Genomic DNA, 57,671 nt, shown 5'->3' with positions numbered 1-57,671 from the left:
GAAGTTCGACTTGGCGTCATAGACCTCGACATCGGGGTTCAGCGCCGGCCCCTCCAGCTGGCCCATAGCCGCCAGAAGCGAAGCGCGGGCGACGTACTCGGCGGCGCGGGCGTTGGCCAAGCCGGTCTGAGCCGCACGCAGGGTCACTTCCTGGTTCAGCACGTCCAGGGTGGTGCGCAGTCCGACCTGCGCCTCATGACGCACGCCCTCGGCCGCGACCGAGGCGGCGCGCACGGCCTCTTCGCCCGCCGCCACGCCGGCGCGGGCCGACAGGACCTGAGCATAGGCCGCGCTGACGCTTTGCAGGACTTCGCGGCGCTGACCCTCGACGTTGATCTGGGCGGCGTTGGCCTGTTCCAGAGCCTGGGCGACGCGCGAGCGGTTCAGGCCGCCGGTGAACAGGGGCACCGACAGGGTGGCGCCGGCGTTGAAACTGCGGCGGTCTGCCAGTTCGCCCAGGTCGCGCAGGTCGTTCGTCGCGCCGCCATAGGAGGCCGTGGCCCGGATGGAGGGCAGATACTCGGCGCGCGCCGCCGCCACGGCCGCCTCGGCGCCCTGCTGGCGATAGGCGGCGGCTAGGACGCCGGGGTTCCGTTGCAGCGCTGTATCCACCGCCGCATCGAAGTCGGTCGGAATGGCGGGCAGCGCCGGGGCAGCCTCCAGCTCGGTCGGCGACTGGCCCACCACGGCGGCATAGGCCGCGCGCGACGTCGACAACTGGGCCTGGGCGTTCGCCAGGTCCGATTGCGACTGGGCCAGGGACGCCTCGGCCTGGGCCACGTCGGTGCGGGTGATCTCGCCCACCTCGAAACGGGCGGTCGTCTCTTCCAGCTGACGCTGAAGAACGTTCAGATTCTCCTGGCGGATGGCCAGAATCTGCATGTCGCGGTTGACGTTCACATAGGCCTGGATGACCGACAGCATCACCGACTGTTCGACGTTGCGCAGGTTCTCGCGCCCGGCCAGGACGCCGGCCTGGGCTTCGTCGATGGCGCGGGCGACCCGGCCGGCGGTCCAGATGTTCTGCGACAGGCTGACCCCGACATTGCCCGATTTGCTTTCGGACGAGCGAGTCGTGATCTGGGTGTCGGGCACGCCGTCGTTGTTCGTGTCGACGAACTGCGTCACCGGCGGGAAATCGCTGCGGGTGTAGCTGGCGCCGGCCGAGGCGCTGAGCGTCGGGCGCAGGCCCGAACGCGCCTGGACGACCGTTTCGTCCAGCGCCCGCTGGCTGGCGCGCTGAGCCAGCAGATTGGGGTTCGTCTGATAGGCCAGGGCGATGGCGTCCTTCAGCGTTTCGGCCCAGGCAGGCGCGCCCAGCCCCGTCACGAGAGCGACCATTGCGGCCGAAGCCAGCACACGCGAGCGTTTCAACATCGTTCGTCCTTGACCGGCGCCCATGACGGGACGCCTGAATGTTCACCAGCGTAACTGGAGCCTGACAGCGCCACACGCCAGTTAAGTTTTTTTCACGCAGCGGGCCGAAAAGCCCGTCGCAAGATTTGGCGTCGCCCTAGAGCGAGAAGGTGGGCGCCGAGGTCAGTTCGGCAAGGACCGCCGGCGACGAATCGAACAGTTCGCGGCGCGACAGGCCGTGTTCGTCCTTGATGAACAGCGCCGCCTTGCCGACGGGGCCGCGACGTTCGACCAGGACCATGCGCCCGCCGATTCGCAGGGCGTCGCCCCAGGCCCGTGGCAGATCGGCGATCCCGCCTTCGCTGACGATCAGATCCAGGTTCTGGCCGCTGGGCTGGGCCAGCGGCGCGACGACCGTCTGAACGCCCTCGGCCTCCAGCGCGGACCCGATCACCTCGAACACCGCCGCATCCGATTCTTGGGCCGTGACCTTCAGGTCCAGACGAGCCAAGACGGCGGCCGCATAGGGGCCGGCAAGGGCCAGAGCGGTCTCCCCTGCCCTCGGCGCGGCGGCCTGCAGCAGCTTGGCGACATCGCGCGCGGGCATCAGCCGGCGATTGCCCGCGATCGTCACGGCCTCATCGGAATAGGCGGCGAAGGCGCGGTCCGGGGCGCAGAACGATTCACGCGGGACCTCCATCATGGCCAGATGGATATCAGGGTTGGTGACGTCGTTCACCCGCACCTGAGAGTCGACCATGGCCTTGCGCGCTGCGGTGAAATCCATCTGTAAACAGCCTTTGACGAGTATCCGGGAGGAATTCTGGCGCGCTTATAGGTCCGTGCGTTGCAGCGGACAATCCGATCTGATAGCGAACGCCCCTCGCGATGACCGCCCCCCGAGGATTTGGGGTCAAAAGCGGCCTGATGGCGGAGTGGTGACGCAGAGGACTGCAAATCCTTGCACCCGGGTTCGATTCCCGGTCAGGCCTCCATCGCAGACACGGCAAAGGGCGCGGACGGCAGGGTTCGCGCCCTTTTCGTTTCGGCCGCCGGTCGTTTTACCCGCCGGACAGGGCGGGCGTCGTCAGATGATGCAGGGCCACCGCGCTGGTCGTGGCGACGTTCAGCGAATCGAATCCGCCTGCCATCGGAATGCCGACGGCCGTGCACCGGGCGATGACGTTGGAGGGCAGGCCCGGCCCCTCCGAACCCAGAAGCAGGGCCACGGGGCCCTTGCGGCGATACTGGGCCAGGGGCTGGTTCGCGGACGGGGTCAGGGCCAGCACCTCCACCCCGGCGGCCTCCAGCGCCTCTATCGAACTCAGGGTCGAACCGCCGGCGAAGCACGGCGTCCGCAGAACCGCCCCGACCGAAACCCGAATGGCCTTGCGGTAGAAGGGATCGCAACAGGTCTGGTCCAGCAGCACCGCCTTGGCCCCGAAGGCGGCGGCGTTGCGGAACAGGCCGCCCATATTGTCGTGATTGCCGATCCCGGCCGCGACGACGAAGATATCGTCCCTTTGCAGATCGCCGAGACAGGCTTCCATCGTCACAGGCTTTGGCTTTTCGCCCAGGGCCAGGATGCCGCGATGAAGCGGAAAGCCCGCGATCTGGTCCAACACGGCCTGGCTGGCGACATAGACCGGCGTCTGGTCCGTCAGCCTGGCGATCACGTCGACCAAGCCGGCCGCTCGTTTCTCTGCCAGCAGCAGGGCGCGCGGCCGGCAAAGCGAGGCGGACGAGGTCAGAACCCGCACCACCACCTCGCCCTCGGCGATGAACAGACCCTCGCGGCCCGTCAGGTCGCGCTCCCGGATGTGGCGAAAGGCGGCGATACGGGGGTCGGCGGGGTCGGAGACGATTATCTGATTCATGGCGCGTTTTTCCCGTTGCACGAATCCAAGAGCCGCTGCTATAGGCCCGCCTCCCGAGCAGTTCCGCGGTAGCTCAGTGGTAGAGCAGCCGACTGTTAATCGGCTGGTCGTAGGTTCGAATCCTACCCGCGGAGCCACCGCTCGGATTGACCTTTTTCAGGTCCTTCCGAGATTGCGGTGGATGCAGTTTGGGCGATGTGTTCTGCAAGAAAATCAAACGGTTCCTTGAAAGTCGCGGTGAGTTCGCCGTTGGCCCAGGAGCAGTTCGAAAGTAGCAGATTCAGCAGCGTTCTTTTCTCTCCTGCTGTCGCTTTTTCGAAGATTAGGTGCGAATCTTTCGCAAGTTGGATGAGCGTAACGCCGGCGTCGATGTACGAGTCGTCGGCCTCGTGATGGCGTTCGATGTCCCTCAGGCAGCGATCACGCTCGTCACGCCATTGCGCCTGCATTCGCCGGTAGAAGCCTTCACCGATCTTGCCGTCGAGCTTGTCGGCATACATCGCCTCGATTCGCTTCTGTAGCCGGTCGGCTTCGGCGCGCAGTCTCTCGATCGCCTGCCTCTGCTCCCGGCTCTCATCCGCGAGGCTTTCGTGCAGCGCGGTTCGAATCATCGTGAAAATGCTCTCGTCGAGTCGCAGCTGGCTCAACAGGTGCGTGAAACGCTCCGCCAGCGCTTCTTCCCGGACGTAGGGCTCTCCGCATTTCCCCTTGAACCCCGTGCAGTGGTAATAGATGTACTTCTGCTTCTTGATCTCCCCCACGAGCGCGCAGCCGCAATGGCCGCAGGTCAGCAGGCCCGAGAACGGAAAATCCTTGGGGTTGGCACGAATGTTGGCGGCGTTTCGGCCGTCGAGCACATCCTGTACCGCGCCCCATAGTTCTTCAGAAACCAGTGGCTGGTGGCTACCCGTGTAGATCTTCCCAAGCCACTCGAACCGGCCCGTGTACACCCGGTTTCGCAGCATCTTGTGGACGGTGCTGGCGCCAATGGGAGCGCCGCTCTTTCGATAGACAAGTCCGGCGCGCCGAGCCTTTGCCGAGACGTCCTTCAGCGAGTAGCCACCGCTTGCATACCACTCGAAAAGCTTCTGGACGATCGGGCCGAGCGTGGGATCGACCGTGACGATCTTCTTCCCATCCACTCCCACGGTATTGAGGTAGCCGATGGGGGCAAAGGTCGGCCAGAGCCCCTGCTCCGCCTTCTCAAGCATGCCCTTGCGTGTCTCTTCCGAGAGGTTGTCGATGTAGTTCTTCGCCATCAGCACCTTGATGCCGTGCATGAACTTTTCAGACGACCGGGAATCCCGAGAGAGGACGACGCCCTCTTTGACGAAGTGAATCTCGACGTCCAGATCGTCGACTGTCACCCAATCCTTGAGGTTGCGGTAGAGTCTGTCGGTTTTCTCGACCAGCAGCGTCCGCACGTTCGGATGCTTGCGCAGGTATGCGAGCATCTTGTCGAAGTTGGTCCGGCCGCTCTGCTTGGCGGTTTCGACATCGACATATTCCCCGACGACCTGAAGGTCGTTCACCAGGGCGTAATCCTTGATCAATTTCGTCTGCGCCGGGATCGAGTAACCTTCTCGGTCCTGCTCCTTCGAGGATACGCGCGCATACATCACTGCGCGCTTCAGATCCTCAGTGACCGCAATACTGCTCTGCTTTCTCTTTGCGCCCATGACCTCGCTCCATACCCACACGATCGCACTCGTGTCTGTGCTCGACGACGGGAGAGCGGAACTAGCGCGACTTCATGCAGTGCGGCTCATGGATCGCCCCTCGCCGGAGCAAGCCCTAGTATAGGTCTGCCCGATTCAGGCGCCAACCGAATTATCGACCCTCTTCGCAAGGCCATAAAAAGGCGTCGGTTTAGGCGCTATCTGTGATGGACACCGCGTAGTGCGATTCTGTTCTATTGTTTATTCTGGTCGCGATGCCACCGGGCCAATGTTCGATAGAACTCCGTCAGATTAGCAAGCATGGAACGAGCCTCATTTTCACTCAGTGGTCGCCCCAAACGCGCGGAGAATACTTCCTGGGCCTGCTTCGCAAGGCCATCTGAAAAGTGACTTCCCCGGGATTTGGGTCGACCGGCGTCGCTCTGGCCCAATTGAGGTTTCGGGACGTCGTCAGCCATCTCGATCGCCCTCGCGTTGCGACATTGCGTTGAAGACAAGTGCGGCTGACAATCCGTCCGGCGCAGGAAAGAGCGCCAGTTTGAGCGGCGCGGACCATGTCGGATCACGGAGTTGCACGCGCAGATAGTCTCGTGGCGGGTCGCCGTTTGAACGCGCCTCCCACGCCTCGCCGACCCGCGTCCAGCCGAGAAGCACGATGTATTCAGGCGCATGCTCGCTCCTGCGGTTGTCGTTCGGCACCAGGCGCACCTTCCGATCAATGGTCAGGGTATGGATACGGCCCTCCCAACCGCCGCGCTTGGCCGGCTTGAATACATCGGCCATCGCTCACGCCCCCCGGTCCTTGCGCGCCTTGGCGAACTCCCTGTCCGCGGCAAGAAAGGCGTCGAGCATGAACGGGATCAGATCCGCGACCTCGGCCTTTTCTCCATAGGCTTCCTTGTAAACGGCGGCGTAATCCGACAGCGCTCGGTTCAGATCGGGCATGACGGTGATGGTGATCTTCACCGGCGTCCGATCGGGCAGTTTGGCGAGCTTGAGCATGGGGCTCCTCCTATCGGCCCGCCCACGGACGCAGCACGAGATCCTTGTGGACGATCACGCGCAGCGGCCAGCCGGGACGGACCCGGAGGATGGGTTGGATGTTGAGGTTCTTGTTGACGAGCTGTTGCCCGGCCTGGCTGGCGGACTGCTGGCTGGACTCGCGCACGGCGCGCACGAGGTCGCTTTCGTCGTCCATCGTCAGTTCCGTGCCGACGCCGAGGAGCGTGGCGAGCCCGATGCCTTTCAGGAGACGCCAGGTGTGGTGATCCACCTGATCCTCCAGCCCGGCGTAACCGGCGGCGTCCGTGGCGGGCAAGTTGTCGATCTGGATGGAGGAGCCGTCCGGCAGGATGATCCGCCGCCAGACCACCAGCGCCCGGTTCTGCCCGAAGGCGACGACGCTGTCGTAGCTGCCGATCAGCCGCGAGCCCTGAGGGATCAGAACGATCCGCCCGGTCACGGTGTCATGGACGGTCTCCGTCACCTGGGCCGTCACCAGCCCCGGCAGGTCCGAGTTCAGGCCGGTGATCAGGCTGGCGGCGATGACACTGCCGGCCATCAGTTGATAGGGCGAAGCCGGCGTCTGGAGAGTATGGCTGTTGTAGACGCCATCCCCGGCCCGTTGGTCGATGAAGTCGAGCTTGCGCTGCTGGCCGTTCGGATCGCGCTCGGGATCAAGAGCGAGACGGCCGCCGCCATCGGGCGCCGCCGTCGCATCCTGCGTCGGCACAGCCGGGACGTCGGCCACGGCGGCGACCGGCGCTGCGGTGCGCGCGGAGGATTGAACAACCACGCCGGCTTCGCGCGCCTGATTGGCCTGGGCGGCGAGACGCTGGCGCTCGGCTTCGGCCGCCTGCTCCTGCGGCGTCATTCGGGGTGGCGTCGTCGATGCCGCCCCGCCTCCCCGAGCCGCCTCGGGTTCGAGCCGGCGTTGACGGTCGAGGATGGGTCGCCCGAGATCGCCGGGCAGCGGCGGACCCAGCTTCGGGGTCGCGCCATAGTCGCCGGGCAGATTGGCGACGGCGTCAGGCGGCGTGCGGCGATCTGCGATCACCCCCTCGTCGGCCTGATCGACGACGTGGATCGCGCTCGGCCCCAAGGCCATCCAGGCGACGCCGGCGATGGCAAGCGCGCCCGTCGCCGCGCCGCCGATGACCACGCCGCGCTTGAAGCGGACGATGCGGCGCGGGGCGGCCCGAAGGGTCAGGGCCTCCGCCGGCTCTTTCGACGGCGTCGCGCTCGGGGGAGCCGCCGTGACCGGCCCGGTGGGATCGTCGGGCGTGTCGGTCATGGCCGCGCCCTCCGGCCCTGAGCGACCCGCTCGTTGGCGATGTCCGTTCGGCCGATCCGGACCACCTGCTGCGGGTTCTCGCCCAGCCTCAGCTCCGCGGCGGCGAACAGCCGATCGACGATGTAGTGGTTGCCGCTGACGCGGTAGTTCACCAGCTGCGCGTCGCCCTGCGGACCGACCACGAACAGCGGCGGGGCCTCGCCCTGGTCGAGGCGTCCGGGGAATTCGATATAGACCTTGGAGCCGTCGTCCCAGGCGCGCACCGGCCGCCAGGGCGGACGATCGCCGGTGATCACATATCGGAATCGCAGATTGGTCAGGGCGACGCCGTCCGCGATGGGGCGCGTCTCCTCGGCGCGGGCGTTCTGACGCTGGAGCGCCATTAGTCGGTCCGCCGGATAGGTCCAGGACACCGCCGCCATCGCCGTCGTGTCGGTGCTCTGCAGCGCCAGATGATAGGCCCGCCGATCTGTGGTGATGACCATATTGGTCGAGAGACCGGCAGCGAACGGCTTCACCAGAACATGGACGCGCTGTTGATCGCCGACGCCGCTGGTCGTGTCGCCGATCACCCAGCGCACGGTGTCCCCCGCCGAGACTGCGACCAACCGTTCCCCTGGCTGAAGCGCGATGTCCGAAACCCGCTCGGGGGCGGCGTAGAGCCGGTAAAGCGCGCCTTCGGTCCAGGGATAGACCTGAACGGCGTTGATGTAGCCCGCGCTCGACGGTTCCTGGGTCGCGGCGCGGTTGGCCGCCTCCACGCGGGCGGTCGGCAGTCCGGCCTCCGTTCGGACGGATCGAGAGCGCCCCGACGGTGCGGGCTGCAACTGCCCAGGCAGCGGCAGGGGCGTCGGCGCCTCGACGATCTCGACCGGCCGGGGCGGCTCGGGGACGGCGACCGCCGGCTTGAAGTCGGCGGCGTCGTAGGTAATGGCGGGCGGCGGGGTCGTGCCGGCGCAGGCGGCGAGCGCCAGGGCCGAGGCCCCGGCCATGGTGAGACGGATCATGGATTATCTCCTTCGGGACGGGTGATGGGATCGACGGGCGTGGGCGTCTGCGACATCGCGGTCTCCGACACGGCTCCCGCCGGTTCCCGCTGAGCCGACCGTCTGTCCGCCGCCTCGGATGTTGTCCCCGTCGCGGTCGCGACCGGGTCCAGCTCGCGTGACCAGTCGATGGCGTCGACGAACAGGCCGAGCGGATTGCGGCGCAGGGCGTCGGCGGTCCGGGGCGGCCGGATCACGACGGTCAGCATGGCGGTCCAGCGTTCGGTGCGGGCCAGGCTTCCGCGCTCATAGGTCTGTTCGACCCACTTCACCTGGAAACTGCGGTCCGAGGCCCGGACCACGCTCGTCACCTGCACCGAGACGCTGCGCTGACCGATCTGGCCGAACGGGTCGTCGGCGCGGGCATGGTCGTTGAGGAACAGGGCCGCGCGGTCGGTCGTGAAGTCGTAGGCGTCGAGCCAGGCCTTCTTGACCAGCACCGGGTCGGTGGAGACCGAGCGGACGTCCGTGATGAAGCGGCCGAGATGCCAGGCGATCTGCCCGTCCGTCGGCTTGTAGTTCTGGATCGCAGGCGCGACCGAACGGGCCTCGCCCAGCCGGTCGACCTCGACCACATAGGGGGCGACGCGGCTCTGCATCGACTGCCAGATGTTGCTCGCGGCCAGACCGCCCGAGAGACAGAGGCAGCCGAAGGCGATCAGCCGCCAGTTCCGGGCCTGGACGCGGGCGGAACCGATCCGATCGTCCCAGAGCTGGCCCGCACGCCAGTGCGGCGTCTCCGGTGCGGGCGTTCGCCCGTAGCGTTGAAGGGAGCGTTTAAAGAGCATCTAGTCCTCCTTGAGGCTGGGGTTGGCGGCTACGCCTCCGCGATCGCCGTCCTTGACGGTGTGGATGAGCATCTGGCGGCGATGACGGGCGGTCTGTTCGGCGTGCATCTTCCGCGCCCAGGCGGGCGGGCCTTCCGGCGCCGGGGCCGCTCCGCTCGGAACGCCCCCTGGGGCGCCCCCGGTCGGGGAACCCGAGGGTCCGCCGGTCGGCGCCGGGCCGCCATCGCCGGAACCGGCGCCACCACTCGGCGGCTCTCCCCCTCCGGCCCCGCCGCGAGGCGCGCCGCCAGTGGCGGTCCATGCCGCGTCGCGGCCACGCTGGACGCTGTCGCGGAAGGACGCCGACGCACGGCTCGCCATGCCGCGCGCACCTTGGATCGCCGCTCCTCCGGCGGCGCGCGCGACGCCGCCCAGTCCGGCCGCGACGCCGCCCGCGCCGGACGCGCCCGACGTCGCCGCCCCGAGCTGGTAGGACGCCTGCGCGGCCGACCCCATGGCGGTCCCGGCGCGCATAGCCGCCATTCCGCCGGACGCCGCCGCGCCGAGCGCGCGCGCCCCGAGGGCGACGCCGCCTGCGCCCATTATCGCCGCACCGGCGACCGTGCCGACGGCCGCGCCCGCGCCGAGTTGGGGCGCGCCGGAGATCAGGCCGGTGGCGATGCCCGGACCGAAGACGCCCAGGCCCAGCAGGGTCAGGGCGCCGAGCACCAGGGTCATGGCGGAGGCGACGTCCGGCTCACCGTCGCCGGCCGCGATGAAGCTTTCGAAGAAGCCCGAGCCGATGCCGACGATCACCGCCAGAACCATGACCTTCAGGCCGGAGGAGACGACGTTGCCGAGCACCCGTTCTGCCAGGAAGCTGGTCTTGTTCCACAGCGCGAAGGGCACGAGCACGAAGCCGGCCAGGGTGGTCAGTTTGAACTCGATGACGCAGATGAAGAGCTGGATCGCCAGGACGAAGAAGGCCAGGACCACCAGCAGCCAGGCGATCAGCAGGATCAGCACGGACAGGAGATTGCCGAACACCTCGGGAAAGCCGAGCATGTCCTCGATCGCCTTGATCAACGGATGCGCGGCCTCGAAGCCGACACTGGCGAGCTTGCCGGGTTTGAGCAGGTCGTCGGCGGACAGGCCGCCGCCGCCGGCCGTGATCCCCAGCCCGGCGAAACTGCGATAGACGATGTCGCCGAGCCGCTGGAAGTTGGAGATGATGAAGGCGAAGGCGCCGACATAGAGGATCTTCTTGAGGAACCGGCCCAGGATGTCGCGGTCGGCGTCCATCGCCCACCAAAGGGCGGCGAGCGTCACGTCGATGCCGATCAGCACCGTGGTCAGGAAGGCGACATCGCCGCCGAGCAGGCCGAAGCCTGAATCGATGTAGGCGACGAAGGCCGCCATGAAACGGTCGATGATGTTGAGGTCCGGGGCCGGGTCCATAAAGGTCGCCTCAATGCGGGGTGTAGGCGTTGGCCGAGCCGACGAAGCGGCGCGTCCGTTCGCGGGCCGCCTCCATGACCTGGCGCTGGCGCTCCTGTTCGATGGCGTCGGCGCGATACTGCGCCGCCATCATCGCCTGGAGCTGGAGCTGCTGGCGGGCCGAGATGGCGAGCAGCTGGTTGGTCGCCTGTTGCGCCTGGAGGCTCCCGGTCGCGCCCTGGCTGCGTGACACCAGTTCGGTCAGCAAGGGACCGTCGGCCTGGATGTTCTCCACCACCTGGGCCTGGACCCGCATGGTCTGACGGAAGGCCTGGGTCGCCGCCTGAAGCTGGACCTGCGCCTGCTGCATCATGGCGTTCGTGGACATCGCCGCGTCGAACACCTCCGGGAAGCGATCCCTGAGGGCGTCGTCGGTCGAGGCGATGTCGAAGGCGATCCCTTGCGCCTGGGTCATCAGGGTGTCGATGCGCTGCATCGAGCGGGTGATCTGGTTGATCGAGGAGAAGTCCAGCCGCTGGAGCTGGCGCGCCATGTTCTGGAGCATGGTCGCCTGGTTCTGAAGGCTGCTGATCTGGTTGTTGATCTGCTGGAGCGTTCGCGCCGCTGTCAGGACGTTCTGCGTATAGTTGAGCGGGTCGAACACCTTGAACTGGGCGGCGGCGGGCGTCGCCGGGAGGACGGCCCCGCCTCCCGTAGCGATCAGGGCCGCGAGCATGAGTCTGCGATTCACAGGGGAAAATCCTTCTTTTGAGAGGGCGGGACGGCGCCGGCGACATCGCCGGTCTGTCTGGTTCCGGGCGGAGCGCCGTCGCCCCCGCGCAGGAGGTCGGCGGCCCAGGACAGCCCCCGCGCTTCGAGGAAGGCGGCGCAGAATTGGTCCGGCCCCTCCTCGCGCAGGAGATCGTCGATCAAGGTCTGGGTCGCGGGATCGGACGCCCCGGTGAAGGCCAGGGCGATCGGACCCAGCGCCAGTTCGAACAGGCGATTGCCGCGCCGGGACTGGAGGTAGTAGTGGCGCTTGGGCGTGGCGCGGGAGATCAGTTCGATCTGGCGGTCGTTGAGGCCGAACCGCTCGTAGTCGGCGCGCGCCTGGGGCTCGATCGCCCGGTCGTTGGCGAGGAAGATGCGCTGCGGGCAGCTTTCGACGATGGCGGGCGCGATGGCGCTGTCGGCGATATCGGCGAGGCTCTGGGTCGCGAAGACGACGCTGACGTTCTTCTTGCGCAGCACCTTGAGCCATTCGCGGATGCGCGCGGCGAAGACGGGGTTGCCGATGAACACCCAGGCCTCGTCGAGGATCAACAGGGTCGGCCGCCCGTCGAACCGCGCCTCCAGTCGGTGGAACAGGTAGTTCAGCACCGGCGGGACGACGCTGGCGGTGTTCATCAAGACCTCGGTCTCGAAGCACTGGACGTCCGAGAGGGTCAGACGGTCCTCGGCCGCGTCCAGCAGGCGGCCGAACGGTCCCTCCAGCGTCCAGGGCGAAAGAGCCGCCTTCAGTGCATGGGACTGAAGCAGGACCGACAGTCCGGTGAGCGTTCGCTCCTCCCTGGGCGCGCCGGCGAGGCTGGTCAGGGCCGACCATAGGGCGTCCTTAACCTCGGGCGTGACCGTGACCTTCTCATGGGCCAGCAGCCCGACGATCCAGTCGGCGGCCCAGGCGCGTTCGGCGGCGTCGTCGATGTCCCGCAACGGCTGGAAGGAAAGCGCGCCCTCGTCGGCGCCGCCGTCGCCGAGCGCGTGATGCTCCCCGCCCATGGCGAGGACGGCGGCCCGGGCCGAAAACCCCTTGTCGAAGACATAGACCTGCGACCCGGCGTAGCGGCGGAACTGGAGGGCGAGCAGCGCCAGCAGCACCGACTTGCCCGCCCCGGTCGGGCCGACGATCAGCATGTGGCCGACATCGCCGACATGGGTCGAGAGCCGGAACGGCGTCGCGCCGGAGGTTTCCGCATGGAGCAGCGGCGGCCCGTCGAGATGGTCGTTACGCGCCGGCCCGGCCCACACCGCGGACAGCGGCATCAGATGGGCCAGGTTCAGCGTATGGACCAGCGGCTGGCGGACGTTGGCGTAGACATGGCCGGGAAGGCTGCCGAGCCAGGCTTCGACGGCGTTGACGGACTCGCGGATGCAGGTGAAGCCGAGGCCGTTGACGATACGCTCGACGATGCGGACCTTCTCCTCGGCGACCGCCCGATCCTCATCGCTGACGGTGATGGTGGTGGTCAGATAGCCGAAGGCGACATGGTCTCCGCCCAATGCCTGTAGGGCCAGGTCCGCGTCCGCCACCTTGTTGTCGGCGTCGCTGTCGGTGAGCGGGACCGGCTCGTTGGTCATCACCTCGCGCATCAACTGCACGACCGACTTGCGCTTGTTGAACCACTGACGACGGATGCGCGTCAGCGCCTTGTTCGCGGCCGTCTTGTCGAGACAGATGAACCGGGTCGCCCAGCGATAGTCGAAGGCCTGATGATTGAGGGCGTCGAGGAGGCCGGGTCGGGTGGCGTTGGGGAAGCCGAGGATCGTCACCGTGCGCAGGTGCCGATCGCCCAGCATCGGCTCGATCCCGCCCGACAGCGAAATGTCGACCAGCAGGCCGTCGAGATACATCGGTGTTTCCGGCACGGCGACCGGATGGCGCCGCGTCGAAATGCTCCCGTGCAGGAAGGTCAGGGTCTCGGCGTCGTCGAGCGCGCGGACCTCGGGCATGAAGCCGGAAAACAGATCCAGCAGCCGGTCGGTCTCGGCGACGAAGGCGCGCAGTTCCTGGCGCCAATCGCGGCCGGGCTCGGGCGTATCGCGCTCCAGCAAGACCCGCTCGGCCCGGCTGACCTGATCGGCGGGCGGCAGATAATAGAGGGTCAGGTGGCAGAGGCTCTCGAAGTGCTCGCCCCGTCGCCCGTCGAAATGCCCTCGCCGTTCCTCGTCGACCAGCCAGGAGGCCGGATCGGGGAAGGCGCTGTCGGGATAGCCGAGCGCCTCGATGCGTTCGGCGTCGAAGAACAGGGCCCAGCCCGAACCCAGGCGGCGCAGCGCGTTGTTGGCGCGGGCGCAGACCGAGACCAGTTCGGCTTCGGTGGCGGATTCCAGATCGGGACCGCGGAAGCGCAGGGTGCGCTGGAACCCGCCGTCCTTGTTCAGAACGACCCCCGGCGCGACCAGCGCGGCCCAGGGCAGATGATCGGCCAGCCGGTCGGCGGTCTGGCGGTATTCGCGCAGGTTCAGCATGACCACCACCCCTTCTGGCGGAGGTGACGCGCGCCGATGGCGGCGAAATCGGGATCGCGCTTGGCGGCGAACACCGCGAGGCTGTGTCCGGCGAGCCAGATGATCAGCCCCGCGATCCATTGCTGGAGCCCGAGGCCCAGGGCGGCGGCGAGCGTGCCGTTGAGGATCGCCACGCCGCGCGGCGCGCCGCCGAGCAGGATCCGCTCGGTCAGCGCCCGATGCAGCGGGACCTCGAAGCCCTCGATGCTCATGCGATCAGCGCTCCCCCGCCGAAGGAGAAGAAGGACAGGAAGAAGCTCGACGCGGCGAAGGCGATCGAGAGACCGAAGACGATCTGGATCAGCTTTCTGAAGCCGCCGCTGGTCTCGCCGAAGGCCAGGGCCAGGCCCGTCGTGATGATGATGAGCACCGCGACGATCTTGGCGACGGGGCCCTGGACGGATTCCAGCACCTGTTGCAGTGGTTCTTCCCATGGCATGCCGGAGCCGGCGGCGTGGGCGGTCGCCGCGAAGCCGAGGACAAGCCCCAGTTGGAGGCTGGCGGCGGCGAGACGCCGAAGTTCGGGAAGGCGGTTGCGGGCCTTAAGAACGGCAAACTGAAGGGACGTCATGGAAGGTCTCCTTTGAGAAGGGCTTTGAGCTGAGGGGGATTGAGGTCGGTGACGGCGTAGCCGCCGTCGCTGTCGAGACCGCCGACCTCGGCCACGGTCTCGATCCGGCGCCCGGTTCCCCGGCCGCGGATGAACACCACCAGGTCGATCGCTTCGGCGATCAGCCGGCGGGGCACGGTGACGACGCCCTCGGCGACCAGCTGTTCGAGCCGGTAGAGGGCGGCGTGGGCCGAGTTGGCGTGCAGGGTGGCGATCCCGCCGGGATGGCCGGTGTTCCACGCCTTCAGCATGTCCAAAGCCTCGGCGCCGCGCACCTCGCCGACGACGATCCGGTCGGGACGCAGCCGCAGGGTGGAGCGGACGAGGTCGGCCATGCCGACGACGCCGGGCCGGGTCCTGAGCGCCACCGTGTCGGGCGCGGCGCATTGCAGCTCGCGGGTGTCCTCGATCAGGATGATGCGCTCGTCGAGGTGGGCCATCTCTGCCAGGAGGGCGTTGGCGAAGGTGGTCTTGCCCGACGAGGTGCCCCCGGCGATCAGGATGTTCTTGCGGTCGACCACGGCGCGGCGCAGCAGGTCGACCTGAACCGGCGCGATCAGACCCTCGGCGACATAGTCGGTCAGACGGTGGATTTTCACCGCAGGCTTGCGGATGGCGAAACAGGGCGCGCTCGCGACCGGCGGCAGCAGGCCTTCGAACCGCTCGCCCCCGGCTCCGTCCGGATGGGTCGGCAGTTCGGCCGAAACGATCGGGGCGCCGGCATGGACTTCGACGCGGACGTGATCGGCGACCAGGCGAACGATCCGTTCCACATCCATGGGCGAGAGGATCACGCCGGTCTCGACGCGACCTTCGCCCAGCCGGTCGAGCCGGAGCGCGCCGTCCGGATTGACCATGATCTCGATCACGGCGGGGTCGGCCAGGGCGGCGGCGATCGCCGGCCCCATGGCGGTGCGGAGCATGGCGCGGCGGCGGTCGAAGGCGACGGGATTGGCGCGCGTCATGCCGCCTCTCCCGGTTCGGCGGCATCCCCTAGCCCGGCGCGCGCGGGCTTGTCGGCGATCCGGCGGCCGACCTGGTCGATGAACTTCTGGAAGCGATCCCGACCCACCGCGCGCGCGGCGGCGTCGGGCTCGGGAATCTGGGCGGTCAGGCTGAACTGGTAGCGGATGAACAGCGACAGGCTCTCCAGCAGCACGTCCATGTCGCGGGCGATCCGGCGCTGGTCCGCGCCGATCCGGTCGAGCCTGACCTTCAGGAGATCGTCGACCTCGCGCATCCCGCGCCGGCGGAAATGGCTGCGCAGGGCGTCAGCGACGATGGCCGACTTCGATGTTCCGGGCTTCTTCGCCAGGGCGTCGAGCTGCTCTGTCAGCTCGGGGTCGAGATAGAGGTGATGGCGCGGTTTCATTGGCGGTCCCTCAGAAGCTCGGCAGCAGGTCGTCGCCGCGATGACCGGCGTCGTGCGGTGCGCCGCTGTTCATGGCGTGGGCGCGGGCGACATCGCTGAGCGCGCGGCGGTCGAGGGCCGGATCGGTCTCGTCTTCGTCTCCGGGAAGTGTCTCGGGTTCCGGCGTTCTCGCTCGCACGGCGGCTTCTTCCTCGGCGAGACCGGGATGACGCTGCTGCTGGAGCCCGCCCTCGTCCGCGACGGCGTCGGCGATCTCGTCGTCGGCCATCGCGGCAAGGCCGGCGTGCGGCGCGCGGACCCGGCCGTCCCAATCGTCGGGCCGAGGCTTGGGGCGATCGGCATAGACGCCATCGTTTGTGTCGAGGCTGGGCGGCGACACGACCCTCGACGTGAAGTTGCGATCCTCGTAGTAGCGCAGCTTCTTGGCCCGGATCGGCGCCAGGCCGGAGACCATGACCAGTTCGTCGGCGGGCGGAAGCTGCATCACCTCGCCGGGGGTCAGGAGCGGGCGGGCGGTCTCCTGGCGGCTGACCATGACGTGGGAGAGCCAGGGCGCCAGACGGTGGCCGGCGTAGTTGCGCTGGGCGCGCAGTTCAGTGGCGGTGCCGAGCGCGTCCGAAATCCGCTTGGCTGTCCGTTCGTCGTTGGAGCTGAAAGCGATGCGGACATGGCAGTTGTCCAGGATGGCGTTGTTTTCGCCGTAGGCCTTGGAAATCTGGTTCAGCGACTGGGCGATCAGATAGGCGCGGATGCCGTATCCGGCCATGAAGGCGAGCGCGGTCTCGAAGAAGTCGAGCCGTCCCAGCGCTGGGAATTCGTCGAGCATCATGAGGAGTTGGTGCTTGCGGCTCTTTTTCGGGTCGCCCTCCAGCCGCTCGGTCAGGCGGCGGCCGATCTGGTTCAGCACCAACCGGACCAGGGGCTTGGTGCGGCTGATGTCGGACGGCGGGATGACCAGATAGAGGGAGACCGGCGACGGGGCGTCGACCAGATCGGCGATGCGCCAATCGCAGGCGGCCGTGGTCTGGGCCACCACCGGATCGCGGTAGAGGCCGAGAAAGGACATCGCCGTGGACAGCACGCCCGAGCGTTCGTTCTCGGACTTGTTCAGCACTTCGCGCGCGGCGGAGGCGACGACCGGATGGACCTGGGGCTTCTCCTTCGTGCCCAGGTGGTTGGTCGCCATCATCCGCCGCAGGGTGTGGGCGAAGCTGCGCTGGGGATCGGACAGGAAGGTCGCTACGCGCGCGAGGGTCTTTTCCTCCTCGGCGTAGAGGACGTGCAGGATCGCGCCGACGAGCAGGGAGTGGCTGGTCTTCTCCCAGTGAGACCGACGCTCCAGCGCGCCTTCGGGATCGACGAGGATGTCGGCGATGTTCTGGACGTCGCGGACCTCGTCCGCACCCTTCCTCACTTCCAGCAGCGGATTGTATCGGGCTGAACGGGGGTCGGTCGGATTGAACAGCAGGGAGTGCGAAAAGCGCGCGCGCCAACCGGCTGTCAGGGTCCAGTTCTCGCCCTTGATGTCGTGGATGACGACGGAGCCCGTCCATGACAGCAGGGTCGGCACGACGAGGCCCACGCCCTTGCCCGAACGGGTCGGTGCGAAGGCCATGACATGCTCCGGGCCGTCGTGGCGCAGGTAATTGCCGCCCTGGCGGCCGAGGAAGACGCCCGCGTCCTTGAACAGTCCGGCCTGGTCGAGCTCGCGGCGGGTCGCCCAGCGCGAGGAGCCGTAGGTGGTGACGTTGCGGTTCTGCCGCGCCCGCCACAGCGACCCCGCGATCGCGGCCCCGCAGGCGAGGAAGCCCGAGGCCCCGGCCAGCATGCCGGCCTTGTCGAACACCTCCGGAGCATAGGCCTCGTAGTGATACCACCAGCCGAACAGCGCCCAAGGGCGATAGACCGGCAGGTCGAAGGCGATCAGCCATGGCGCGCCGAGCTGCGCCTGATAGCCCAGCATGGCGGCGGCCCATTGGGTCGCGGCCCAGACGCCGAAGATCACCATGCCGAAGCAGACGATAATCTGGCCGATGAGCAGCTTGGTGGGGGTCACGCCCGGTCTCCCGACTCCGGCGCGGCGGGATGCGGCGCGGATCGGGGTCAGGATTCAGGCCAAACCGGGTGCGAGCGTTATATAGGCTCCGCCTCGGTTCGCCCCGGTTCAACCGGGTCTGCGAGCGGATCTATTCGAACCTCATGGACCGCTTCGAAACCACCCTCACACCTATTCGGTCAGACGCGAAGGGCTGAGTCTGACCGTGCCTGACTGAGGCTGTGTAAAAACGCGCGGAGCCGTTCAGCGGGCGTCAGGTGCCGAGGTGCAAGGGACCATCGTTTCAGGCCCTAATCGCCTCCATCAGCGGTTTAGCTCCCAGTACCGCTATCACCCGCTTCATGTTGTAGGCCAGGATGTGGAGGCCGATCTCGGTCTTCACGTTGGATAGTCGCTTCATCACGAAGTGGGTGTGGCCCATCCAGGCCTTGATCGTCCCGAACGGGTGTTCGACCAGGCTTCGTCGCTCTCGCATGGCCCGGGGCCTTAGGTCCATCCGGGTCTGGAGCGCGTCGATCACGGCTTCATGCTCCCAGCGGGTGACGCGCCCCTCAATACTTGGCGTGCATTGGGCCTTCAGGGAGCAGCCGGCGCAACTGGCGCGATCCCAGTACCGATGCAGCGTCATGCCTCTTTCGACGACGGTCATGTGGTATGAAAGCAGGGAGCCGGCCGGGCAACGGTAGACGTCTTGATCAGGCAGATAGACGAAGTCTTGCTTGCCGAAGCGCCCGTTCGCTTTTGCGCCTGACGTCAGCGTCTTTAGCACGAAGGGCGTCGCGCCCAGGGCCTCGCATGCCAGGATCTCTTCGCCGGAGAAGTAGCCTCGGTCGGCCAGCACATCGAGCCTCTCCACGCCCATTGCGTCCTTGGCCTGACCCGCCATGTTCGCCAGCTGCTGCTTGTCCGAGCCGGTCATCACCACCTCATGAGCAACAATCAGGTGATGCTCGCCTTCGACGGCGGACTGGACGTTGTAGCCGACAATTCCACTCCCCCGACCCGATGTCGCCATAGCGCGGGCGTCGGGGTCGGTCAGAGAGATTTGGCCGTCAGGCGACGCCTCGACCTCGGCCTCCATGGCCTTCAGCATCGCCATCTGGGCCCGCAGTCGCTCAACCTGACCAGTCGCCCGGAGCGCGCCTCGGCCGCTTCGCCCTCGTGGCGGTCGGCCGTGTCGAGGTCCTGTAGATAGCTGGCGATGTGCTCGGCGACCTGCTCGATCCGGCGCTTCACCTTGTAGGCGGTGAAGTTCCTGTCGCGGGTGTTCACCGCCTTGAACTTCGAGCCGTCGATGGCGACCAGCGCCGATCCGAACAGGCCCAACTGTCGGCACAGCACCACGAACTGGGCGCACGCCGCCTGGATCGCCGAGCCATTCTCGCGGCGGAAGTCGGCGATGGTCTTGTGATTGGGCGCCAGCCGTCCCGTCAGCCACATCAGTTCGACGTTGCGCTGCGCCTCACGCTCCAGTCGCCGGCTGGACTGCACCTTGTTCAAGTAGCCGTAGACGTAGAGCTTCAGCAACATGGCCGGGTGATATGCCGGACGGCCAGTCGCCGCCGGCGTCATGCCCTCGAACCCCAGACCCTTCATATCCAGTTCGTCGACGAAGACATCAACCACACGGACCGGATTATCCTCGGCCACATAGTCGTCAAGACACTCGGGAAGCAGCGTCTGCTGCCGGCGATCGGCACCCTGAACGAAGCGGCTCATAACCCACCTCCTGCTGACCTCAGCAGGATAAGCTAATTCGCCGATCGCCTTTTCACACAGCCTCGACTCTTTGCAGCCGTTGGCGAAGTCCGCCACCGGGCAGGCCTACGCTAGTGCTGTCAGTTCACGCTAGCCTCATCCTGCATCGGCGTGTTTCATTCGCCGCACGTTGGTCGTGGAAACTCTACCTTGAATCACGGTAGGGTTGAGTTAGAGAGCGACGTCGGCGGCCGCGCCGAGAGTACGGGATTCACCATGCCTTCAGCCAAGCAGGTCATCGCAATGCTCGCCGGCCACGTCGACGGCGACGATGAGCGGATTCGCACGATCGCTTTGCAGATGGCCGCAACGGAATCGCGCCTAGGCCATGCGAATACCGCTAAGGCGTTGCAGAAGATCGCCGACGACATCGGTCGCAAAACGCCGGTGCCGAAAGCGACGGCCGTCGCCTCAATCAGTCGCCCTCGTGGTGCGCTCGATGGATTGATGACAGAGACCCGCAGCCGGGTCACGCTCGACGACATGACCCTAACACCGGCTATCTCCGAGAGGCTCGCTGGGCTCGTCGCTCAGCAGCAGCGACGGGACATGCTTCGCCGGTACGGCCAGAGTCCCAACTCTCGCCTGCTCCTCGTCGGCCCCCCCGGTTCGGGCAAGACCCTGACGGCGAGCGCGCTCGCCGGCACGCTTCACCTACCGCTCTTCACCATCCGTCTCGACACGGTGATCACCCGGTTCCTTGGAGAGACGGCGGCGAAGCTGCGTCTCGTCTTCGATCAGATCAACCAGATGCGGGGTGTCTATCTGTTCGACGAATTCGATGCGATTGGCGGACGTCGATCGGCCGACAATGACGTCGGCGAAATTCGGCGCGTACTGAACTCTTTTCTCCAATTCATGGAGGAGAGCAACGCTACTGACAGCGTCGTAGTCGCCGCGACTAACCATCCCGAGCTCCTTGATCGCGCCCTGCTGCGCAGATTCGACGACATCATAGAGTACGGCCTTCCTAGCGCCGACGAAGCCGTCGCCCTGATCCAGTCACGGCTCGGAAAGCTTAAGCCGCGTACGGGGAGCTGGAGCCGCGTGGCCGAACAGGCTGATGGGCTCAGTTACGGCGAACTGGCTCGGGCGGCGGACGAGGCGGTCAAGGTCGCCATCATGGCCGATCGGCAGAAAGCGCGTGTGGCGGACGTCGAAGTCGCGCTGCAATCTCGACGGGCTATGCGAGACGTAATGACTGACGTATTCATCAACTCATAGTTGATGAATCGGGGGGCGCATGCCCAGTGCCTACAATCGGCGCCATATCCGCGTCGAATCCTTTGCTACGGCTGAAGCCTATCGCAGACCCAATCTCGCCGTTGTTCCCCGGGACTACGCCCGGATCGCAGCAGCGCATGCCGAGGCTCTCAGCCGTGACTTCGCATCGGCGATTGAAGCTGCCTCAGCCCGCCTTCTCGGCGAGCGCGACGCCACCGTCGGGGAACCGGGTGCCTATGTCGGCGTGGAAACCGCGCCCAACGGTCCTGCGCCGGATCTAGAGTGGAAAACGCAAGGTGTGCGGGTCAGCGCGCTGGACCGGACTGAAAGCGGTTCGGTTCGCGGGACGCTTTTCGTGCCTGACGCAGCGCGCGAATTCGTCACCGCCAGGCTGAACGAATACGGTCAGGAGCGGACTGCGGCGGGCAAGCCGCGGCACGATGGACGCTTCGCGCCGATCGAACGCTTCTTCGAGGCGCGTCTTGAGAATCTCTGGACGGACAGCCGCGCCCTGCCGGAGCCCCACACCAGCACCTGGTGGGAGCTGTGGTGCTGGCAGGATCGCGTCCAGAACGCCGTGACCAAAGCACAGGCGCTCGGCCTTCCCGTCGCCGGCGACCAGCTTGTCTTCCCCGAGCGGGTTCTGATCTACGTCCATGGGACACGAGATGCGATTTCGCGTCTAGTCGCCAGTTGCGACGCCGTCGCCGAACTTCGCATGGGGCGAGATACGGCCGCTTATTTCATGGGGTTGAAACGGCCGGACCAACATGGCTGGGTCGACGAGGCGGTCGAGCGCCTTGAACGCGCCGCCGACGCCTCAGGCACGGCGCTGTGCGTCCTCGATACGGGCGTCAATATCGCCCATGCGATGATCGCGCCCGTCCTACCTCCTGACCGTCGCTTCACCGTCAAGAGGGAGTGGGGGTTCGACGACCATGACGGACACGGTTCCGAGATGGCCGGCCTCGCTGCGTTCGGCGACCTGTCGCCGGTCTTTCAGACTCATGCGCCCATCCCGATCGACTACACACTGGAATCCGTCAAGCTCGTCCATCCGCCGACCCTGCCGGCCACCGATCCGGGAAACTTCGGCCTCATCACCGCTCAGGCGATCGCAATTCCGGAAATCGCCTTTCCGCAGACACGCCGGATTTACTGCCTCGCGGTCACCCAGATCGGTGTGCACGGCCCAAGAGCGACCAGCTGGAGCGCGGCCTTGGACGCCGCAGCCTTCGAATGCGCCGAACCGGGCCCGCAGGCACCAGACCGGCTGATCATGGTTTCAGCGGGAAATCTGCAAGACGATGTCACCCTCACGGATCTGGAGCAATGGGAAGATTTCGAGATCGAGGATCCCGCTCAGGCCTGGAATGTCCTGACCATCGGTGGCGTCACCGACAAGGTCGAGGTGGTCGACAAGGGATACGAGGCTTGGAAGGTCGCCGCTGAAGCCGGCGCGCTGAGCCCCTACAGCCGCATTTCTTCGGCTTGGAATAGGGGTGTCGCACCGATCAAGCCGGAACTGGTCGTCGAGGCCGGGAACCGCGGCATCGATCCCGCTGACGAGAGCATGCTAAGCGGCATGCCGTCGCTTTCGTTGCTGACGACGAGCGCATCCCCCGTCACTGATCCGCTTTCAGTGTCCTGGGCGACCAGTGCCGCAACTGCCGTCGGATCCGGCATGGCAGCAGGCCTTTGGTCGAAACACGGCGACCTCTGGCCAGAAACGATACGGGCTCTCCTCGTACATAGCGCTCGTTGGTCGCCATGGATGGAGACACGCCTGCTGCAGACGAACAGCAAGTCGGAGCGGCTCCGCTGGTTGCGCCATTTCGGATATGGGGTTCCCAGCCTTGACCGTGCGGCGGCTTCGGCCAGCAATAGTCTGGCCCTGGTCGCGCAGCGCGAGATTCAGCCTTTCAAGAAGCCGAAAGGCGCAACCCATGCGACCTCCAAGGAGGCGGACTTCTACACGCTCCCATGGCCGCGAGACGCCCTACTGGAATTGGGCGCGCATCAGGTTCGGGTGCGCGCCACCCTGTCTTACTTCGTGGAACCCAACCCCAACGCGGCCGGATCGATCCTGGCGGCGCGCTACCGGTCCGCAGGCTTGCGGTTCGGTTTTCAGCTGCGGAATGAAACATCGATGCAGTTCGCTGCCCGGATCAACCAACTGGCTTCTCTAGATGAGGAGGCTGGGGTGGATGTCCCCGAGGTCGATGCGGCGCGCGTGCTTGGCGAACGGTCGATTTCCGCCGGATCGCTTCACGTTGATGAATGGCGAGGTGCCGCGGCGGACTTTGCGGATCGAAACGGTCTCGCGGTGTTTCCGGTCGGCGGCTGGTGGAAGGGCGTCAAGGATCGGGTGAACCGCAGCATGCGATATGCTCTCGTGGTGACGATCGACGCCGGTGATACCGAAATAGATCTTCACGCCGAGGTTGCGGCGGCGGTGGCGGTCCAGGTGGACGCTTGACAGCTCTAGCAGCAACCGCCAGCCGAATGATGCGATCAGTTCATGAAGTAACGCCCTTATAGCTGCTTTACCAAGCTTGGTGTGGACTTGGCGCGTCGCGTTTCCGTGAATGCGCCAATGGGCGCCTTTGGCGCATCTGCGACATCAGCAAATGACCGTGCCTGACTCAAAGCTGCGGTTCGTATGGTCCGGTTTTGGGCGAATGGAAAAAGCAAACCCACTACTCCCCGGCTCCGACGGTGCGTTGACGGTGACATACCAACCTCCACAAGCTTGACGGGAGCTGGCAAAACCGTGTCGAACTCTCGACTGCCGACATGACCGAAGCCCTGATCTATCTGGAGGACGACCTCCCCGGTCTGCCCGAAGACCTGATGCTGGCGCGTGACCAGGGGCGGGTCCTGTTTCTCACCGGGGCAGGAGTCTCGGCTCCGGCGCCTTCCAGTCTTCCCAATTTTCAGGGACTTGTCTGCGAGATCGCCAAGCGCCTCGACGCTCGCCTTGGTCAGGCGATGTACGAGTGGATCGAGGAAAAGACTTCGCCTTCGAGCGTGCCAAAGGCCATCGAGGCGTTCATGGAAGGGCTCGATCCTCGCCAATGCGCCGAGTTCAAGCGCTTCATCTCCAATGAGTTCGACATGGTGCTGGGTATGCTCGAGCGTCGTATGGCCCGCGCCAGCGAACCCGTCAGCAGCCTGCGCGCGGCCGCCCGAGAGGTTCTCGACGCGGCCGTATCCCCCAATGCTCTGCATGCCTCGATTAACCTGCTGGCGCGACGCTTCGGTGAGCTGTTAGTCGCGACGACCAACTTCGACCGGCTGCACGAGGAGGCGGCGAGACCTGAGAAAGTCGCCAGCTACGGACTGGAAGGCCTGCCGAGGGCCAGTAGTGGGCCGGGCTTCAACGGCGTCTTTCACATCCACGGAGTATTGGATGCGAAGCAATCGCGTCAGCTTGTCCTTACCGACCAAGACTTCGGAGATCTTTATCTCAGGCGGCGGCTGACGGCGGATTTTATCTATGACGCCGCGCGCATCTTCCACCTTGTCATCGTCGGCTACAGCGTCAACGATCCGCCGTTCCGCTATCTGATGAACGCGGTGGCGGGCGACAGCCTGCATTTCCCTGATCTGAAGGATCGCTACGTGTTTGCACCACGGGACGCGGGGGATCTCACCATCGGCGAAGACTGGTCGGCGCGTTCCATTATTCCGATCTGTTATGACAAGGCCGACCAACATGAAGAGCTCGCCAGGTTGCTGAAGGCCTGGGCGGCGAGCATTCCGCCAACCGGAGAAGATCGGTGGGCCCGAAGAAAGCTCAAGCAAGTCTGTAGCAAGCCTCGAGGCGAGGCTGCGGAGGCCGATGTAGCGCTGTTCGGCTACATCTTCCGGCGCGCCCTCAGAACTGAACAGGGCACTCTAGCCCGGTTCCTTGGCCAGATCGGCGCTGACCCTGGCTGGCTCGATGAGGCGATCAAGGTGCTGCGCGAACCTAGGTCGAGCTCATGATGGGACGTCGTACACCCCGCCCCGTCGATGACCATGTGCGACGCGCAACCCGCCTGTTCATTGAGGGTCGTCTACAGGATCGGACGGTCTTGGTTTGGGCGGCGGCGCTAGGCCCGAGCGCGGATGCCCAGCGGCGCGCCGTGCGTGACGCCGTCTTCTCGCGAGCGGAAGCCTTGCCGGAACTCTACATGACGGCGTGGCGCTGCGTGATTGAGGCTTGGCGTGACGGAACCGCCGAAGATCCCGACATGACCTTCATCGAGATCAAGGACGCTATCCGGCGCGGGATCGATCCCCGGATCTTTGTCGGCTCCATCGTTGATCTGGCGGCACCCAGATTGAAGATTAGGCCCCGCAGCCCACTCCGGGAGCCGGTGCGTGGCAAACCCCGAACGGTCGCGGACCTGCTCTCGCTGGACATCGAGCCTGACCACCATGTTCGGCTGGCCGAGATCGGACTGGCGGATTGCGATGACGCTCGTGTGTGGGAGGAACTACTCGACCGCGCGCAAGGCATGCTGTTCTCCGGGCTGCATCAGGCCGATCGACTAGGACTAACCTGGTCTGCTAACTGGATCGCGCGGGTCTATCCAGTCGACAGCGATGGCAAAATGGCCGCCGACGGGGACGACAAGGACCCTGACAAATATCGCGGCGGTTTCATGCCGATTACACGCTTGGTCAGCGCGGCCCTTTCTCGACTGAGCGCACTCGATTCTGCGGCCGCCACGAAGCGGGTCGACGGGCTGGCTCTGAAAGATTGGCCTATCGCCCGCCGTCTTTGGGCTGCCGCCGCGCTCGATCCCGCCGTCGTTCCGGCCGACCGGCTCAACCCTTGGGCCCTTTCAATGTCTCAGGAGGAGCTCTGGGGCGTCCATGCCTATCCGGAATTCGCCGAGCTCCGCAGTCGCCGACACGGGGATCTGACCGCCGATGTCCGCGATCAGTTAGAGCGCCGGATTCGCCGGGGGCCGCCAGCCCGCCTCTTCCGCCGGGACCTGTCGCGCGCCCGCCGCGACGAACGGCAGATCGGGGACGCCTATGCCGAGTTGCGGCGGATGCAGAAGGCGGGCACGGTACTGACCGCAGGCTCGATCGCTTGGTTGGCCGACCGTGCCTACCTCGAGGCTATTTGGGGGAACGACGATCTCTACAGGACCGGCGACAGCTATGTCCCATCGAAGTCGCGGCTTGATCTCGATCTGACCTCGGCGACCGCTTTCGCTGAGATCGAGGCGGCCCTGACTGATAACCCCTACACTGACGGCCGCAAAACCTTAGAAGCCATAGGAGCGAACTGGAGGGCGGTATTCGACCGGATGCGGGCGGAGCCGGCGCTTCTGAGCCGAGGCCGGATCGTCGGTGCCCTCGCCTTCGCGATCCGCGACCGGATCGGTGTGGAGGAAGGTGATGCGGGGTGGATGGAGACGGCGCAGGTTTCCGACTTCATCGACCTTCTTGGCGGCGTTCCGGGCTCAGCCCGTAAGGCGGCGGCGCCCGGTGTCGCACACCTATTTGAGGAAGCTCTAGGTCGGCTGCCAGACGATGCGCGCATGTTACCGCTCTGGCTGGAGTGGTGGCCTTATGCCGCCGCCGCCACCGTGGCGGAGACGAAAACTGCGGACGACGCGCCATTCGATGAGGCGCCCGCCGAACGCCTAGCCTCACTTTCACTCAATACGGCGGCCGGCCGGATGATGTCGGCTTACTTCGGGCTGTTCCCCAAAGGCGACGCGGCAAAAACGGCGTTCGAGGACCCCGCCTTGGTGCAGGCGCGGGATCTCATCGTCGACACGCCCGGCGAAGGGGGGAGACAGGGGCTATACCGCCTCCTGCTTCAGGTGCCCTTCCTCAATCATGTCGATCCGGCCTGGACGCAGGCCAGGCTGCTCGGACCGCTGGCGGCCCAAGACGGGGTGGCGCCTGAACTCTGGGACGCCATCGCCCGTATCGGCCTGCTTGCCCCAGACGCTTTAAACATGATCGCCACGGAGATGGTGCGCCGAATCCTCGATGATCGCCTGTCGCCAGACGTGCGATCGCGACTGGCCGAACGCCTGATCCTGCCCGTGGCCATAGCATTACGCGGCGGGACCGACCCGCCGGTGAGTCTGGTGGAGGTCGAACAGATCCTGAGACTTGGCGGACCTCAGATCCGAGCGGTTTGCGCGCGCGCCCTGACCCGCTTTGTCGCCGACGCTAGGGCACCGGAGGAAACCTTCACCTCTGGCGTCCTGCCCATCTTGGCGCGCGGCTGGCCCCGGGACCGGTCCGTCCAATCCTCCGAGGTGGCCGACGCATTCGCCGCCCTGCCGGCGGCGGCTGATACGGCCTTTTCGGAGGCCGTTGCTGCTCTAGGCGATTATCTGATGCCGTTCGACGTGTGGTCCCTTTGGGAGTACCGACTCTATGTCCGTGAAGACGGAGGAGGTCGCGAACTCAAGTTCCCGCGGACCCAGCCAGAGGCCAGGTCGATGCTCACCCTTTTGGACCGGACTATCGGCGAGGAAGAAGGGGCGGTTATTCCGCACGACCTCGATGTCGCCCTCACCGCGATGACGGCCCGCTGGTCGGGAGCCGTGAACGACCGACGGTTCGCGCGGCTTGCCGCCTTGGCGCGACGCTAGACCTAGAAACAACGATTTTGAAGCTGGTGTCAGAGCCCGAGGCGTCGATCCAGCCCAGCCGGCCCGCTGAAGGTTCGTGTGATCACTGCCCCCAAGGAAACTGATGTTGCGACCTCGGACTCAGCATGGGGTCGGGCGCCGGTCGCTCCAACCGCCGGCGTCCTGGCGCCACTACCGATTAAGTGGCGCGGCGGGGCGGTCGCGTCGCGGACCGAGTCCCGAAGTTTGCCGGCTAACAAAGACGCCGCTGAGGGTCCGGTTGCGCTGGAAATAGGATGCGACTCGCGCGTGGTTGGGGGCACGGACCGCACGAAGGACTTCCGACCACGCGAAGTCTTCTTCGCTGGACAACGGGCGAATTGCGGCAAGGTCTGATTGCAAAATCTGAAGCCCACCTTTCCGATGGTGTTCACCTTGGAGCCTGTACAGCCGCTCGGTTTGGATCGTCATCCTCCGATCTCCCAAGGTGTCCGTCAGCTCCGACAGGGAAGCTAACCCGAGGCGGCGGGCTTCCTCCGCACGCTCGTTGATCCGAGCCCGCCCCGTGCCCACATCCAGTTCGGCTTTCTCGAACACACGGTCGAGAAGAGCCGCTGCGACCTCGGCTCCCATTTGCCGCTTCGTCCACACGTTAGTCTCAGCCACCAGCATCTGCAGCAGCTCAAGCGCAGGGAAGAAGACGGCGTCCCGAGGGTCGCGGAGCGCCGTCAAGAGACCGGGACGCGCGTGAAGATCCAGCTTGATGTCGTCGCCGAAGGCGCTGACTAGCACCTCAATCGGCGTACCTGGGCTTAAGCGAGCCCGCAGACCTGACGGTCCGCCGTGCAAGCCCGCTAGGAAGCGGAGGTATCCGAGATGGATCATTCCGGTTGCTGTGGACAGCGTTGATATCCACGCACAGCAAGCGCGGTCTGAACTCTACTTACAATCTGACGGATCTCCGCCTGACTGAAAGCGCGGCCCCCGATTTGCTCTGAAGGCGTCGAATAGGCTGGCGTAGTCGCCAAAGTCGTTGGAAACCAGAATGCGGCGGCTATCCGCATCCAGCGCAGTCGATCGTCTCATAAGCCCACTCAAGCTCTGGTTGTTTCATGCGCGCGCTGTTTCCACTTTGCAATCCACATCTTGCGGAACGAATGATCCAATAGAGACGTGAAGGCGGCGCCCCAGATCAGTTTTGGGAATGTCTGCAACCGGTGAGGACTCGAAACAGTGGCTGGTCAACCAGCCAATCCCTTCTAGCGACCGCCAACTACCTGACTTTGTCTGCCGCCCATCAAGGTAGGCCGTATCGTCGCGAACTTGGTGGACAGTGCCGTTCGCTATACGGCCGATGTTGAGGTGTCCGTGATCGAGCTGCCGCGCGGCATTCAAGTCACTGTCGCGGACAAAAGACCAAGTGTCGCCGATGCCGACCTCGAACGGATCATAGAGCCGTTCGTCCGGGCGGAAACATCGCGCAGCCGCCAGGCAGGCGGGATCGGGCTTGGGCTGACGATCGCCCGTGACTTTGCCGTCGAGCTGGGTGGGTCGCTGACCCTGCACCACCGGCAGGGCGAAGGCCTGGTCGCCAAGGTGACGCTGGTAAGCGACCGCGTTAACGTCGGATGAGCGGCATGCGCGCCTGCCAGTTCACAGGTGTTCACGAGCCTGGCCCGATCCTCGTGAGCAGCGGTCCGCCGCATCCCTCAGCCGCATCCGCCAGTGTACGGATAGTTCGCTGGTGGTGGTCGACCTTGGTCGGCGCTTCAAAGATATCAGATGCCGCGTCCAAGGCGAGGTCACGCGGCCCGGGCGGCCTGTGACCTCAGTCGGCGACCAGCGCTGCCAGCAACACGCGCAGCGGGTCGGTCTCGTCGTGGAAGCTGGCGATCATGGCATGGAGCATGGCGTCCGGGCGGAGCCGATCGAACTCCAGCCGATGGCCGGCCCGATCGGCGAGGACCGCAAGGAAGGCGAGCTGCGTGCGGCCATTGCCCTCGCGGAACGGATGGATCTGGTTGAGGGCGCTGAGGAAGGCGGTCGCGCCGTCAACGAACGTAATCGTGTCGCGGTCGCGGAGCCATGCCTCACCCCGCAGGCGCGCAAACAGCTTCGCCATCTCCGGCGCGATATACTCGGGGAAGCAGAAGGCATTTCCCCCTTTGGCGATCCGCACCGTCCGAAACTCGCCCGCCCAGTTATAGACGTCCTGAAAGAGGTGGCGATGGACAGCGCGATAGTGGGTTACGCTGAGCCGTCCCCTGGGCAGCGGCTCCGCAGCGCGAGCCGTGCTGATCTCGGTCTCGAAGGCTTCAAGCGCCTCGGGATCTTTCAATCCCAGCCTGTTGCGAAGAACGAGCGTACCCGGATAGCAGTAGGGATCGTCGAACGCCTCGTACACCCGTCGGGTCAGCCGTTTGCGGCGTACTTGGCGATGATGCGCTCGCGTCGCTGTTCGGCCGTGACCTCTCGACGGTCGTCCTCGCAAAATTCCCGCTCGGCGGTGTCGGACAAGCGAAGGCCCTCGACCGCGCTGATGCGGGCGAAGCGCGACAGGCCTAGCGTCACGCCCTTGGTGTTCGCCATCGTCTTCGCTCCCGCCATTTTCATCTCCTGAATCGTAAGAACTAATATAGCGATCTCGCACGCGCTTTGCACGTTCAAGAGACCGTCGGCCCGCTTCGCCCGCGTCCGATGGTCCAGTTGATCCCGTCGCCCTTAATCACGCCCGACACGGACTGGTCGAGATGCCGATCCAGCACGGGCCGCCACGGGACGAGGGTAAATTCCCGCGACTTCTCGATCAGGGCGTAGCGGCCCGAGGCCAGTTCGACCGGGCGGCGATAGACGCCTTCGACACGGTCGCCGGAACGGCTCTCGACATAGGTCTTGCCCAGGTCGTCGGAGAGGCCGCCCGCGACCCGGTTCAGTTCACGCTGGCGTAGCCGGGTCAGGAGGTTGGCGCGATAGACGAGGCGGCCCTGATCTTCCTCGGCCAAGTCCTGCTCGACCAGCCAGCGCTGGCGCAGGGCCTTGGCCGCCGAGACCTCGGCGCCGAACCCTGCTTCGCGCAAGCGTTCCGGTTGGGCCGAGACCAGTTCGCGATCCAGCCAGGTCGCGCCGTCATGACCGACCTGCCGGTCGAGCGGGATCGACGACAGAGTTTCCACGATCACCGGCTCGGCCAAGGACTGACGCGCCTCGAAGGCGGCGGCCCGCGCCACATGGTCGGGCGCGATGATCCAGCCGCCGTCCGCGTCGCGCTCGACGCCGCCGGTGATCCGGCGGATGGCTTCCAGCCGGCGGACGTGGGTCTCCGCGAACCGCTCCGTCGCCGACGGATCGTGACGCAGATGCAGGTCGATGCTGTAGCGTCCTCCGTTCGCTTCGGCGACCGCCGCCACCGTATGATCGACGGCGCGCGCCTCGATCGACCGGGGGACGATGCGAACGACCGCGCCGTTCGGGATGAGGTCGGTCGCTTCGCCTCGGCCGATGTCGACATAGTGAAGCCGCCCGTCCACGGCGTCGACGATGAGGTAATGCCGGTCGCTGAGTTCGTCCGACAGGCCGCGCTCGACCAGCCGACCGACCAGGGGCGTCATGGTCGCGGGATCGGCGATGACCGCATCCAGCCCCGGACGCTCGATCCCGTGGGCGGTGAAGGCGCGCTGCATTGTGCGGACGATGTCGCCGCGCTCGCCCATCCGTTTCAGGGTCTCGTCGAACCCCGGCTCCAGCCGCCAGCGACCGCCGCCCAGATCCTGCGCCAGACCGAGCCGGCCGAGCGTCTGCAAGCGCCCGGCGCGCAGGGTCTGCTGGAACGGATCGAGATCGACGGCGGCGACAATGCCGCCGACATCCCCGTCGCGCATCAGCCGACGGTCAATCGTGGTCAGCCGCTCCTGTCCGATTTCGGCGCGCAGGCGGTCGGCGATCTCGACGTCGGCGCGCGGCCCCAGGTCGAGCGACACCAGTTCGGCGGCCCGCTCGCGCATCCCCTGGGTCAGATATTCGCGGGCGACGATCAGATCCTTGCCGCGCTCGTCCTTGCCGCGCACGATGACGTGCGTGTGGGGATGGCGGGTGTTGAAATGGTCGACCGCCACCCAATCGAGCTTGGTTCCAAGATCCTGTTCCATCTGCGCCATGAGGCGACGGGTCAGGGGCTTGAGGTCTTCGTACTCGGCGCGGTCCTCGGCGGAGACGATGAAGCGGAACTGATGACGGTCGCCAGCCTGGCGGTCGAGGAAGGCACGGCCGTCGGCCTGGTCCGCCTCGGCCGAATAGAGCCGGCCAGGCGCGCCTTCGCGCGTCACCCCGTCGCGCTGGATGTAGCGCAGATGGGCGCGGGCCGGACTGAGGCCCTTGGCGCCGTCGAGACGAACGATCCGCGACTTGATGACGACGCGGCGCTGGCGGAAGGCGGCGAAACGTTCGCGCGAAGCCAGCACCCGACCGACGCCGGAACCCCGTCCGATCCGCGCGCCGGTGAAGCCGCGTCGGCCCGGTCCCGCCGCCCGGCCGCCGCGCGCCAGATTGGCCGCCTTCATGACCTGACCCACGAAGCTCCGGCCGCGCGCCTTGCCCTGCGCGCCAGGGCGGCCGAGGCGGGGTTCGAAATCGTCGTCGACGGGCATGGCGGGGTCTCCGGTCGGCCGCGAATCCGGGCCGTTCAGGATCGACATGGCGCGTCGCAAACCCCTTGCCTATTGGCGCTACCGAAAGCCCCGGAAACGCTGGCTTTGAGCGGCGCATGGCGCCATGTGCCGGATCATGGCGCCATCGGGGCCGCAAAAAACGATGTGCAGACAAATACTTGCAGCGCACTTCGGAGAAGTGGCGCTGTTGTTTCATCTTGCCTTACGCGCTCCCTCCCATTCTCCGGCCCTCAGCGCCCTCCCGCCGCCTCCGCCACCCCAGCCCGCAGACGTCCGACCCGCTCCACGGCGTCACGCGCTCGACGGGAAACCGGGCGTCCGACGATCACCGGAAAGAGGGAGAAACGACGCCTTGCGACGCCGCTTCTCCCGATGGACACCCGTTCAGTTCGGGTTCGCCAGCCAGGCCTCGAACGCCTCGTCCAGCGCCGCCTTCTCCCTCTCGGCGGCCTGCAATTCGGCCTCGATCCGGCGGCATTCCTCGCCGTCGTTGCAGTTCCAAAGCTCGGCCCGCAGTTCCTCGATATGGTGTAAGAGCGTCATCGTCGTCTCCTGTTTCTGGTGAAGGATGACGTCGCCTTCCGGGGCGGAGCGGGCCGGGTCTGGGATCGCGGACGCAATCGCGTCCGCGACCGCGCAGCGGCGATGGGGGTCACGATTTTTCCCGGCGGCCCACACCGTCGAGGGGGTGCGACGCCCGCGATCCGCCGGGAAAAATGGTGGGGCCCCGTCGTCCTTGACGCGGCCCGTTCCGCCCCGGATGCTGGGCCGTCCTGAGCAGACAGCCCCTGTCCCGACGCCTGCCGCAGCGTCCAGGCGGCGCGGCGAACACCGCCGTTCGACGGGACGGCCAAGCTCCGCCGTCCCGCCTTCTGGTCTAGGATTGCAGGCCGAGCCGTGTGCGGGCGGTCTGGAAGTGAGCAGGGTCCAGTTCGATTCCGAGGAAGTCGCGGCCCACGTCCCGCGCCGCCGCAAGCGTCGATCCCGAACCGCAGAACGGGTCCAGCACCACGTCGCCGGGAGCGCTGAACGCCTCGATGAGCGGGCGCAGTATCTCCACGGGCTTTTCGGTCGGATGACGGCGATTGCCCGTGGCGCGGGGCCAGTCGATCACGTCCCCGATAGGTTGATGCGGCGGCGTCGGTCGCCCTTTGGCCAACAGATAGGCCTGTTCGTGTTCGTAGCGCAGGAACCGGGTCGAGGAGGCGTATCGCTTGCGAAAGACGATATGGCCTGCGACCGAGAACCCCGCTTCGCGCCAGGCGGCGACGAAACGGTCCACGGCGCTCCAGCCATAGAAGCTCACCGCGAACCCGTCCCGCCGCAGCACGCGATGGATCTCACGGAAGGCGGGACGCAGCCATGCGTCGTTGTCGTCATTGGCGACGGTGCGGCCGGATCGGTCGGTGTAGCGGCACAGATAGGGGGGATCGGTGACGACAAGATCGACGCTGTCATTGGCGAGTTGCTGCATCATGCGGATGCAATCGCCGCGCGCGATACGGTTGCGCGGCGTGGTCGGCGGAATGGAAGCGGACTGCATGACCGTAGCTCCTTGGGTCAGGGGTTTCCGCGCCTTGGGTCGGCGCTGAAACCCTGCCTCGCGGCGAGCAGCGGGGGAACGGGGGGCAATGAGAATCCGCCGGGGTGGTGCGGGCGCAAGGCGCATCGCGGCTGAGCCACGGCCCGCCGATTGTCGTTGCGGGGGAGAGGGAGCCGCGCGTTCTCTCCCCCCGTAAGACGGATTGAGCGGTGGCGCGTTCTGCGCCGCCTTCCCCGGAGACTATGGACGATCGTCGGGCGGGCGATCGGTGGCCGGGGTCTTCCGCTGGATAGCGAACAGGCCGCCGGACGTCGGCGGGGCGGCGCCTTGCGCGGACGTGGACGGGGTGGGTCCGACGGCGAAGAACAGCCGCTCGCCAGAGAGGATCGCGGGCGGCAAGGCCGGATCGGCGGGCGTGCGGGCGAGCTGGGCGATATAGGCGCGCGTCTCGGCGGGAAGCGGTCGCCCGGTCGCCAGGTGCTCGGCGTAGCGGCCGGGTCCGGCGTTGTAGGCCCCGAACAGACCGGGATAGCCGAAGCGGTCGTGCATGAGCCGGAGATAGGCGGTTCCCGCCAGGATGTTGTCGCGCGGGTCGTGCGGATCGGGACCGAGGCCATGGCGTCGCCGCATCGCGGCATAGGTGTCGGGCATGACCTGCATCAGCCCCATGGCGCCCGCCCGGCTGACGATGGGACGGCCGTTCAGATGGGTGCGGCCGGCGCTTTCGGCCTGCATGACGGCGGCGATCCAGGGCTCGGGAACGCCGAAACGCCGCGACGCCTCGGCGATCAGCGGACGCCAGCGTTCGACGGCGGGCGGGAAAGGAACTGGGCTCTGCGCGGCGGGCGGCGTGGCGGCGACCGTCCCGGCCGGCCCCGTCGCCGCCAGCAGCGCGGCGAGGGCGACGCCCCTCAGCGAAGCCATAGCGGGGTCGCCCGGCCGATCACCGAGGAGCGCGAGACCGGCCCGAAATAGCGCCCGTCGAAGGAGTCCGGCGCGTCCATCAGCAGCAGGATCGTGTCGTCGTCGAGGGTCCGACAGCCTCGCCACCAGGGCAAGGGACGGCCTCGCCGGTCGGCCTGGCGGCGTGTGGCGACGAGGTCGCCGTTAACGAACAGCCAGGGTCCGAGGGCGCAGACGACGTCGCCGTCCGCCGCCGCGACGCGCTTCAGCAGGGGCACGTTCATCGGCAGATACCGGCGCTCGGCGGCGAGACGGCGGACGGCGACGGGGGTTCGGGCGAGCGCCATGTCGCCGACGCGGACGGGCTCGGGGTGAATGCGCCACAGGCCGACCGGCGCGCTGGCGGAGGGATTCCAGATCAGGCGTGGCGCGGGATCGACGGCGGCGACGCCCGCCGCGAGACCGACCAGGGCGAGGCCGGCGGCGGTGGCGGCGAGCCAGCGCCGCGCCCGGTCGCGCCGGTCGCGGCGGAGCGGCGGCTGCCAGCGGACCGGCGACGGGCGGCGGGGCTCAGTCATCGTGGCCGCTCCGCGAGGCGGGGGCGCGATTGGTCAGCGACCAATGTTCGAGGTCGTCGATATGATAGCGGATGAAGCGGCCGTGGCGCCGATAACGCGGGCCGCCGCCCTGCTGGCGCATCAGCTCCAGGGTGGATTTGGCGAGGCCGATGTAGAAGGCGGCCTGGGCGGTGTTGAGGAAGGGGCTGCCGCGCTTGGCGCGCGCGGCGCGGGTGTTCGGGTCGTCGTCCACGGCGTCCTCCGTCGCTGAGGTCACGGACGGCGGGGAAGCGCGCCGCCCGGGAACGGTGCGAGTGAAGCCGGGATGCAACGGCTCCGGCAGGGACGATTCCGGGGCCCTCAGGAATCGTCCGGGGCCGAAAACGGGAACGGAACAGGCGGCCCCGCGCCGGGCGGCGCGGGGCCGGGAGGATCAGGGCACTTCGTTGGGGATGATGGCGAACACGTCGTCGTCGTCCTGACCGGCGGCCTTGCCGAGGGTGGCGTAGATCGCCTGGTTGCCGATCTGCGGGTGGAAGATGCGCAGGGAGACATATTCGCGTCCCGATTCGCGTCCGACCTTGGTCCAGGCCGCGCCCAGTTCGCTCGACCCGGAGAAGATGCGATAGTCGGGCTGGTTGTCGCGCCGCTTTTCGGCGTTGGGCGTGATCTCGATGGGCAGCGGGGTGCGGCGTCCGAGCAGGGCGAGACCGCCGGTGAAGGCATTGGCCTGGGGGTCGCGGACGACGGTTCCGAGCGAAGACATAATGGTGTTCCTTTCGTCTGTGCGCCGAGGCCGATCCCCGGCGACAGCGAACCGAGAGGGGCGCGTCGGGATTGCCGAACCCGCAGGGCGGGAGCGAAGCGGACGACCGGAGCGCGGGGCTGTTTTGCAGCGAAGCGGCCGCGAGGAGCCGGGCTAAGCACGGCGGGGAAAACAGTTCCGCGCGATGGTTTCGGGCGGCCCAGCGACGCCCCCAGGTTCGAGCGGTCGACGCCGGGGTCGCCTCGCGGACCGGACGGAAAGACGATCGACCGTCAGGCCCGTGCGGCCGAACCGTTCGCCCCGCCCGAGGGGCCGTCGTCGTCATCGGTGCGTTTGCCCGTCCATCCGGCGCGGCCCCGACGGCGTCAGGCGGTCGATCCGAAGGCGGGAAGCGCCGCGCCGCCCGCCCGTCGCCGAAGCGGCCGAGGGCACGCGGCCGGTGGTCGATCAGGCTCGGGCGGGGTCCGGCGCGCCTGCGGATTCCGCCACGCTCATCCCGCCGGGAACCATGCGCATCGCACGATCTCCGCCCCGGGCGACGCGGCCGGTCAAGAGGATGAAGAGCGCCGCGCCGCCATCCTCAATCGGCCTTCGACGGCGTGCGGCCGCGCGTCGTCTTGGGGACCGGCGGCGGAGGCGCGGCGGGCTTGCGGCCGAGCCCGAGGGACAGGGCGACCGCGCGCCGCCGCTCCGAATAGGCCGGGGCCACCATCGGATAGTCGGCGGAGAGGCCGTAACGGGCGCGATAGTCCGCCGGGCTCAGGCCGTGGCTGGAGAGGTGACGCTTGAGGCTCTTATAGGGTTTGCCGTCGATCATGGAGATGATGACCTCGGGATCGGCGAGCGACTTTCGGGCGGTGACGGCGGGGAGCGGGGCCGGTTCGGCGGGCGGTTCGACCGCCCCGCCCTGGAGGGCCGCGAAGGCGGCGTGTGTGGCCGTGATCAGGCCCGGCACGGCGTCGGGCGCGAGGCTGTGGTTGGCGAGATAGGCGGCGACGATGTCGGCGGTCAGGCCGAGGATGTCGGTGGTCGGCGCGGCGTCTTCGGTCATGGAACCCCCGGTATGAAAGACCGGAGATTAGACGACCGAAGACGAGACGACAAAGGCCAGGAGGGAACGGAAAAATGCGCCGCCCGCAACCCCGCAAGGGGCGCGGGCGGCGCGCGATTTTTCCCGCGCTGACGCCTGAAGGCGCGCCAGGAAAAAGACGGGGTGGCGGTCGCGCCGCCGCCCGTCCGGCAGCTACTCCGCCGCGAGGACGTAGGGCTGGGGCGCCGGCGCCTCAGGCGGGGGCAGGCGTCGGACCACGGCCTTGACGCCCGCCCACCGTTCGACCGGAGGGAAGACCCGGTCGGTGTATCGGGCGGGCGGGAAAGCGAGCCATTTCGGGGTCCAGCGCTCGACCTTGGGCCGGTCGTTGGTGCCGTCGAGGAAGTCGCGGACGATGGCCTTTTGCGTCTTCACCTTGTCCGAGACATTGGCGTCCGCGACCCGCTTGCCGCCCACGTCCTTCAGGAGGGCGTTGGCGACGGGGCGGTCGCGGATCAGGTCGAAGAAGACCGGATCGGGGGTCCACCACTGGCCCATGTCCACCTTGAGATAGGCGCCCACCGCCTCGACGAGCGGCCCGCCCGCCGCCAGGGTTTCGCCCATGACCACGGCGGCGACGGCCATCACCGCGTCGTCGGGAAGCGGGATCAGGCGGGCGAAGACCTCGACGGTCGGGGTCTCGCCAAAGCCGCCGCGCGCCACTGTGGGATCGTCGGGGCCGAAGCCCAGCAGGGCGAGGACCGCGCGGCGCTTGGCGTCGAAGGCGGTTTCGGCGGGGCAGGTTTCGACGCTTTCCGCCACGGCCTCGTTGCGGACGGACGGGCCCTCGACCTTGACGCTCCAGAGCGACGAGCCGGCGATGGCGTGGGCGACCATGAGCCGCAAGGCGACGCCCGGATGGTCCGTCAGGACGGCGCGGACGGCGGCATGACGATGCAGGTCGAGATAGGTCTGCATCGTGCTTGTCACCTCGGGCTTGCCGAAGGCGGCGACGGACTGGCCTGACGCTTCCGCCTCGGCCTTGGCGGCGGCGGCGCGCGCCTTGCGGGCCTCCTTGCCCGACAGATAGCCCTCGTGGATCGTCACCTCGCCCCGCGCGCTGACGGCGATGAAGACCTTGCCGCCCTTCGCCTTGGGCGTCTTCTCGTATTCGTAGCCGTGGAAATAATCGCCCACGTCCATCACCTCGACGGCGGTCCAGCCGTCTTCGAGATAGCGGTCGCGCAAGGCGGCGACCGCCTCGTTCTGGCAGGTCCAGAACAGGTCGGCGTCCTCGAAATAGCCGTCCTCTCCGAACAGGTCGGTCTTGATCCGGCCCGGATAGGCGTCGAGGTCGAAGAGGGCGACCTTGGTCGGGATCGACTGGCCGCCGAACAGCCACGCCTTCAACGACGCGCCGGTCGGGGCGTATTGTTCGGGATCGTCATGGAGGGCGAGCCAGTCCTTTTGCTGGGTCTTGCTGGCGAGCGTGAGGCACCGCACCGTGCGGGCGTCGATCTTGTCCGCCGCATAGAGGGCGCGGATGCGGGGCTGGAGATTGCCGAGGGCGAGGATGCGCCGGACATAGAGATCGGTCAGGCCGAAGGTCCGGCCGATGTCCTCGATGGTGCGGCCCTGTTTGACGAGGCGGGTGAAGGTTTCCCATTGGGTGACGGCGTCGGGATCGAGCCGGGCGAGGTTCTCGATCAGGGAGGCTTCCAGCGCCGCCGCGTCGTCGCCCGGCTCCATGATGGCGCACGGCAGCGGATCGACCTCGCCGCTCTCTTCGAGAAGGGTGCGAGAGGCGAAATAGCGGCGGCGACCGGCGACGATCTCGAAGGTTTCGTCTTCGCCGGACGGGCGCACCAGCAGGGGGACGAGGACGCCGCGCGCCCGGATGGAGGGCAGGATGTCGGACACGTCCGGGGCGGTCTTGCCGTGGCGCATGTTCAGCGTGGAGACGCTGAGCTTGCCAAGGTCGATGTTTGCGAGTTGCATGGTGGTCTACTCCTTGGAGTGGACCGGCCCCGTCCGTTCGATCGTTCCTGCGGAAGACGGGCGGGGCCGGGATTTGCGCGGAAAGAGCCGCGCGCTCATCCGCCGCCGGGATCGGCGGTCGGAATCTCGGGGTCTCGATCTTCGGGGCCTCCATCATCAGGGGTGGGGCCGCCCTCGCGGGTCGCCCGGTGCAACAGGCGCTCGGCCCACAGGATCGACCCGGCGCGCCGCGACCATGCGGCCCAGACCGAGAGGGAAAAGGGGGTCTCGAACAACAGGTCGCGTTCGATGCCGAGGCCGAACGGCAGGCGGACGCCCGCCAGTTCGGACAGGCTGAACGATCCGAGTTCGGGTTGGCCGAACCCGAGGTCCGCCAGCCCGAAGAGGGTGTCGCCGTCCGCGTCCAGTTCGGTGGCGAGCCATGTGGCCCCGCCCGCCGGGTTGAAGAATTTCACGACCGGCTTGGGGTCGGGTTCGGCCCGCCCTTCGCACTGAGCGTCGCGGTGGGCGTCGGCGTTGGCGCGCAGGGCGGCGCGCAGTTCGGGGGTCAGGAGGATGCAGTTCGGGGGTCAGGAGGATCATGCGGCGATCCTCGCCGCTTCCCCGACGCGCGCGGCTTCGGCGTCTGGATCGGGCGCGAAGGCCATGAGGAAATCGGCGGCCTTGGAGGCTTGGCTGGCGGCGCGGAAGATGGCGCGATTGTCGGCGCGCAGGACGGCGAGCCAGTTCGCCAGATAGTCGGCATGGCGGACGGTCGGAACGATGCCGAGGGCGGCGCACAGGAAGGCCGCGCCCATTTCCGCCGCCAGTTCCTCGCGGGCGTAGGCGTCCGATCCGAACCCGCCCGAGAGGTCGCGGTGGAGCCGGGTCGGATGGCCGGTCCAGTGGGTCAGTTCGTGCAGCGCCGTGCGGTAATAGTTGATCTGATCATGAAAGGCCGGTTGCGGCGGGACTTGGACGTAGTCGGGACCGGGGGCGTAGAAGGCCCGGTCGCCGCCGATGCGGAAGTCCGCGCCGGTCGCCTTGATCAGCGCCTCGGCGGCGGGGACGGCGCGGCGTTCAGGCAGGGGCGATGGTTCGGGAGCGAGCCGGCCGAAACCCTCGCATTGGGCGAGGTTGAAGACGGTGAAGCGCTTGAGGAAGGGCACGACGCGGGCGTCCTCGCCACGCTCGCGGGCGCGCTCCTTCTCGGCTTCAGGGGTGAAGCGGTCGGCGTAGACGACGGTGGTTCCGCGCTCGCCCTTGCGGACGGCGCCGCCCGCGGCGAGCGCCTGTTTGAAGGTGAGCCAGTCCTGCGAGGGGTAGCCGTGGGCGATGACCGCGCCCCACAACAGCAGGATGTTGACGCCCGAATAGCGTCGCCCGGTGGCGGCGTTCCTTGGCAGGCCGGGGGCGGCCCCGCCGGGTCGGCCCCAGGGCTGGACCCATGGAAAGACGCCCGCCTCGAGCTGGGCGACGATCCTGGCCGTCACCTCGTCATAGAGGCTGGCCTTGGGGGCGTCGTCGCGCGCCGGGGCGGCGGGCGAAGCCCGCCCCCTCCCCTCTCCACGGACGCGGCGGTCGGAAGTCTGTCGCATACGGTTCCTCCATTCCCGCCCCAAAACCCCACGGCCTCTCCCCGAAGCGGGGGGTGGGCGGCGACTGCGACCCGCCGGGCGCGCCTGCGAGGCGGGCGCCACCCGAAGGGCCGCAACGCAGTGGAGGAGCCGGCCGCAGGCCGGCTTGGCGGACGCCGGGGCGCGTCCAGAAGGGAGCGCCGGCCACAACCCGCGCACGGGAGAGGCCAAACCGAAAAGAGCCGCCGCGCGACGCGCGGCGACCGAGACGGGGGGCGCAGCCCCCCGCTGGAAGGGGTGGCGCGAGACCGCCCGCGGGCTCGCGCTCAGGGGAAGGCCTTCCCCTTATAAATCATCGAGAAGACTCAGATCATGACGAGCGGGCCGGTTCGTGTCGGCAACGCGGCTTGCTCCGGCCTATCTAGAAAAGCCGTCTTGGAGGCGTGGAGTCGTAAGACCAATTCGCGCTTGTGGGATGTTTTTTCTGAACCCTTGACCGTTGGCGGTCTGCGGGGTCAGCGTCGTCTCCAACCTGTCACCGGAGCTTGCGCCGTGCTGCCGCAAGAAGGTTCGTCGAACCCGCCGTCACCCCTGACGGACCTGCATTCGCGGTTCCGAGCGCCTCTCCATGCCTTCTTCCTGCGCCGTCTGAACGATCCGGCCGCCGCCGAAGATTTGACCCAGGACGCCTTCGTCAAGCTGTTGGCCGCCGCCGAGCGCGACAAGGTCGATGATCCCGGCGCGCTGCTGTTCACGATCGCCGGGGGCCTTCTCAACGATCGCTATCGCATGTCGCGGAGACGGCGCGACGCCTTGCTGGCCAATGTCGATACAGGCCCGGTCAGCCCCGTCACGCTGGAGTTCGTCGAGACCGGCGATCCCGAGCGGCTGGTGCTGGCCCGCGAACGCATCGCGGCGGTGACGCGCGCGCTGGACGAACTGGGCGAGCGCACCCGAACCATCTATGTCCTGTTCCGGCTGGAAAACATGAAGCAGCGCGACATCGCCGCCCTGTTCGGGGTCAGCAAGAGCACCGTCGAGAAAGAGATCGTGAAGGCCGGCCTGCACCTCAACAAACGTTTGCGGGCGCTGACGCGATGAGCACGCCCCTCCCCGACGATCGGCTGAGAGAGGCGATGACCTGGCGGGCGCGCCTCAAGGACGCCGGCCTCGAAAGCAGCGCGGCGTTCGAAGCCTGGATCGCAGCTGATCCGGCCCATGCAGCAGCCTGGGCGGACACGGAAGACGTGTGGGCCTTTCTGGATGACAGCGCCGTCTCGCATTCGCCGGACCTGATGACGATCCGGCGCAAGGCGCTGGCGGCGGCAGAGCGCCAGGGGCGCCGTCGGCCGGTGGATCGCCGACGCTGGTTGCAGCCGCTCGCGGCGGGCTTTCTGATCGCCGTGCTGCTGGGCGCCAGCGGCGGCGGAGTGATCTGGCTGGCTCAGCGACCGGATGTCTATCGTACGACCCTCGGCGAGCGACGGGTGATCCCGCTTCCTGACGGGTCGAAGGTGTCGCTGGATTCGAACAGCGAGGTTCGAGTGCGCTATGCGGGCGAGGCCCGCAAGCTGACCCTCGTCCGCGGCCAGGCACGGTTCGACGTGGCGCGGGATGTCCGGCGACCATTCTCCGTAGCGGCGGCCGGCCGGACCGTGGTCGCGGTCGGCACGGCGTTCAACGTCGATATGCTGGGCCGGACGGTTCGGGTGACATTGCTTCACGGCCAGGTCGTGATCCTGAACGACGACGATGAACCGCCGGTCAGGACCGCGTTGAGCGCGCCATCCCGAGGCGTTCGGCTCAATCCGGGCGAGGCGTTCACGGCCGCGCCGGCCGCGTCGCCGGTCGTCACGGCCGCCAGCGTGGAACGGGTTACGGCCTGGGAGACGGGGCAGCTCATGTTCGACAATGAGCCGCTGGGGAGCGTGGCCGAGCGCATCAGCCGCTACGCCGCCCATCCGGTGCGGGTCGCGCCCCAGGTCGCGGGCTTGCGTATCAGCGGCGTGTTCGACACGGGCGACGTGGCGGGCTTCGTCCAGACGATGGGGGTCTATCTGCCGGTGCGCGCGGTGCCTGATGCGGATGGCGGCGTCACGCTTCAGCCCGACCGCTGACCGCGACGATTTCATTACGACTCGCCCGTCCCCGGACGGCTTGAACTTCTGGAAGCCATTTAGGGGCCAGCCAGGGGGATAGGATGACCATCAGGATTACGCGCAACATCCGGGCCGGTGCTTCGGCGCTGGCGATCGCGCTTGGCCTCGCCGCGGCCGCGCAGGCGCAGGACCGAACCTACAGCATTCCGGCCGAGCCGTTGGCGAGCAGCCTTCGCCAGTTCGCCCGCGTTTCCGGCGAACAGATCGTTTTCACCGACGCCCTTGTGCGAGGCAAGACCGCCCCTGCGCTGCAAGGCGCGTTCTCCTCCGATGTAGCCCTGGCCCGCCTTCTCGCCGGCACGGGTCTGGTCGCCCGCCGTTCGGAGAACGGCACCCTCATGATCATGAGGGCCGACGGCCCCCAGGACCTGGCCGCCGATCAGGGCGGCAGCGGGGTCGCTCGCGTTGAGGATATCGTCGTCACGGGTAGCCGGATCAGGGGAGCGCCGCCGTCCGCGCCGGTCATCACCGTCACAAACGAGGACATGAAGAACGCCGGTCAATCTGACCTCGGTGAAGCAATTCGGAGCCTGACGCAAAATTACAATGGCGGCCAGAACCCCGGCGTTGCTGCATCGCAAGGCGGGAACCCTTTCAATGCCGATCTGACCGGAGCATCATTCCTGAACTTGCGTGGGATGGGCGCGGACGCGACCCTCACTCTGCTCAACGGTAACAGGCTGAGCTACAACGGCGTGAATGCCGCCGCCGACATCAGCGCAATCCCCGCCGCCGCCGTCAGCCGCATCGAAATTCTTACTGATGGGGCCTCCGCTCTGTATGGCTCGGATGCGGTGGCGGGCGTCGCAAACGTCATCCTACGGCGCGACTACGACGGAGTAACCGCAAGCGCGCGCTATGGGGACACGACTGACGGCGGCGGCGCCCAGCATCAGTATAATGTCGTGGGAGGACGGACCTGGACGGGAGGCGGCGTATTGGCCGCCTACGACTATTTCAAATCCGAGCCGATCTTCGCTGCTCAACGCGCCTACACGGAAGCCATGCCGCCTGAGAGCGTGCTTTATGCCGAGAATATGCGCCACAGCGCGATCCTGAGTCTTACCCAGCAGTTGACCTCGGCGATCAAGACGTCGCTCGACGTCACTTACAAGAACGGCCACAAACTCAGCCAGAACGCCTTCAGCGTCACCACGCCTTTGCTGCTGAACGGCTATGTCACCTCGACCGATGTCGAGGCACTGACCATCGCGCCCAGAGTCGAACTTCAACTGCCGGGCGATTGGACGTCCTTCGTAGCGGCGACCTATGGGTTCGACAACGCCGCCATCACCGGAACGAACTATTACGCGCCTTCCACGCCGACAGTATCGACCACTGACTACGACAACCGATCGCGTTCTCTTGAAGTCGGCGGCGAAGGTCCCTTAGCGACGGTGCCCGGTGGTCGATCCCGCCTTGCCCTGGGCGCGGGCTACAGGACCACGGGGCTCGATGCACTAACTCAATCCAACAGCGCCATCATACAAGCGTTTGATGATGGACTGGATAACTACTTCGCCTACGGTGAGGTTTTCGTTCCGCTCGTTTCGCCAGAAATGAAGCTTCCATTTGCAGACAACCTCTCCATCACGGGCGCGCTTCGCTACGAAAACTACACTGCCATCGAAGATGTCGTTACTCCGAAAGTCGGGATAAGCTACCGCCTGTCGGACATTCGATTGAAGGCGTCATGGGGACGATCGTTCCATGCGCCGACTTTCTATCAACTCTACTCAAATCAGACGACGCTTCTGCGCGCCGTATCTGGATATGGTTCCACCTTCCCTACCGGCGCGACCTACATTTCCGTTTCCGGAGGGAATTCGGATCTCAAGCCTGAGAGGTCGGAAAACCTTACGCTCACAGCCGAGTATTCCCCGCCTTTTCTTGACGGCTTGGATGTGTCCTTGAGTGTCTTCAGCGTCGACTACAAAGACAGGATCACCGCGCCGCTGACATCATACACCGGCGTTCTCACCAATCCGCTTTACGCCGACATCACGATCTTCAGTCCAACGGTGACACAAATCGGGAGCTATGTGTCAAACAGCGCCTTCGGCCTTCAAAGCTTGATCAACGCCGCTTACGACCCAGCCAAGGTTGTTGCGATCGTCGACAACCGCAACCGAAACGTGGCGCGCGAGAACTATCGCGGCGTGGATGCTTCGGTCAGATATCGCTTCCTCGCGGAGGAAGATCGCAGCCTGACATTGTCCGGTTCAGCAAGTTACCTGGAATCCGAACAGGAGTTGAAGGAGGGTCTTTCAACGGTTGGACTGGCAGGAAACGTCTTTCGTTCTCCGCATCTGCGTGCTCGTTCGGGGGCCGTGCTCCAACAGGGAAATCTTACCTTGGCGGCCTATGCGAGCTATATAGGCGGAACGACAGACAGGCGGCGCTCAACCCAGCTTCACGTGAGTTCCGTCACGACCCTGGACCTCACCGGACACCTGAAAATACGCGATGATGTCGATTTCAGCTTCAGCGCGCTGAACGTCTTCAACGCAAGACCTGAAAACGTCTACACCTCTTCCGTCTTGTCCGCGCCTTACGACACAACGAACTACTCGGCCATCGGCCGTTTTCTTGGCGTGTCCATCACCAAATCATGGTGATGAAGCTAGGGGTTGTTGCAGCGGCCGGCCTATTGACCGCTGCAACAGCCTGCCTTGCTTCCACGGCCTCTGGAAAGGCCTGGGAAGCACCGGCAGGCATGCCGTCGCCGCCTTACGTCCATCGCGGACGCGCCTGGACCTTGAACGACATCATCACGACCCCTGAGATCGCCGGTCTCGTACTTTCATCAGACGGCAAGACGGCTGTTTATGTCGCACGCCAAGCCGACATGGCCTCCGACCGAAAAATCTCGACGTTGCATCAGGTCGATCTCGACTCTCGGATTGATCGCATACTGTTGCGGGCCGATTGGATCGAGGATGTAAAATCCATTCCGGCGTCCGACGCCTGGAGCGTGCTGGCCGATCGGGGCCACGGTGTCCAACTCTATCGCATCGATCCGGGTGGACAGATCACGCCGTTGGTTCAAGCACCGGTCACGCTCCCGTTCGGTCAAGTCGACGGCGCGTTCGCCTCCAATGCCTCCGACGCCCCGCGTCGGGTCGGCATCCTCGGTTATGCATGGTCGCCGAGCGGGCAAAGCCTGTGGTATGCGCGCGTCCGCGCCGCGCCTGACGACCGAAAGCCTTTGATCGATGATGCCGCTTGGCTTGCGGGTTGGCGGCGGCGTTGGGTCGTGCCGGCCTTCATCGAGTATCGACTGGTGACGGAGGGCCGAGATATTCTGATAGCCGAGCGTCCGGCTCTCGATCGTATCGCCCTCTACTATGCCGGCAACGTCACATGGAATGGCGAAGCGCCCTCCTATGTCACGGAGGAGCAAGATGGAACGGGCGGGCCGCACTACGCCGCCTACGCCTGGAATGGTGAAACAGGGAGAACAAGCCGCCTAGCGGAAGCGCCGACCCATCCCTTTGGCCAACCTGCGCTCGGCCCCAGTGGAGGACGGCTTAAAACTTCGGGCTTCGGCCCCGAACGCCGACTTGAGGAAGTCGCGGTTGACGGAACGGTTAAGACCTTTGGACCCGTCGATTTCGTTCTCGACGATCCCCCTGCGTCGGGCCATTGGGCGTCTTTGAACGGTGGTCGAGCCATAGTCGGCGTGCGAGACATCAGCCATCCCCGCTACGGATTGCTTGTGCTGGAAGCCGATACTGGCGGACGACAGATTCAGATATCCGGCAGCCTGACCCATTGCGATTTTAACGAGACGGCGACGGCAGGCGTGTGCGTCCACGAAGGCATGACGACGCCGCCGGAATTGGTGAGCATAGATCCGGTCACGGCGTCAGCGACGTCGATAATGCCGCTGGCGTCGAAGCAGTCGGAAATCGAGCCCTTAACCGTCGAACCCCGTGTCTGGACCAATCGACTGGGCTATTTCAGCACGGGATTTGTCGTTTACCCGCGAACCTATGAGCCGGGTCGACGATACCCTGCCGTCATTGTCACGCACGGCAGCGATGCGGATGAGAGGTTCGTGGATCAAGGCTTCCAATGGGATTATCCGATCCAGGCGTTGGCCGAGCGCGGGTATGTGGTTCTGGCCATGAATGACCCGACCGCCGGTCAAAGCGCCGACTTAAGAGCCGCCTATGACGGTTGGGCCGGTCGAAGAGAGACGGACCCCAAGGTCGTCCAGGATTTGGTGTGGCGCAATGGAGTGTTCAGTTTCGAGGACGCTATAGAAGAAATGGCTCAGGCGGGCGTCGTCGATTCTAGTCGCGTGGGAATTGCCGGTTACAGTCGCGGTTCGCAGATGGTGAATGTCGCGATGACGCAGTCCAAGTTGTTTAAGGCTGCATCTAGTGGAGACGGCGGGTATCTGGAACCGGGAAGCTATTACACCATACCATCAAATCCTGTTGCCTATAACCGAGTTTACGGTGGATCGCCTTTCGATACACGGGCACTCGAGAATTATCTTCGCCTTTCGCCAACATTCCGTGCCGCAGAATCTACTGGGGCCGTCTTGCAGCAGGTTGCCGAACCACGTGCTGGAGCCATCCAACTCCACGCAGCACTCCGAGAAGCTGGTGTCCCCGCACAGATCACCTTGTATCCGGGAGAAAGCTTGGCTGCCGACGAAACCCACCTCTTCCACATTCCGTCAAACCGGCTGGCGGCGATGCAGGAGAACATCGACTGGTTCGACTTCTGGCTGCTCGGCAAGGAAGACACGTCGCCGGAGAAACGGCCTCAATATGAGCGGTGGCGACGCATGAAGGGCGCGTTTGAAGCTGATAGGCTTCAGCGACAAGCGCGCCCTTGACGGTTGACCGCGGCGCGATGCACGCGGGGAGAGGGCCGATCGGAGTAGCGCGTCGAACGAGCGACGATTTTCCGCTAGGCGGAGGCCGAAAATAGTCAAGGTGCGGCCGTCTCGTCGCATAATGGCGGGTTAAGGGCCGGTTTCGGCGGCGTCGCCGGAAATTCGCTCTGGCCGCCCCGCCCAGCTCTTTCCGAAACGGCGTCGTCCATGAGAGATTTGACCTCTCAACCCAAGGAATGCGCGTGGAACAGGAGACGGGCGCGGAGAATCGTGACGCGCCGCGACGGGACGCCGCCGCGGCCCACCGGGAACGTGCGCGCTGGATCTCACAGAACATCCTGCCGCACGAAGCCGAACTGCGTCGCGCCCTGCAACGACGCGCGCCCGTCGGCTTCGAGGCCGACGACATCGTTCAGGAGATTTACGCCCGACTGGCGGCGCTCGCTTGCATCGACCACATCCACAACCCGCGCAGCTATATGTTCCGCATGGCGTCCGGCGTGATGACCGACTACATCCGCCGCCAGACGGTCGTGCCGATGCATGGGGTGGACGACCTGGACGCGGCCGGGGCCGCGTCGGTCGATCCTTCGCCGGAGACGGTGGTGCTGCACCGAGACGAAGTGAAGCGTCTGGCGCGTGTCTTCGCCCAACTGCCGCCTCGCGTCGCCGAGGTTTTCCGGCTTCGAAGGCTCGAAGGCCTGAGCCAGAGGGAGGTCTCCCACCGGCTTGGCCTTTCGGAGAGCACCATCGAGAAACGCATGGCGCGCGGGGTCTATTTGATCGCCCAGTCCTGGGAGGATGGCGGAAACACGCCGGCTCGCTCGACTAAGACGCGAAACCTGAATCCGAGACGTGATGACCCTGCCCGAGACCGCTGACGCCATCAACCGGACCGCCGCCGACTGGGCGGCGCGCGCGGATCGGGGTCTGACCGACGCCGAGGCCGCCGAACTGGCCGCCTGGCTGGAGGGCGATTCCCGGCGCGCCGGAGCCTACATGCGGATGACCGCCGTCCTGGTCGGCACGGAGACCGAGGACTCAAACGCGACGGGCGCGGCCTGGGCGCGCCGGACGCCGGCGAGCGGCCTGACCCGGCGCCAGTGGTTGGTCGGCGGGGGCGCCATCGCCGCCTCTGTCGTCGGGGCGGGGGTCTGGTTCGGGCTGGATCGCCAGGGTCGCTATGTGACCCGCAAGGGCGAGAAGCGCGTCGTCGCCCTGGAGGACGGATCCATCGTCACCCTCAATACCGCCACGCGCCTGGAGGTTCGTTACTCCGAGACTCAGCGCCTCATCCGCCTGGCGGACGGCGAAGCGCTGTTCGACGTGGCCAAGGACGCGGCGCGCCCCTTCATCGTTCGGACAGGCGGCGTCGATGTTCGCGCGGTCGGCACCAGTTTCACCGTCACCGGCGGCGCGGGCCGGCCGGTCAAGGTGCTGGTGCGCGAGGGCGTGGTCGAGATGGTCCGACCCAAGGCGCCGACGCAGCTGCCGATGCGGCTGGCGGCCAATACCCGCGCCGTGGTCGCCGACGCCGCCTCCCCAGCCGTGATCGCCAAAGTCGAGCCAACCGAGGTGAACCGCGAACTGGCCTGGCGCGAAGGCCGGCTGGTCTTCGCCGGCGAGAGCCTGTCGGCGGCGGCGGCCCAGTTCGTCCGCTACAGCGACACCCGCATCGTCGTTTCCGATCCCGTCCTGGCCGGCAGCGGCGTGGCGGGCGTGTTCGACGCCAACGATCCCGTCGGCTTCGCCCAGGCGGTGGCGGGCAGCCTGGAGGCGCGCGCCGAGGTGCGCGAGGGCCAGGTTCTGGTCACGCGCTGATGAGGGCCGGTCGGATTTTTCGCCGGCGGTTGGCGGGAATCCCCAGGTCGCTCGACTTCCTCAATGAACGGCCCACGGGGGGACCGTTATGGGGAACTCACATGACCTTCACGACGCGCAAGGCGCTGCTGGGATGCGGCGCGGCCATAATGGCGCTCGGCCTCGCCACCCAGGCCCTGGCCCAGCAGCGCACCTTCGACATCCCGGCCCAGGATGCGGCGACGGCGATCGGCCAGTACGGCCTCCAGGCCGGCGTCCAGATCACGGCGCCGACCGACCAACTGCGCGGCGTCAAGACGCGCCCGCTGCAAGGGGCGATGGACGCCCGCCAGGCCCTGTCGCGACTGCTGCAAGGGACGGGGCTGGAGATCGCCTCAGACAACGGATCGGTGATCGTCCTGCGCAGGGCCGCCGGCCCCCAGGGCCAAGCCGCCCTCACCGGCGGCGCAACCCAGGTTGAGGAAGTCGTGGTCACGGGGACGCGGATTCGGGGCGGCGAAGTCGCCTCTCCCCGGATTACGATCAGCGAGAAACAGTTTAACGAGGAGGGCTTTACCGACCTCGGCGAGGTGATCCGCAGCATTCCTCAGAACTTTCGAGGCGGGCAGAACCCCGGCGTCATCGGCGCGCTGGCCGGCGGCTTGAACGCGGACTATACCGGCGCTTCCTCATTGAACCTTCGGGGTTTGGGCGCCGACGCCAGCCTGACCCTGCTGAATGGCCGCCGCTTGGCCTATAACGGCACCGGGCAAGCGATCGACATCAGCTTCATTCCCATCGCCGCAGTCGCACGCCTGGATATCGTGCCAGACGGTGCGTCAGCCATCTATGGTTCGGACGCCGTCGGCGGTGTGGCGAACGTGGTTCTGAAACGTGATTTCCAGGGCCTGACCATCGACGCCCTCTACGGCGAAGCCACCCAAGGCGGGCTAGTGCGTCACGATTACAGCGCAACCGGCGGCACGACCTGGGGCTCTGGCGGCGTGATGGCCACATACTATAACTCTGATCGATCGGGCATTTTTGCCGATCAACGCCATGTCACCCAATCGCAATACGATCCAAATCTCATCTATAATCCAAGCGAAACGCAAAGCGCCCTGATCAGCCTCCATCAGGCGCTGCCGATGGGATTCGAATTCAAGCTCGACGCCGCCAAAACCGACCGCGATTTGAAGACGGTGTTTACGAGTTCATCGACCGGTTCGCCCTACTACCGCGAGGCTCGCAAAGATGAGGCGACCTTGATCGCCCCCAGTCTGTCCGTGGCCCTGCCGCAGGATTGGTTGGCCACACTGGGCGCGACCTGGAGCGAAAATCACTACCGATACGAACAGACGCCTTATGTGCTCGGCGTCGCAGGGACGGCTGTTACCGGCAGGTACTTTAACGACAGCCGGACCTGGGATCTGGGCGCGGAAGGCCCCTTGCTCAAACTGGGTCAGTATAATCTGCGCCTCGCTGTCGGCGGGGGACAACGGACTGACGAATTCAACACCGACACCATCCATGGGCGGCAAGGCAGCCGCTTCGCCTATGCCGAATTCTCCCTCCCCGTCGTCGGCGCTGAGAACAGCCGACCCGGCCTGCGGCGACTGGCCTTTACCGCAGCCGGAAGGTTCGAGGACTATGATACCTATGGCGATGTGACGACGCCCAGGCTGGGCGTCCTTTACGACCCCAGCGCCGACTTCACACTGAAGGCGACCTGGGGACGATCGTTCAAGATGGGTACGCTCGTTCAGCAGAATCTCGACAAATACACCTACCTCTACACGGCCGCTCAACTGGGCTGCACCACCTGCGCCAGCGGCTCGCTGGTTCTCGCGTCCCGCAACGGAAGTGCGGAACCTCTGGAGCCGGAGCGGGCGCGCACCTGGACGGCGTCGGTGGGTTATCATCCCGCCGCCTTGCCCGGTCTGACGGTGGACCTCAGCTATTTCGACATCGATTACGCTGATCGGATCGCTGTTCCGATTCCGGTCATATCCAGAGCCTTGTCGGACACGACCTACGCGCCTTACGTGACCTGGAATCCTACGGCGGCTCAAACTGCCGACAAGCTGGCCTACGGCGTATTCGTGAACCGCGCCGGTGTCGCCTACGACGGTGCCAGGCGATTTCGCGCCGTCTGACACCCTCCAACCTGAATAGCAGGAAGATGGCCCGCGTCCGCTCGGGCAGGTCGCTCAGAGCAGCCTCGATCCGGTCGATCGCCTCCTTGCCGGCCAGGAAGCGTTCGGGGTCGAGCGTCTCGACGCCGATGTCCTCCGTGACGGCCAAGCCCCGGTTGTAGGTAGCCCGAACCTTGGCCCGCCGCCCGCGGTCCGCCAAAAGGTTGGCGGCGACGCGAAACATGTAGGCTTCGGGATCCTTCGTCCCCACCATCTCCGAAGCCGTCAGCCGCGCGAACACTTCCTGCGTCAAATCCTCGGCCTCGGCATGGTCGCGCACGCGGCGCAGGAAAAAGGCCATCAGGCCCGGACGAAGCCGTCGACTGATCTCCGAAAGGTCATGTCCGGCGGGCGCGCCCATAATGATCCCCGAGTGGTGGCGGCCGCCAGCCGCACAGGAATCCTACATGACGCACGAGGAAGCGAAACCTACAGCCGTTGCCACGCCGTCCTCGGAAAATTCGGCACGCGCTTCGTCATGGGCGTGGGCCCGCACCATGGCGAGCCCTGTTTCCGTCAGTCTTCTGACAGGCCCCCGAGCGCGATCCTATTCTCCCCTTTCCGCACATCGCGCGCCGATATCGGTATGGACCACCCTTCAAGCTCAGGGCAGAGTTTGCGTTCTGCGACGCTCTGCCTCCGTGGGCGCTACGCCAGTTTCTGCAAGGAAGGCGTCGAAGCGCGCCCACATGTCGCGGATGTTGGCGGGCGACGAGGGGCCGTGACCCTCGCCCCAGTATCGGACATACCGTGCGTCCTTTCCGGCGCGCAGAAGAGCCCCGTACATTTCATCAAACTGATACATGGGGAAACTGTCCATGTCGGAATGGATCAGCATGACAGGGGTTGTGATCCGGGGCGCCAGGAAGACCGGGCTATTGTTCAGATAGACCATTGGGTCGTCGAACGCTGTCCGCCCCATGGAGAAGTCACCCCCCACCGGAGCGTCATAGGCGGACGCATTATTGAAGTATTTCCCATAGGTCGTAGAGTATATGCCGTTCGATCCGAAATAGTGGCTAAACAGATCCGCCCAACTGTTCATGGCAGTGATCGCTTTGAACCGATGCAGGTGGGCTGCGGTGAACAGGGATGAGACGCCCCCTTGGCTGTAACCCACGAGCGCCAGTCGGTTCGGATCGGCCAAGCCTTCGGCGACGATGGCGGACACGCCCGCATCGACCAAGGCGGGCATGCCGTCGATGGGGCCGGCCTCGGTTTTCAGACGTCCGCGCGGCGTGCTGAGCTTTGCGTAGGCGTAACCCCGCCCAGCCCAAAGATACGGCGACCATAGCACGGTATAAGGCGGAATCTTTATACCGCCGCCATCACACCGTGGGCGCGTCGCTGGATAGACTTCGACGATAAGGGGTGGCGGCGGGTCGCCAGCCTTGAAGCCCGGCGGCATGAGGACGCAGCTCTCGACGGTCATGGTCGTCGCATTTCCGTCCGCGCCCTCTACCGCATAGGAGACCGTGCGCCAGTCTCCCAGCGACACATCTTTTAAAGCCGTATTGATGCGCGCGATCTCTTTCACGGGTTCGGCGCCGGCGTCAGCTTTCGTGGCAAAGAGAACAGACGCGGCCCCCTCTTCGGCTCGAAACGCCACCGCGTTGGCCGCCAGGGACCCGGCCAGAGGGACGGCGTCGGCCGAGGGGGCATCGATCACGCGAAACTGACCTTCATGCCCCTGACGCATATCGACGAGAACGATTTGTGCCGCAGAGACGCCGTCCTTGACGCTGAAGACCGCTTCGTCACCGAAGTCAGGGCGGAAGACGCTGTCGTGGGTGGTGAAGGTGCCGGAAACGCCAAAGCGGTAAACGCCCGGCAGGTCGGGGCTAAGCTTTTTTCGGGTTCCGTCCTTGAACAGGCGATAGACGCCGTCATCGGCCACGACCGTGATTGTGTCGAAACCGGCGTGGGGCGGCACGCGCGAGACATTCGGGAGCCCTGTAGTTAGATTGGTCGAGGTGCCGTCTGCCGACAGAGCATACCAGTCGGCTCTCAAGTTATTGGTGGCGGGGAAGTCGGCCGGGGTGAACCGTGGGGCTTGATCCTGCCCATCCGGAATCCGACGAGCGAAGACGGCCAACCGATCACCCAGGAACGCGACCCTTTCCGGCCTCGACAACCATCCGCGTTCGCGTTCGGAGACCAAATCCAGCCCTGTATGATTGTAGGTCGTCTGAGCGCCGCTCTTTACGTCTATGACGACGAACCAGCCCTCACGCGGGTTTTGCCCCTTGCGCCAGGCGTAGACGGCCAAGCGTCGTCCGTCCGACGACCACGTCGTGGTGTAGGGAAAGACTTCGAGGTCCGGCGCCAGATTCCGTTTGTCACCTGAGGCGATGTCGAACACCTCCAGACGATAGCGCCTCGGATCGTCCAGCATCAGGCTGTTTGGATCCGTCGGTCCTGGCTGGGACATGGCCAAGGCAGCAAGGAAGCGATGGTCAGGCGAGACACGCAGGTCGGCGTAGAGCCCCTCTGCCATCACCGTGGTGCGACCGCTCTGAACGTCGGCCCGCATCAGGCGTCCGGCTTCGATATGGTCGGTGGCGTCCGCCGCAGGCGCCCGAACCTCGTTGGCCGTGACGACATCGCCGCGCCAGGCGTCGCGCCAGGCCTGGCTCAGCACCCGGCCCGTTTCGGCCCGCACGCTCGTCAGCTCCGACCGTTGTCCTTCCGGTAAGGCGGCGAAGATCATCTCCCGATCCGACGCCCAGACCGGATTGTGCGCTCCGTCCCGGCTGAAGGCGGGCGTCTGGGGGAAGTGAACGAACCTGTGTTCGGCCATGTCATAGGCGCCGAGAGTCAAGTCGCCGAGACGGTACTGCATAACCGCCAAATAGCGACCCGAGGCCGAGAACTCCTGGATATAGGAGTATGGAGTCGGATCCAGCCCCGGCAGCAAACGCGGTGCACCGCCATCTCTCAGGTCATAGAGCCAGAGTTGATGGCCGGTCTTTGCAAACGCATAAGTGCGGAAACTGTAGTCGTCGGACTGGTCGTAGGGACGAAGCCGTTCGTACACCAGCCAACGGCCTGACGGACCAACGGCGGCCGCGCCCAGACCCTCCAGGTGCATCATGTCGTCGATGGAAAGAGGATGGCGGGTCGATGCTGCCCCACTTGGAGCAGATGCCGCCGTCTCCGCGGTCGCGACCGGAGGAACGAGCAGCAGAACGGACAGCGTCGTCGCCAGACGACGCAGCAGGAGGCTGGACATGATGATTTCCTAGATGAGGCCGAGGTTGGGGACGGCCGAAACCGCCCCGAGGAACTCAGAAGGTTTTGCGAAGCTCGACGGCGAACAGCCGCCCCAACGGTGTCGCATTCGTCGGGTCGAGGCCGGGAAGGCGGTATCCCGCATCCGCGGGGACGGCCGGAGGCTTTTCGTTCAAGGCGTTCGTGACAGAGAGATTGACGGCCACGCCCCTAAGCCACACGGGCGATGCGTCGGGAATTCGGTAGGACAAGGACAAGTCCGCCGTCGTCCAGGAATCAATCTTTGCTGAATCAGCGGCGTCAGTGACGCGATAGGCGTCGATGTAATTGACGAAGAGGTTGGCGCTCAAACCACCCTTTCGCCAACCAAGATTTCCTCGCAACTGAAGGTCCACAGGATTGTAGAGGGTGTTCAGCGTGCTGACCTTGGCGGTCGTCGAGGCGGCCTGCTGATCAAATTTCAGGATGTAGTTCAGGTTCAAGCCGACCGTTACCTCGCCGATCGCGAATTCTCTCGAATATTTCGAACTTATGTCGAGCCCGCTTGTCGCTACCGAGGCCAGGTTTCTGACAACCAAAGCGGTGTTGACGATCCCTATGTTTGATAGAGAACTTGCCCCGAAGTAGTAACTGACCGGCTGGTGGACCGCGCTCATCGCCGACGCGATTTGATCAGTGGTCGGGTTGAATATGAAGACGCCTGTTGGAAATAGATCGGGGTTTGTGTAGGCCAGATTTGCGGCTGCAATGTAATGAATATTTCCAGGTATTGGCGTCCGTCCAAGGCGATTTCGGAAGTCGATTGCATAATAGGTGATGCTCGTTTTCCAGAAACTTGCTTCACTCCTACGTTCGTAATCGGTCCCGATCGTCAAAGTGGAAGAGGTTTCGGGCTTTAGATTGGGGTCTGTCCCTCCAATTGCCAGGGAATTCACCGAAGCCAATGCGGGCAGCGGCGTTTGTCCCAAGGCGCGCATGATCCCGGCGTAACCACTGACCGAGGCGGCCGCCCCTTGGTCGAATGCACGGCCAAGAGCAGGAGGGGCGAAGGAGGTACCGTAGGATCCTCGCAGCTTTACACCGTCTATCGGAGACCAAAGAACGCCGACTTTGGCATTAGTGCTTGAGCCGAAGTCCGAGTAGTCCTCGCGTCGGCTGGCGATATTCAGGTCCAGGCGCTTGACGCCAGGAAGTGCATTTTGGGGACCGACGAGAGGAATAAGCAATTCGCCGAAGATGGCCGATACCTCGCGCGCGCCATCTGCAAAGATCGAAGGGGCTTTTCCAGACGACCCAGACTGAGCGAAGAAATCCTCTCTTCTAAAATGCGTCCCGATGGCGGCCTTCGCCATGCCACCGAACACACCGATAAGATCTCCTGAGGCCTGCATATCGAAGGATAGCAGCTTGGAAGACATGTCGTAGAGAATGGGAGTGGGCGAAGCTGTCGTGAAATACCTATAGTCCGATCGATAATCGACAGCGCTGTAGCTCGTGTCGAACTTCACATTCCAGGACGAAGTCAGATCATAGGTCAGGCCGAGGTTGGTCGATAGCGTTTTTGAGTCTGCAGCGTTGGTTTGCCGGTAGGCCGTCGAATTGCTGGATTGATAATATTGCCGATCGCTTTTCCGATCGGAATAGAGGCCGGAGAAGCCGATCCTTAGTCGCGGCGTAAGGGATTGATTGGCGACGATAACACCACTCTGGCGATGTTGCGAAGGTGTCAGATCCAGCCATTCCCGAGCCTGCTCCCTGGTCAGTCCGCCAGCGGGAAATCCCGGCAAGAATGGGCGATCCGCCAGGGCCAGATGATCGCGGTCGTAGAGTTCGTAGGCGGCCAGGACATTGCCGCTCGACCAGGATTTACCCAGGGTCTGACTGAAACGATACTCCGGATAGGCGCCGCGGGAATCGTTGCCGTAACGGACGGCCGTCTCCGATCCGTCGAAATCCTTCCGCAGCATGAAATTCATCACTCCGGCCACGGCGTCCGCACCGTACAGGGCGGAGGCGCCGTCGGTCAGAACCTCGACCCGCTGGATCGCGGAGGCTGGGATCATGGACAGATCGACGAAGTCGCCGATGAAGGACGACGGCGCCAACCGGTGTCCATCGAGCAGCGTCAGCGTACCTCTGGATCCCAGGCCGCGCAGATTAGCGCCGGTGCCATCGCCTAAGTTGCTGGCGGAGTTCACGTCATTCGGCACCCCTCTCGCCGAGGAAAATTCCGTCGATCCGCCCCCGAAATTCTGGGGCAGTTGCCGGATGAATTGCTCGGTCGTGGTCGCGCCTGAGGCTTCCAGATCGGCGCGATCAAAAACCTGCACCGGCGAACTTTCGGGCGCCATGCCTCGGATCCGGGTGCCCGTGACGACGACTTCCTCAACCTGGGTTGTGCTTGCAGGAGCGACTTGGGCGTTTCCCGCGGCCGTGACCACCCAGGTCTGGGGGCCCGTCAGCCGGGCCGACAGACCCGTGCCCGCCAAGAGACGTTCGATGGCCTCTGAAACCGGATAGGCGCCGCGCACGGCGTTGACCGACCGCCCCCGCGCGTCCGTCGCCGAAATCAGGATCTGCACATCGGCCTGGCGCGCAAGGGCGGCGACGCCCGAGGCCGCCGGCTGAGCCGGCACGTCGAAGCTCTTGGTCTGGGCCCAGGCGGGCGCCGCCGCCAAGGTCGCGCTGATCGCCGCCGCGCCCAGAAGCGCATGTCTGAAAGTGTGCATCCTATCCCCCGTCTGCATCACAGGCCGCGCCATGCGGCCCCCCGATCACCAGACGAGCGGCCAATGACTTTCCTTCGACCCGCGCGCGGAATTCCTGCGTCCGCCGCTCATCCGATCCTTATGGTCTGCGCATCGGACAGATCGATGCGGGCGCCGAGGCTGGCCTGCACCGCTCGGGCGAACCCTTCGGGATCGTCGGTGCGAAACACGCCATACAACTGTTCCGAAGCCAGGGTCGGGGCCACGACGATCTGACGACTGTTGTAGCGGTTGAACTCTTCGGCGGCCTGCGCCAGCGCCTCGCCTTCCAGGTCGATCCGACCCGCGCG

At 65.9% G+C, this 57,671-nt stretch carries 46 protein-coding genes, 2 tRNA genes and 2 pseudogenes (2 of these 50 running past the window's edge); 14 read left to right on the top strand and 36 right to left on the bottom strand.

Going from position 1 to position 57,671, the window contains the following annotated elements; genetic code table 11:
• Positions 1-1,377, bottom strand: the 5' portion of a protein-coding gene (locus tag QE389_RS03385) for a TolC family outer membrane protein (protein WP_307364667.1). It extends 159 nt beyond the left edge of the window; only the first 1,377 of its 1,536 coding nucleotides appear in the window; its start codon is at positions 1,375-1,377; its stop codon lies beyond the left edge, outside the window.
• A gap of 136 nt (positions 1,378-1,513) precedes the next feature.
• Positions 1,514-2,143 (bottom strand): protein-L-isoaspartate O-methyltransferase, encoded by a 630-nt coding sequence (locus QE389_RS03380; protein WP_307364665.1) that lies wholly within the window; start codon positions 2,141-2,143, stop codon positions 1,514-1,516.
• A 134-nt stretch (positions 2,144-2,277) separates the two neighbouring features.
• Here QE389_RS03380 and QE389_RS03375 point away from each other — a divergent pair.
• Positions 2,278-2,351, top strand: a tRNA-Cys gene (locus QE389_RS03375).
• A 66-nt stretch (positions 2,352-2,417) separates the two neighbouring features.
• Here the strand turns inward: QE389_RS03375 and QE389_RS03370 are convergent.
• Positions 2,418-3,233: an RNA methyltransferase gene (locus QE389_RS03370; RefSeq protein ID WP_307364663.1), complete on the bottom strand. Its 816-nt coding sequence runs from the start codon at positions 3,231-3,233 to the stop codon at positions 2,418-2,420.
• Positions 3,234-3,295: 62 nt separating this feature from the next.
• Between QE389_RS03370 and QE389_RS03365 the strand changes: the two genes are divergently transcribed.
• Positions 3,296-3,370, top strand: a tRNA-Asn gene (locus QE389_RS03365).
• Here the strand turns inward: QE389_RS03365 and QE389_RS03360 are convergent.
• The 15 genes and pseudogenes from QE389_RS03360 to QE389_RS03290 all read right to left on the bottom strand — a co-directional run bounded on the left by QE389_RS03360 (position 3,356) and on the right by QE389_RS03290 (position 19,500).
• The gene (locus tag QE389_RS03360) at positions 3,356-4,912 is read right to left on the bottom strand and encodes a recombinase family protein (protein ID WP_307364661.1); all 1,557 of its coding nucleotides are present in this window, start codon (positions 4,910-4,912) and stop codon (positions 3,356-3,358) included. The two genes, QE389_RS03365 and QE389_RS03360, sit on opposite strands and share 15 nt — an antisense overlap.
• A gap of 450 nt (positions 4,913-5,362) precedes the next feature.
• Positions 5,363-5,695, bottom strand: coding sequence for a DUF736 domain-containing protein (locus tag QE389_RS03355; RefSeq protein ID WP_307364659.1), 333 nt, complete (start codon positions 5,693-5,695; stop codon positions 5,363-5,365).
• Positions 5,696-5,698: 3 nt separating this feature from the next.
• Positions 5,699-5,914, bottom strand: a complete 216-nt coding sequence (locus tag QE389_RS03350) for a DUF2274 domain-containing protein (protein WP_307364657.1) — start codon at positions 5,912-5,914, stop codon at positions 5,699-5,701.
• Positions 5,915-5,924: 10 nt separating this feature from the next.
• Positions 5,925-7,205 carry a TrbI/VirB10 family protein gene (locus QE389_RS03345; protein ID WP_307364655.1) on the bottom strand — a complete coding sequence of 427 codons (1,281 nt, stop codon included), beginning with the start codon at positions 7,203-7,205 and terminating at the stop codon, positions 5,925-5,927.
• Positions 7,202-8,212 (bottom strand): P-type conjugative transfer protein TrbG, encoded by a 1,011-nt coding sequence (gene trbG, locus QE389_RS03340; RefSeq protein ID WP_307364653.1) that lies wholly within the window; start codon positions 8,210-8,212, stop codon positions 7,202-7,204. The genes QE389_RS03345 and trbG overlap by 4 nt, the downstream gene beginning before the upstream one ends.
• Before the next feature lie 149 nt (positions 8,213-8,361).
• Positions 8,362-9,039: pseudogene (gene trbF, locus QE389_RS03335) on the bottom strand (conjugal transfer protein TrbF); the annotation flags it as partial.
• Positions 9,040-10,476, bottom strand: a complete 1,437-nt coding sequence (gene trbL / locus QE389_RS03330) for a P-type conjugative transfer protein TrbL (protein ID WP_307364651.1) — start codon at positions 10,474-10,476, stop codon at positions 9,040-9,042.
• A gap of 10 nt (positions 10,477-10,486) precedes the next feature.
• A complete protein-coding gene (gene trbJ / locus QE389_RS03325; RefSeq protein ID WP_307364649.1) occupies positions 10,487-11,206 on the bottom strand; it encodes a P-type conjugative transfer protein TrbJ in 720 nt (239 codons plus the stop codon).
• On the bottom strand, positions 11,203-13,704 hold the full coding sequence (gene trbE / locus QE389_RS03320; RefSeq protein WP_307364646.1) for a conjugal transfer protein TrbE: 2,502 nt from the start codon (positions 13,702-13,704) through the stop codon (positions 11,203-11,205). The genes trbJ and trbE overlap by 4 nt, the downstream gene beginning before the upstream one ends.
• A complete protein-coding gene (locus tag QE389_RS03315) occupies positions 13,698-13,955 on the bottom strand; it encodes a VirB3 family type IV secretion system protein (protein ID WP_307364644.1) in 258 nt (85 codons plus the stop codon). Before QE389_RS03315 ends, trbE begins: the two co-directional genes overlap by 7 nt.
• Positions 13,952-14,314 (bottom strand): TrbC/VirB2 family protein, encoded by a 363-nt coding sequence (locus tag QE389_RS03310; protein ID WP_307364642.1) that lies wholly within the window; start codon positions 14,312-14,314, stop codon positions 13,952-13,954. The genes QE389_RS03315 and QE389_RS03310 overlap by 4 nt, the downstream gene beginning before the upstream one ends.
• Positions 14,311-15,276 carry a P-type conjugative transfer ATPase TrbB gene (trbB, locus tag QE389_RS03305; RefSeq protein WP_307368890.1) on the bottom strand — a complete coding sequence of 322 codons (966 nt, stop codon included), beginning with the start codon at positions 15,274-15,276 and terminating at the stop codon, positions 14,311-14,313. Before trbB ends, QE389_RS03310 begins: the two co-directional genes overlap by 4 nt.
• Before the next feature lie 38 nt (positions 15,277-15,314).
• Positions 15,315-15,725: a CopG family transcriptional regulator gene (locus QE389_RS03300; RefSeq protein ID WP_307364640.1), complete on the bottom strand. Its 411-nt coding sequence runs from the start codon at positions 15,723-15,725 to the stop codon at positions 15,315-15,317.
• 10 nt (positions 15,726-15,735) lie between these two features.
• A complete protein-coding gene (locus tag QE389_RS03295) occupies positions 15,736-17,781 on the bottom strand; it encodes a conjugal transfer protein TraG (RefSeq protein WP_307364637.1) in 2,046 nt (681 codons plus the stop codon).
• 283 nt (positions 17,782-18,064) lie between these two features.
• A pseudogene (locus QE389_RS03290) lies at positions 18,065-19,500 on the bottom strand (IS1182 family transposase).
• Positions 19,501-19,755: 255 nt separating this feature from the next.
• On the opposite strand from QE389_RS03290, the gene QE389_RS03285 reads away from it, so the two are divergent.
• The 4 genes from QE389_RS03285 to QE389_RS03270 all read left to right on the top strand — a co-directional run bounded on the left by QE389_RS03285 (position 19,756) and on the right by QE389_RS03270 (position 27,380).
• Positions 19,756-20,763, top strand: coding sequence for an AAA family ATPase (locus QE389_RS03285; protein ID WP_307364635.1), 1,008 nt, complete (start codon positions 19,756-19,758; stop codon positions 20,761-20,763).
• 19 nt (positions 20,764-20,782) lie between these two features.
• Entirely contained in the window at positions 20,783-23,242 is a 2,460-nt protein-coding gene (locus QE389_RS03280; protein ID WP_307364633.1) for a S8 family peptidase, read from the top strand.
• Positions 23,243-23,559: 317 nt separating this feature from the next.
• Complete coding sequence (locus QE389_RS03275; protein ID WP_307364631.1) at positions 23,560-24,753, top strand: SIR2 family protein; 1,194 nt, start codon at positions 23,560-23,562, stop codon at positions 24,751-24,753.
• A gap of 140 nt (positions 24,754-24,893) precedes the next feature.
• Positions 24,894-27,380 (top strand): hypothetical protein, encoded by a 2,487-nt coding sequence (locus QE389_RS03270; RefSeq protein ID WP_307364629.1) that lies wholly within the window; start codon positions 24,894-24,896, stop codon positions 27,378-27,380.
• Positions 27,381-27,551: 171 nt separating this feature from the next.
• Here the strand turns inward: QE389_RS03270 and QE389_RS03265 are convergent, their stop codons facing one another.
• Positions 27,552-28,244, bottom strand: a complete 693-nt coding sequence (locus tag QE389_RS03265) for a hypothetical protein (protein ID WP_307364626.1) — start codon at positions 28,242-28,244, stop codon at positions 27,552-27,554.
• 402 nt (positions 28,245-28,646) lie between these two features.
• Here QE389_RS03265 and QE389_RS03260 point away from each other — a divergent pair, with 402 nt between their 5' ends.
• Positions 28,647-28,991 (top strand): ATP-binding protein, encoded by a 345-nt coding sequence (locus QE389_RS03260; RefSeq protein WP_307368887.1) that lies wholly within the window; start codon positions 28,647-28,649, stop codon positions 28,989-28,991.
• A 196-nt stretch (positions 28,992-29,187) separates the two neighbouring features.
• Here the strand turns inward: QE389_RS03260 and QE389_RS03255 are convergent, their stop codons facing one another.
• The 13 genes from QE389_RS03255 to QE389_RS03195 all read right to left on the bottom strand — a co-directional run bounded on the left by QE389_RS03255 (position 29,188) and on the right by QE389_RS03195 (position 40,397).
• The gene (locus QE389_RS03255; protein WP_307364624.1) at positions 29,188-29,763 is read right to left on the bottom strand and encodes a Fic family protein; all 576 of its coding nucleotides are present in this window, start codon (positions 29,761-29,763) and stop codon (positions 29,188-29,190) included.
• A gap of 8 nt (positions 29,764-29,771) precedes the next feature.
• On the bottom strand, positions 29,772-29,966 hold the full coding sequence (locus tag QE389_RS03250; RefSeq protein WP_307364623.1) for a hypothetical protein: 195 nt from the start codon (positions 29,964-29,966) through the stop codon (positions 29,772-29,774).
• Positions 29,967-30,022: 56 nt separating this feature from the next.
• A complete protein-coding gene (gene rlxS / locus QE389_RS03245) occupies positions 30,023-32,002 on the bottom strand; it encodes a relaxase/mobilization nuclease RlxS (protein ID WP_307364619.1) in 1,980 nt (659 codons plus the stop codon).
• Between the two features lie 405 nt (positions 32,003-32,407).
• Positions 32,408-32,566, bottom strand: coding sequence for a hypothetical protein (locus tag QE389_RS03240; protein ID WP_307364616.1), 159 nt, complete (start codon positions 32,564-32,566; stop codon positions 32,408-32,410).
• Positions 32,567-32,900: 334 nt separating this feature from the next.
• Complete coding sequence (locus QE389_RS03235; RefSeq protein WP_307364614.1) at positions 32,901-33,566, bottom strand: DNA methyltransferase; 666 nt, start codon at positions 33,564-33,566, stop codon at positions 32,901-32,903.
• A gap of 240 nt (positions 33,567-33,806) precedes the next feature.
• Positions 33,807-34,490 carry a lytic transglycosylase domain-containing protein gene (locus QE389_RS03230; protein WP_307364612.1) on the bottom strand — a complete coding sequence of 228 codons (684 nt, stop codon included), beginning with the start codon at positions 34,488-34,490 and terminating at the stop codon, positions 33,807-33,809.
• On the bottom strand, positions 34,478-35,047 hold the full coding sequence (locus QE389_RS03225; protein WP_307364610.1) for a S26 family signal peptidase: 570 nt from the start codon (positions 35,045-35,047) through the stop codon (positions 34,478-34,480). Before QE389_RS03225 ends, QE389_RS03230 begins: the two co-directional genes overlap by 13 nt.
• Positions 35,040-35,279, bottom strand: a complete 240-nt coding sequence (locus QE389_RS03220; protein ID WP_307364608.1) for an AlpA family transcriptional regulator — start codon at positions 35,277-35,279, stop codon at positions 35,040-35,042. Before QE389_RS03220 ends, QE389_RS03225 begins: the two co-directional genes overlap by 8 nt.
• Before the next feature lie 180 nt (positions 35,280-35,459).
• On the bottom strand, positions 35,460-35,792 hold the full coding sequence (locus tag QE389_RS03215) for a DUF736 family protein (protein WP_307364606.1): 333 nt from the start codon (positions 35,790-35,792) through the stop codon (positions 35,460-35,462).
• 580 nt (positions 35,793-36,372) lie between these two features.
• Entirely contained in the window at positions 36,373-36,843 is a 471-nt protein-coding gene (locus tag QE389_RS03210) for a MucR family transcriptional regulator (protein ID WP_307364604.1), read from the bottom strand.
• 192 nt (positions 36,844-37,035) lie between these two features.
• Complete coding sequence (locus QE389_RS03205) at positions 37,036-38,820, bottom strand: ParB N-terminal domain-containing protein (RefSeq protein ID WP_307364602.1); 1,785 nt, start codon at positions 38,818-38,820, stop codon at positions 37,036-37,038.
• Positions 38,821-38,915: 95 nt separating this feature from the next.
• Positions 38,916-39,371, bottom strand: a complete 456-nt coding sequence (locus QE389_RS03200; RefSeq protein WP_373458333.1) for a DUF2958 domain-containing protein — start codon at positions 39,369-39,371, stop codon at positions 38,916-38,918.
• Positions 39,372-39,398: 27 nt separating this feature from the next.
• Complete coding sequence (locus QE389_RS03195; RefSeq protein WP_307364601.1) at positions 39,399-40,397, bottom strand: ArdC family protein; 999 nt, start codon at positions 40,395-40,397, stop codon at positions 39,399-39,401.
• 531 nt (positions 40,398-40,928) lie between these two features.
• On the opposite strand from QE389_RS03195, the gene QE389_RS03190 reads away from it, so the two are divergent.
• From QE389_RS03190 to QE389_RS03160, 7 genes are all read left to right on the top strand, one after another.
• Positions 40,929-41,477: an RNA polymerase sigma factor gene (locus tag QE389_RS03190; RefSeq protein WP_307364599.1), complete on the top strand. Its 549-nt coding sequence runs from the start codon at positions 40,929-40,931 to the stop codon at positions 41,475-41,477.
• Entirely contained in the window at positions 41,474-42,493 is a 1,020-nt protein-coding gene (locus tag QE389_RS03185) for a FecR family protein (protein ID WP_307364597.1), read from the top strand. The genes QE389_RS03190 and QE389_RS03185 overlap by 4 nt, the downstream gene beginning before the upstream one ends.
• Before the next feature lie 83 nt (positions 42,494-42,576).
• Positions 42,577-45,153: a TonB-dependent receptor gene (locus QE389_RS03180; protein WP_307364595.1), complete on the top strand. Its 2,577-nt coding sequence runs from the start codon at positions 42,577-42,579 to the stop codon at positions 45,151-45,153.
• Between the two features lie 140 nt (positions 45,154-45,293).
• A complete protein-coding gene (locus tag QE389_RS03175) occupies positions 45,294-47,387 on the top strand; it encodes a prolyl oligopeptidase family serine peptidase (RefSeq protein ID WP_307364593.1) in 2,094 nt (697 codons plus the stop codon).
• Between the two features lie 242 nt (positions 47,388-47,629).
• Positions 47,630-48,268 carry a sigma-70 family RNA polymerase sigma factor gene (locus QE389_RS03170; protein ID WP_307364591.1) on the top strand — a complete coding sequence of 213 codons (639 nt, stop codon included), beginning with the start codon at positions 47,630-47,632 and terminating at the stop codon, positions 48,266-48,268.
• Positions 48,246-49,208: a FecR family protein gene (locus tag QE389_RS03165; RefSeq protein WP_307364589.1), complete on the top strand. Its 963-nt coding sequence runs from the start codon at positions 48,246-48,248 to the stop codon at positions 49,206-49,208. Before QE389_RS03170 ends, QE389_RS03165 begins: the two co-directional genes overlap by 23 nt.
• Positions 49,209-49,309: 101 nt before the next feature.
• Positions 49,310-51,343, top strand: coding sequence for a TonB-dependent receptor (locus QE389_RS03160; protein ID WP_307364587.1), 2,034 nt, complete (start codon positions 49,310-49,312; stop codon positions 51,341-51,343).
• Here the strand turns inward: QE389_RS03160 and QE389_RS03155 are convergent.
• The 4 genes from QE389_RS03155 to QE389_RS03140 all read right to left on the bottom strand — a co-directional run.
• Positions 51,246-51,743, bottom strand: a complete 498-nt coding sequence (locus QE389_RS03155) for an RNA polymerase sigma factor (RefSeq protein ID WP_307364585.1) — start codon at positions 51,741-51,743, stop codon at positions 51,246-51,248. The genes QE389_RS03160 and QE389_RS03155 overlap by 98 nt on opposite strands.
• Positions 51,744-51,986: 243 nt before the next feature.
• On the bottom strand, positions 51,987-54,614 hold the full coding sequence (locus tag QE389_RS03150) for a S9 family peptidase (RefSeq protein WP_307364583.1): 2,628 nt from the start codon (positions 54,612-54,614) through the stop codon (positions 51,987-51,989).
• Between the two features lie 55 nt (positions 54,615-54,669).
• Positions 54,670-57,342, bottom strand: coding sequence for a TonB-dependent receptor (locus QE389_RS03145; protein ID WP_307364581.1), 2,673 nt, complete (start codon positions 57,340-57,342; stop codon positions 54,670-54,672).
• Between the two features lie 107 nt (positions 57,343-57,449).
• Positions 57,450-57,671: the 3' end of a FecR domain-containing protein gene (locus tag QE389_RS03140; protein ID WP_307364579.1), read on the bottom strand. 750 nt of this gene lie beyond the right edge of the window; only the last 222 of its 972 coding nucleotides appear in the window; the start codon falls outside the window, past its right edge — the gene reads right to left on this strand; its stop codon occupies positions 57,450-57,452.

This window comes from Brevundimonas sp. SORGH_AS_0993 (assembly GCF_030818545.1).
Lineage (GTDB): Bacteria > Pseudomonadota > Alphaproteobacteria > Caulobacterales > Caulobacteraceae > Brevundimonas.
Note: the sequence above shows the minus strand (reverse complement) of the source record. Positions and strands in the feature narration are given on the sequence as shown.

Bases quoted from the DNA above. Each gene is read 5' to 3' on its own strand.
- trbB (WP_307368890.1), bottom strand. From the start codon at position 15,276: ATGCTCCGCACCGCCATGGGGCCGGCGATCGCCGCCGCCCTGGCCGAC.
- QE389_RS03355 (WP_307364659.1), bottom strand. From the start codon at position 5,695: ATGGCCGATGTATTCAAGCCGGCCAAGCGCGGCGGTTGGGAGGGCCGT.
- QE389_RS03380 (WP_307364665.1), bottom strand. From the start codon at position 2,143: ATGGATTTCACCGCAGCGCGCAAGGCCATGGTCGACTCTCAGGTGCGG.
- QE389_RS03160 (WP_307364587.1), top strand. From the start codon at position 49,310: ATGACCTTCACGACGCGCAAGGCGCTGCTGGGATGCGGCGCGGCCATA.
- QE389_RS03205 (WP_307364602.1), bottom strand. From the start codon at position 38,820: ATGCAACTCGCAAACATCGACCTTGGCAAGCTCAGCGTCTCCACGCTG.
- QE389_RS03180 (WP_307364595.1), top strand. From the start codon at position 42,577: ATGACCATCAGGATTACGCGCAACATCCGGGCCGGTGCTTCGGCGCTG.
- QE389_RS03150 (WP_307364583.1), bottom strand. From the start codon at position 54,614: ATGTCCAGCCTCCTGCTGCGTCGTCTGGCGACGACGCTGTCCGTTCTG.
- QE389_RS03145 (WP_307364581.1), bottom strand. From the start codon at position 57,342: ATGCACACTTTCAGACATGCGCTTCTGGGCGCGGCGGCGATCAGCGCG.
- rlxS (WP_307364619.1), bottom strand. From the start codon at position 32,002: ATGCCCGTCGACGACGATTTCGAACCCCGCCTCGGCCGCCCTGGCGCG.
- QE389_RS03345 (WP_307364655.1), bottom strand. From the start codon at position 7,205: ATGACCGACACGCCCGACGATCCCACCGGGCCGGTCACGGCGGCTCCC.
- QE389_RS03265 (WP_307364626.1), bottom strand. From the start codon at position 28,244: ATGATCCATCTCGGATACCTCCGCTTCCTAGCGGGCTTGCACGGCGGA.
- QE389_RS03250 (WP_307364623.1), bottom strand. From the start codon at position 29,966: ATGGCGGGAGCGAAGACGATGGCGAACACCAAGGGCGTGACGCTAGGC.
- QE389_RS03370 (WP_307364663.1), bottom strand. From the start codon at position 3,233: ATGAATCAGATAATCGTCTCCGACCCCGCCGACCCCCGTATCGCCGCC.
- QE389_RS03300 (WP_307364640.1), bottom strand. From the start codon at position 15,725: ATGAAACCGCGCCATCACCTCTATCTCGACCCCGAGCTGACAGAGCAG.
- QE389_RS03285 (WP_307364635.1), top strand. From the start codon at position 19,756: ATGCCTTCAGCCAAGCAGGTCATCGCAATGCTCGCCGGCCACGTCGAC.
- QE389_RS03350 (WP_307364657.1), bottom strand. From the start codon at position 5,914: ATGCTCAAGCTCGCCAAACTGCCCGATCGGACGCCGGTGAAGATCACC.
- trbE (WP_307364646.1), bottom strand. From the start codon at position 13,704: ATGCTGAACCTGCGCGAATACCGCCAGACCGCCGACCGGCTGGCCGAT.
- QE389_RS03315 (WP_307364644.1), bottom strand. From the start codon at position 13,955: ATGAGCATCGAGGGCTTCGAGGTCCCGCTGCATCGGGCGCTGACCGAG.
- QE389_RS03165 (WP_307364589.1), top strand. From the start codon at position 48,246: ATGACCCTGCCCGAGACCGCTGACGCCATCAACCGGACCGCCGCCGAC.
- QE389_RS03240 (WP_307364616.1), bottom strand. From the start codon at position 32,566: ATGACGCTCTTACACCATATCGAGGAACTGCGGGCCGAGCTTTGGAAC.
- QE389_RS03195 (WP_307364601.1), bottom strand. From the start codon at position 40,397: ATGCGACAGACTTCCGACCGCCGCGTCCGTGGAGAGGGGAGGGGGCGG.
- QE389_RS03225 (WP_307364610.1), bottom strand. From the start codon at position 35,047: ATGACTGAGCCCCGCCGCCCGTCGCCGGTCCGCTGGCAGCCGCCGCTC.
- QE389_RS03310 (WP_307364642.1), bottom strand. From the start codon at position 14,314: ATGACGTCCCTTCAGTTTGCCGTTCTTAAGGCCCGCAACCGCCTTCCC.
- QE389_RS03360 (WP_307364661.1), bottom strand. From the start codon at position 4,912: ATGGGCGCAAAGAGAAAGCAGAGCAGTATTGCGGTCACTGAGGATCTG.
- trbG (WP_307364653.1), bottom strand. From the start codon at position 8,212: ATGATCCGTCTCACCATGGCCGGGGCCTCGGCCCTGGCGCTCGCCGCC.
- QE389_RS03185 (WP_307364597.1), top strand. From the start codon at position 41,474: ATGAGCACGCCCCTCCCCGACGATCGGCTGAGAGAGGCGATGACCTGG.
- QE389_RS03275 (WP_307364631.1), top strand. From the start codon at position 23,560: ATGACCGAAGCCCTGATCTATCTGGAGGACGACCTCCCCGGTCTGCCC.
- QE389_RS03155 (WP_307364585.1), bottom strand. From the start codon at position 51,743: ATGGGCGCGCCCGCCGGACATGACCTTTCGGAGATCAGTCGACGGCTT.
- QE389_RS03235 (WP_307364614.1), bottom strand. From the start codon at position 33,566: ATGCAGTCCGCTTCCATTCCGCCGACCACGCCGCGCAACCGTATCGCG.
- QE389_RS03215 (WP_307364606.1), bottom strand. From the start codon at position 35,792: ATGTCTTCGCTCGGAACCGTCGTCCGCGACCCCCAGGCCAATGCCTTC.
- QE389_RS03210 (WP_307364604.1), bottom strand. From the start codon at position 36,843: ATGACCGAAGACGCCGCGCCGACCACCGACATCCTCGGCCTGACCGCC.
- QE389_RS03230 (WP_307364612.1), bottom strand. From the start codon at position 34,490: ATGGCTTCGCTGAGGGGCGTCGCCCTCGCCGCGCTGCTGGCGGCGACG.
- trbL (WP_307364651.1), bottom strand. From the start codon at position 10,476: ATGGACCCGGCCCCGGACCTCAACATCATCGACCGTTTCATGGCGGCC.
- QE389_RS03280 (WP_307364633.1), top strand. From the start codon at position 20,783: ATGCCCAGTGCCTACAATCGGCGCCATATCCGCGTCGAATCCTTTGCT.